Annotated in this window: 46 protein-coding genes and 1 tRNA gene (1 of these 47 running past the window's edge); 19 read left to right on the forward strand and 28 right to left on the reverse strand. The window is 62.7% G+C overall.

Annotated elements, in window-relative coordinates:
• The first annotated feature begins 325 nt into the window (after window positions 1-325).
• From B3397_RS17765 to B3397_RS17805, 9 genes are all read left to right on the forward strand, one after another.
• The gene (locus tag B3397_RS17765) at window positions 326-592 is read left to right on the forward strand and encodes a DUF1652 domain-containing protein (RefSeq protein ID WP_296252616.1); all 267 of its coding nucleotides are present in this window, start codon (window positions 326-328) and stop codon (window positions 590-592) included.
• Between the two features lie 114 nt (window positions 593-706).
• Window positions 707-1,207: a thiol peroxidase gene (tpx, locus tag B3397_RS17770; protein WP_296252619.1), complete on the forward strand. Its 501-nt coding sequence runs from the start codon at window positions 707-709 to the stop codon at window positions 1,205-1,207.
• Window positions 1,208-1,361: 154 nt separating this feature from the next.
• A complete protein-coding gene (locus B3397_RS17775; protein WP_296252622.1) occupies window positions 1,362-2,666 on the forward strand; it encodes an MdtA/MuxA family multidrug efflux RND transporter periplasmic adaptor subunit in 1,305 nt (434 codons plus the stop codon).
• Window positions 2,663-5,818: an MdtB/MuxB family multidrug efflux RND transporter permease subunit gene (locus B3397_RS17780; RefSeq protein ID WP_296252625.1), complete on the forward strand. Its 3,156-nt coding sequence runs from the start codon at window positions 2,663-2,665 to the stop codon at window positions 5,816-5,818. Before B3397_RS17775 ends, B3397_RS17780 begins: the two co-directional genes overlap by 4 nt.
• Window positions 5,815-8,922, forward strand: a complete 3,108-nt coding sequence (locus B3397_RS17785) for an efflux RND transporter permease subunit (RefSeq protein WP_296252627.1) — start codon at window positions 5,815-5,817, stop codon at window positions 8,920-8,922. Before B3397_RS17780 ends, B3397_RS17785 begins: the two co-directional genes overlap by 4 nt.
• Window positions 8,919-10,373 carry an efflux transporter outer membrane subunit gene (locus B3397_RS17790; protein ID WP_296252630.1) on the forward strand — a complete coding sequence of 485 codons (1,455 nt, stop codon included), beginning with the start codon at window positions 8,919-8,921 and terminating at the stop codon, window positions 10,371-10,373. The genes B3397_RS17785 and B3397_RS17790 overlap by 4 nt, the downstream gene beginning before the upstream one ends.
• A 614-nt stretch (window positions 10,374-10,987) precedes the next feature.
• Entirely contained in the window at window positions 10,988-13,078 is a 2,091-nt protein-coding gene (locus tag B3397_RS17795; protein ID WP_296252633.1) for a putative bifunctional diguanylate cyclase/phosphodiesterase, read from the forward strand.
• A gap of 192 nt (window positions 13,079-13,270) precedes the next feature.
• Window positions 13,271-16,111 (forward strand): sensor domain-containing phosphodiesterase, encoded by a 2,841-nt coding sequence (locus tag B3397_RS17800; RefSeq protein ID WP_296252635.1) that lies wholly within the window; start codon window positions 13,271-13,273, stop codon window positions 16,109-16,111.
• A gap of 44 nt (window positions 16,112-16,155) precedes the next feature.
• Complete coding sequence (locus tag B3397_RS17805) at window positions 16,156-17,553, forward strand: FAD/NAD(P)-binding protein (protein ID WP_296252637.1); 1,398 nt, start codon at window positions 16,156-16,158, stop codon at window positions 17,551-17,553.
• Window positions 17,554-17,678: 125 nt separating this feature from the next.
• Here the strand turns inward: B3397_RS17805 and B3397_RS17810 are convergent.
• Window positions 17,679-17,764 (reverse strand) — tRNA-Leu (locus tag B3397_RS17810).
• Between the two features lie 266 nt (window positions 17,765-18,030).
• Between B3397_RS17810 and B3397_RS17815 the strand changes: the two genes are divergently transcribed.
• The 3 genes from B3397_RS17815 to B3397_RS17825 all read left to right on the forward strand — a co-directional run bounded on the left by B3397_RS17815 (window position 18,031) and on the right by B3397_RS17825 (window position 23,223).
• Window positions 18,031-20,301 (forward strand): ATP-binding protein, encoded by a 2,271-nt coding sequence (locus tag B3397_RS17815; protein WP_296252639.1) that lies wholly within the window; start codon window positions 18,031-18,033, stop codon window positions 20,299-20,301.
• A 3-nt stretch (window positions 20,302-20,304) separates the two neighbouring features.
• The gene (locus B3397_RS17820) at window positions 20,305-20,766 is read left to right on the forward strand and encodes a response regulator (RefSeq protein WP_296252641.1); all 462 of its coding nucleotides are present in this window, start codon (window positions 20,305-20,307) and stop codon (window positions 20,764-20,766) included.
• A gap of 63 nt (window positions 20,767-20,829) precedes the next feature.
• A complete protein-coding gene (locus tag B3397_RS17825; RefSeq protein ID WP_296252642.1) occupies window positions 20,830-23,223 on the forward strand; it encodes a response regulator in 2,394 nt (797 codons plus the stop codon).
• Between the two features lie 33 nt (window positions 23,224-23,256).
• Here the strand turns inward: B3397_RS17825 and csrA (B3397_RS17830) are convergent, their stop codons facing one another.
• The gene (csrA, locus tag B3397_RS17830) at window positions 23,257-23,451 is read right to left on the reverse strand and encodes a carbon storage regulator CsrA (RefSeq protein ID WP_296252645.1); all 195 of its coding nucleotides are present in this window, start codon (window positions 23,449-23,451) and stop codon (window positions 23,257-23,259) included.
• Window positions 23,452-23,645: 194 nt separating this feature from the next.
• Between csrA (B3397_RS17830) and B3397_RS17835 the strand changes: the two genes are divergently transcribed.
• A complete protein-coding gene (locus B3397_RS17835) occupies window positions 23,646-23,996 on the forward strand; it encodes a hypothetical protein (RefSeq protein WP_296252648.1) in 351 nt (116 codons plus the stop codon).
• 71 nt (window positions 23,997-24,067) lie between these two features.
• On the opposite strand, the gene csrA (B3397_RS17840) is transcribed toward B3397_RS17835, so the two are convergent.
• The 3 genes from csrA (B3397_RS17840) to B3397_RS17850 form a co-directional block, all read right to left on the reverse strand.
• Window positions 24,068-24,265 (reverse strand): carbon storage regulator CsrA, encoded by a 198-nt coding sequence (gene csrA, locus B3397_RS17840; RefSeq protein ID WP_296252652.1) that lies wholly within the window; start codon window positions 24,263-24,265, stop codon window positions 24,068-24,070.
• A gap of 316 nt (window positions 24,266-24,581) precedes the next feature.
• On the reverse strand, window positions 24,582-26,399 hold the full coding sequence (locus tag B3397_RS17845) for a glycoside hydrolase family 15 protein (RefSeq protein ID WP_296252655.1): 1,818 nt from the start codon (window positions 26,397-26,399) through the stop codon (window positions 24,582-24,584).
• Window positions 26,392-27,192, reverse strand: coding sequence for a glucose 1-dehydrogenase (locus B3397_RS17850; RefSeq protein ID WP_296252658.1), 801 nt, complete (start codon window positions 27,190-27,192; stop codon window positions 26,392-26,394). The genes B3397_RS17845 and B3397_RS17850 overlap by 8 nt, the downstream gene beginning before the upstream one ends.
• A gap of 144 nt (window positions 27,193-27,336) precedes the next feature.
• Between B3397_RS17850 and B3397_RS17855 the strand changes: the two genes are divergently transcribed.
• A complete protein-coding gene (locus B3397_RS17855; RefSeq protein WP_296252660.1) occupies window positions 27,337-27,486 on the forward strand; it encodes a hypothetical protein in 150 nt (49 codons plus the stop codon).
• Between the two features lie 137 nt (window positions 27,487-27,623).
• On the opposite strand, the gene B3397_RS17860 is transcribed toward B3397_RS17855, so the two are convergent.
• Together B3397_RS17860 and B3397_RS17865 are read right to left on the reverse strand one after the other, a co-directional pair.
• On the reverse strand, window positions 27,624-30,122 hold the full coding sequence (locus B3397_RS17860; RefSeq protein ID WP_296252663.1) for an excinuclease ABC subunit UvrA: 2,499 nt from the start codon (window positions 30,120-30,122) through the stop codon (window positions 27,624-27,626).
• A 99-nt stretch (window positions 30,123-30,221) separates the two neighbouring features.
• Window positions 30,222-31,247, reverse strand: coding sequence for a DNA topoisomerase IB (locus B3397_RS17865; RefSeq protein WP_296252666.1), 1,026 nt, complete (start codon window positions 31,245-31,247; stop codon window positions 30,222-30,224).
• A gap of 401 nt (window positions 31,248-31,648) precedes the next feature.
• On the opposite strand from B3397_RS17865, the gene B3397_RS17870 reads away from it, so the two are divergent.
• The 3 genes from B3397_RS17870 (at window position 31,649) to B3397_RS17880 (ending at window position 37,200) form a co-directional block, all read left to right on the forward strand.
• Window positions 31,649-32,275, forward strand: a complete 627-nt coding sequence (locus B3397_RS17870) for a response regulator transcription factor (protein ID WP_296252668.1) — start codon at window positions 31,649-31,651, stop codon at window positions 32,273-32,275.
• 5 nt (window positions 32,276-32,280) lie between these two features.
• Window positions 32,281-35,895: a transporter substrate-binding domain-containing protein gene (locus tag B3397_RS17875; protein WP_296252672.1), complete on the forward strand. Its 3,615-nt coding sequence runs from the start codon at window positions 32,281-32,283 to the stop codon at window positions 35,893-35,895.
• 96 nt (window positions 35,896-35,991) lie between these two features.
• On the forward strand, window positions 35,992-37,200 hold the full coding sequence (locus B3397_RS17880) for an EAL domain-containing response regulator (protein WP_296252676.1): 1,209 nt from the start codon (window positions 35,992-35,994) through the stop codon (window positions 37,198-37,200).
• 120 nt (window positions 37,201-37,320) lie between these two features.
• On the opposite strand, the gene modC is transcribed toward B3397_RS17880, so the two are convergent.
• The 11 genes from modC to tusD form a co-directional block, all read right to left on the reverse strand.
• A complete protein-coding gene (modC, locus tag B3397_RS17885) occupies window positions 37,321-38,409 on the reverse strand; it encodes a molybdenum ABC transporter ATP-binding protein (RefSeq protein WP_296252678.1) in 1,089 nt (362 codons plus the stop codon).
• Window positions 38,406-39,086, reverse strand: a complete 681-nt coding sequence (gene modB, locus B3397_RS17890) for a molybdate ABC transporter permease subunit (RefSeq protein ID WP_296252681.1) — start codon at window positions 39,084-39,086, stop codon at window positions 38,406-38,408. Before modB ends, modC begins: the two co-directional genes overlap by 4 nt.
• Window positions 39,086-39,835: a molybdate ABC transporter substrate-binding protein gene (modA, locus tag B3397_RS17895; protein ID WP_296252684.1), complete on the reverse strand. Its 750-nt coding sequence runs from the start codon at window positions 39,833-39,835 to the stop codon at window positions 39,086-39,088. The genes modB and modA overlap by 1 nt, the downstream gene beginning before the upstream one ends.
• Window positions 39,836-39,923: 88 nt before the next feature.
• Complete coding sequence (gene ada, locus B3397_RS17900) at window positions 39,924-40,796, reverse strand: bifunctional DNA-binding transcriptional regulator/O6-methylguanine-DNA methyltransferase Ada (RefSeq protein ID WP_296252686.1); 873 nt, start codon at window positions 40,794-40,796, stop codon at window positions 39,924-39,926.
• 74 nt (window positions 40,797-40,870) lie between these two features.
• Window positions 40,871-41,515, reverse strand: a complete 645-nt coding sequence (alkB, locus tag B3397_RS17905; RefSeq protein ID WP_296252689.1) for a DNA oxidative demethylase AlkB — start codon at window positions 41,513-41,515, stop codon at window positions 40,871-40,873.
• Complete coding sequence (locus B3397_RS17910; RefSeq protein ID WP_296252691.1) at window positions 41,515-42,522, reverse strand: glutathione S-transferase family protein; 1,008 nt, start codon at window positions 42,520-42,522, stop codon at window positions 41,515-41,517. The genes alkB and B3397_RS17910 overlap by 1 nt, the downstream gene beginning before the upstream one ends.
• A gap of 94 nt (window positions 42,523-42,616) precedes the next feature.
• Window positions 42,617-43,618, reverse strand: coding sequence for a glycosyl transferase family protein (locus B3397_RS17915; RefSeq protein WP_296252693.1), 1,002 nt, complete (start codon window positions 43,616-43,618; stop codon window positions 42,617-42,619).
• Complete coding sequence (locus B3397_RS17920; RefSeq protein ID WP_296252695.1) at window positions 43,615-43,950, reverse strand: TusE/DsrC/DsvC family sulfur relay protein; 336 nt, start codon at window positions 43,948-43,950, stop codon at window positions 43,615-43,617. The genes B3397_RS17915 and B3397_RS17920 overlap by 4 nt, the downstream gene beginning before the upstream one ends.
• Entirely contained in the window at window positions 43,947-44,237 is a 291-nt protein-coding gene (gene tusB / locus B3397_RS17925) for a sulfurtransferase complex subunit TusB (RefSeq protein WP_296252697.1), read from the reverse strand. The genes B3397_RS17920 and tusB overlap by 4 nt, the downstream gene beginning before the upstream one ends.
• Window positions 44,237-44,596 carry a sulfurtransferase complex subunit TusC gene (gene tusC, locus B3397_RS17930; protein ID WP_296252698.1) on the reverse strand — a complete coding sequence of 120 codons (360 nt, stop codon included), beginning with the start codon at window positions 44,594-44,596 and terminating at the stop codon, window positions 44,237-44,239. The genes tusB and tusC overlap by 1 nt, the downstream gene beginning before the upstream one ends.
• A gap of 1 nt (window position 44,597) precedes the next feature.
• Entirely contained in the window at window positions 44,598-44,990 is a 393-nt protein-coding gene (tusD, locus tag B3397_RS17935) for a sulfurtransferase complex subunit TusD (protein WP_296252701.1), read from the reverse strand.
• 383 nt (window positions 44,991-45,373) lie between these two features.
• Between tusD and B3397_RS17940 the strand changes: the two genes are divergently transcribed.
• Window positions 45,374-45,658, forward strand: coding sequence for a hypothetical protein (locus B3397_RS17940; RefSeq protein ID WP_296252703.1), 285 nt, complete (start codon window positions 45,374-45,376; stop codon window positions 45,656-45,658).
• 4 nt (window positions 45,659-45,662) lie between these two features.
• Here B3397_RS17940 and B3397_RS17945 read toward each other — a convergent pair whose 3' ends face one another.
• Entirely contained in the window at window positions 45,663-47,204 is a 1,542-nt protein-coding gene (locus B3397_RS17945; RefSeq protein ID WP_296252704.1) for a sensor domain-containing diguanylate cyclase, read from the reverse strand.
• 206 nt (window positions 47,205-47,410) lie between these two features.
• Here B3397_RS17945 and B3397_RS17950 point away from each other — a divergent pair, with 206 nt between their 5' ends.
• Window positions 47,411-48,370, forward strand: coding sequence for a 2-hydroxyacid dehydrogenase (locus B3397_RS17950; protein WP_296252706.1), 960 nt, complete (start codon window positions 47,411-47,413; stop codon window positions 48,368-48,370).
• A gap of 53 nt (window positions 48,371-48,423) precedes the next feature.
• Here the strand turns inward: B3397_RS17950 and B3397_RS17955 are convergent, their stop codons facing one another.
• The 9 genes from B3397_RS17955 to B3397_RS17995 all read right to left on the reverse strand — a co-directional run.
• Window positions 48,424-48,684: an ogr/Delta-like zinc finger family protein gene (locus tag B3397_RS17955; RefSeq protein ID WP_296252709.1), complete on the reverse strand. Its 261-nt coding sequence runs from the start codon at window positions 48,682-48,684 to the stop codon at window positions 48,424-48,426.
• Between the two features lie 398 nt (window positions 48,685-49,082).
• Window positions 49,083-49,424, reverse strand: coding sequence for a hypothetical protein (locus B3397_RS17960; protein WP_296252710.1), 342 nt, complete (start codon window positions 49,422-49,424; stop codon window positions 49,083-49,085).
• 247 nt (window positions 49,425-49,671) lie between these two features.
• Window positions 49,672-51,126 carry a SulP family inorganic anion transporter gene (locus B3397_RS17965; RefSeq protein ID WP_296252712.1) on the reverse strand — a complete coding sequence of 485 codons (1,455 nt, stop codon included), beginning with the start codon at window positions 51,124-51,126 and terminating at the stop codon, window positions 49,672-49,674.
• Between the two features lie 105 nt (window positions 51,127-51,231).
• Window positions 51,232-52,068 carry an aldo/keto reductase gene (locus B3397_RS17970; RefSeq protein WP_296252714.1) on the reverse strand — a complete coding sequence of 279 codons (837 nt, stop codon included), beginning with the start codon at window positions 52,066-52,068 and terminating at the stop codon, window positions 51,232-51,234.
• 104 nt (window positions 52,069-52,172) lie between these two features.
• Entirely contained in the window at window positions 52,173-53,399 is a 1,227-nt protein-coding gene (locus B3397_RS17975) for a dihydrolipoamide acetyltransferase family protein (protein WP_296252716.1), read from the reverse strand.
• Window positions 53,400-54,449 (reverse strand): alpha-ketoacid dehydrogenase subunit beta, encoded by a 1,050-nt coding sequence (locus tag B3397_RS17980; protein ID WP_414704406.1) that lies wholly within the window; start codon window positions 54,447-54,449, stop codon window positions 53,400-53,402.
• A 10-nt stretch (window positions 54,450-54,459) separates the two neighbouring features.
• Window positions 54,460-55,692: a 3-methyl-2-oxobutanoate dehydrogenase (2-methylpropanoyl-transferring) subunit alpha gene (locus B3397_RS17985; protein WP_296252721.1), complete on the reverse strand. Its 1,233-nt coding sequence runs from the start codon at window positions 55,690-55,692 to the stop codon at window positions 54,460-54,462.
• 292 nt (window positions 55,693-55,984) lie between these two features.
• Window positions 55,985-57,178, reverse strand: coding sequence for an NAD(P)-dependent oxidoreductase (locus tag B3397_RS17990; RefSeq protein ID WP_296252838.1), 1,194 nt, complete (start codon window positions 57,176-57,178; stop codon window positions 55,985-55,987).
• Window positions 57,179-57,308: 130 nt separating this feature from the next.
• Window positions 57,309-57,671, reverse strand: partial view of a glycosyltransferase gene (locus B3397_RS17995; protein WP_296252722.1) — the 3' portion only. Its footprint extends 723 nt past the window's final position; only the last 363 of its 1,086 coding nucleotides appear in the window; the start codon falls outside the window, past its right edge; its stop codon occupies window positions 57,309-57,311.

Below are 57,671 nucleotides of genomic sequence, written 5' to 3' on the forward strand. Positions count from 1 at the left end.
TACAGCCGCGAAGAGGCCCCCACACCAAACCCACAATCCGAATCCCCCTCGCAGCTACCTTCCGCTTAATCTTTTCAGCCAGGGAATGCCGAACTTCCGCACAATCCCCTCCCATGTAACGTACGCATTGAAAGATTTGTACACTAATTATTTCTCCTTACGAATCAACACGTTGCAGAAGTAACGCGCCGTTCGACGGTCAGACATTGCGCGCCTCCCGCTACGGGTATATACCGTTGAAACATCCGCCACAGGCCATCGCCCCGACAGGATTCGTCGGCGTACCGGACGGAAGCACTGGAACCCGCTATCGAGGAGACACGCCATGCTACCGCTTGGACTCTGCGCACTGGAGTTGCGCAGCATCATCGAACACGCCTTCCTGCCTCGGCATTGCGTCTGCGCGGTCAACCCCGACCAGTCCATGTCGGTGGAAATCAAGGATCCGAAGACCGGACACGTGGACCTGTTCGTGCCGAGCATTTCCATCGAGAGACTGAGCAACACTCGGGAGATCTCCAACCTGATCGCTGAACTGCGTCACCAGCTCCAGAGTCAGCCGCGAACGTTCGCACCGGCCAAGGCCGGCTGAGTCGGGATTGCACGCCTGCGCTTCGCGTGTTTTTTTTCATGTACTGCGTAGGTCAGCCGTCACGTTTCGTGGTTAACTTTGTCCTTTCCCAACACCACGAGAAGGACACTGTTCATGGCTCAAGTGACCCACAAAGGCAACCCGATCAAGGTCAATGGCGAACTGCCCAAGGCCGGTGCCCAGGCACCGGCCTTCACCCTCGTCGCCGGTAACCTGGCCGATGTCGCGCTGACCGAGCTGGCTGGCAAGCGCAAGGTACTGAACATCTTCCCAAGCATCGACACGCCCACCTGCGCCACCTCCGTGCGCAAGTTCAATGCCCAGGCCAACGATGTCGCCAACACCACCATCCTGTGCATCTCCGCCGACCTGCCTTTCGCCCAGGCGCGGTTCTGCGGTGCAGAAGGTCTGGAAAACGTCAAGAACCTGTCCACGTTCCGTGCCCATGATTTCCATGAAGCCTACGGTGTCGATATCGCCGAAGGCCCGCTCACGGGCCTGACTGCCCGCGCTGTGGTCGTCCTGGATGAAAACAACAAGGTCCTGCACAGCGAACTGGTTCCGGAAATCGGCCAGGAGCCTGATTACGAAGCCGCCCTGGCCGTTCTCAAGTAAGCATCGTACCGCTGCGGGGACGGCGGCTCGCCGTCTTCGCAGATTCTCGCTGCATCATCCTGTCTCCAAAAGTAAATTGCCGGTAAAGGCGCTTTGCTTCTGCATTCCGACTGCTTATCGTTCAGCCTCCCCAAAGTAGAAGCTCATCCGCACAATGGTCGATCATTCAATGCAACCCCCAGGTTCCCGCAAATCTCGTCGCTGGCTGTTCGGCCTCTTGGTTCTGATCGTTATCGTCGCCCTGTGCTGGTGGTTCTGGCCTGGCAGCAAAAAAGCCGGCGAAGGGCGCACCGCTGACGGCAAGCCGGCGGCTGCTGCCGGGCGCACCGGGCCGGCGCGGCCAGGCTTCGGGGGCTCCGCGGAACCGACGCCGGTGCGGGTGGCCCCTGTGACCATTGGCGACTTCCCGATCTACTACAAGGCACTGGGTACGGTTACCGCCACCAACACCGTGAATGTGCGCAGCCGCGTCGCCGGTGAACTGGTCAAGGTCAACTTTCAGGAAGGCCAGCGGGTCAAGGCCGGGGACCTGCTTGCCCAGATCGACCCACGCAGCTACCAGATCGCCCTGCAGCAGGCCGAAGGCACGCTGGCGCAGAACCAGGCCCAACTGAAGAACGCGCAGATCGATCTGCAGCGCTATAAAGGCCTGTTCGCCGAAGACAGCATCGCCCGTCAGACCCTCGACACCCAGCAGGCGCTGGTCGGCCAGTACCAAGGCACCATCAAGACCAATCAGGCCGCGGTCAACGACGCCAAGCTCAACCTGGACTTCACCCAGATCCGCGCCCCAATCGCCGGCCGTCTGGGTCTGCGTCAACTCGACATCGGCAACCTGGTGGCCGCCAACGACACCACGGCGCTGGTAGTGATTACCCAGGTACAACCGATCACCGTGGCGTTCACCTTGCCCGAGAGCGAGTTGACGCCCGTGCTCGCGCGCTACCGCAGTGGTGCCAGCCTGGCCGTCGAGGCCTGGGACCGCGGCGACACCCGCAAGCAGGCCACCGGCGTGCTCGGCAGCCTGGACAACCAGATCGACACCAGCACCGGCACACTCAAGTTCAAGGCACGCTTCGAAAACCAGGACGAGGCGTTGTTCCCCAACCAGTTCGTCAACGTGCGGCTGTTGTCCGACACCCTGAAGGGCGCGATTCTGGTGCCGGCCGCTGCTGTGCAATATGGCGTCGATGGCACCTTCGTCTATGCAATGGACGGCGACGACAAAGTCAAGATTCGTCCATTGAAGGTGGGTGCCACCGACGGCACCCACACCGTGGTTCAGGAAGGCCTGGCCCAGGGCGACCGTGTGGTGCTGGAAGGCACCGACCGCCTGCGCGAGGGCAGCAAGGTCGAGGTGGTCAATGACAGCGCCGAAGTCCCGACTTCGCCCGGCCAGCACCTGCAGGGCAAGGACGGCGCAGCAGCCACCGGCGAGAAGGGCAAGACCGGCGCATGAATATTTCGCGGCTGTTCATCCTGCGCCCCGTCGCCACCACGTTGACCATGTTGGCCATCGTCCTGGCCGGGGTGCTTGCCTATCGGCTGTTGCCGGTCTCGGCCTTGCCCCAGGTCGATTATCCGACCATCCGGGTCATGACCCTGTACCCCGGCGCCAGCCCACAGGTGATGACCAGTGCCGTCACGGCGCCCCTGGAACGGCAGTTTGGGCAAATGCCCGGGCTGACCCAGATGGCCTCCACCAGTTCCGGCGGGGCGTCGGTACTGACCCTGCGCTTCAGCCTTGAAATCAACATGGACGTTGCCGAGCAGCAGGTGCAGGCCGCGATCAACGCCGCCAGCAACCTCTTGCCTTCCGATCTGCCCGCACCGCCGGTGTACAACAAGGTCAACCCGGCCGATACCCCGGTGCTCACCGTGGCCATCAGCTCCAAAACCATGCCGCTGCCCAAGCTCAACGACCTGGTCGACACCCGCATGGCGCAGAAGATTGCCCAGATCAGCGGCGTCGGCATGGTCAGCATTGCCGGCGGCCAGCGCCAAGCGGTGCGGATCAAGGTCAACCCCGAGGCTCTGGCCGCCAACGGCCTGAACCTGTCCGACGTGCGCACCCTGATTGGCGCGTCCAACGTCAACCAGCCCAAGGGCAACTTCGACGGCCCGACGCGCGTGTCGATGCTCGACGCCAACGATCAACTGCGCTCGCCCGAGGAATACGCCAATCTGATCCTGGCCTATAACAACGGCGGCCCCTTGCGCCTGCGGGACGTGGCTGAAATCGTCGATGGCGCCGAGAACGAGCGCCTGGCGGCCTGGGCCAACCAGAACCAGGCGGTATTGCTCAACATTCAGCGCCAGCCGGGGGCCAACGTCATCGACGTGGTCGACCGCATCAAGGCTTTGCTGCCCACCATCACCGACACCATGCCGGCCGGTCTGGACGTCACGGTGCTCACCGACCGCACCCAGACCATCCGCGCGTCGGTAACCGACGTGCAGCATGAACTGCTGATCGCCATTGCCCTGGTGGTGATGGTGACGTTCCTGTTCCTGCGCCGGTTCAGCGCCACGCTCATTCCCTCCATCGCCGTGCCGCTGTCTCTGGTGGGCACCTTTGGCGTGATGTACCTGGCCGGATTCTCCATCAACAACCTCACGCTGATGGCGCTGACCATTGCCACCGGCTTTGTGGTGGACGATGCGATCGTCATGCTGGAGAACATCTCGCGGCACATCGAAGAAGGCGAGACGCCGATGCAGGCCGCCCTCAAGGGCGCGCGGCAGATCGGTTTCACCTTGCTGTCGCTGACCTTCTCGCTGATCGCCGTGCTGATCCCGTTGCTGTTCATGGCCGACGTGGTAGGCCGGCTGTTCCGGGAATTCGCCATCACCCTGGCCGTGGCTATCCTGATTTCCCTGGTGGTGTCGCTCACGCTGACGCCGATGATGTGCGCACGCCTGCTCAAGCGCGAACCCAAGGAAGAGGAGCAGAGCCGTTTCTACAAGGCCAGCGGAGCCTGGATCGACTGGCTGATCGCTCGCTACGCCACGGGGCTGCAATGGGTGCTGCGCCATCAGCCGCTGACCTTGCTGGTGGCCGTCGCCACCCTGGGCCTCACGGTGCTGCTGTATGTCGTGGTGCCCAAGGGCTTTTTTCCGGTGCAGGACACCGGGGTCATCCAGGGCATTTCCGAAGCGCCGCAGTCCATCTCGTTCAAAGCCATGAGCGAGCGCCAGCAGGCGCTGGCCAAAATCATCCTGCAAGACCCGGCCGTGTCCAGCCTGTCCTCCTACATTGGTGTGGACGGCGACAACGCCACCCTCAACAGCGGTCGCCTGCTGATCAACCTCAAGCCTCACGCCGAGCGCGACTTGACTGCCAGCCAGGTGATCGCCCGGCTGCAGCCGGAAGTGGACAAGCTGTTGGGCATGCGCCTGTTCATGCAACCGGTCCAGGACTTGACCATCGAGGACCGCGTCAGCCGTACCCAGTATCAATTCAGCCTGTCGTCACCCGACGCCGACATGCTGGCGCTGTGGAGCGGCAAACTGGTGGATGCCCTGCGCCAGCGCCCGGAGCTCACGGACGTGGCCAGCGATCTGCAGGACAAGGGCCTGCAGGTGTATCTGGTGATCGACCGCGATGCTGCCAAGCGGGTAGGGGTGGACGTAGCCGATATCACCGACGCGCTCTACGACGCGTTCGGCCAGCGCCAGATTTCCACCATCTACACCCAGGCCAGCCAGTACCGGGTCGTACTCCAGGCCGCCAATGGCAACAGCATCGGCCCGCAGGCGCTGGAACAGATCTACGTCAAGGCCAGCGTCAACGGCACGGGCACCACCAACCAGACCTCCGACAGCGACACCACTGCCACCAGCGGTACCCAGGTGCGCCTTTCGAGTCTGGCCCATATCGAACAGCGCCAGGCACAGTTGGCGATCACCCACATCGGCCAGTTTCCGGCCGTGATGATGTCCTTCAACCTGGCCGACGGCGTTGCCCTGGGCAAGGCCGTCGAAGTGATCGACCAGGTGCAGCAGGACATCGGCATGCCGCTGGGCGTGCAGACCCAGTTCCAGGGCGCTGCCGAGGCCTTCCAGGCCTCGTTGCAGAGCACTTTGCTGCTGGTGCTTGCCGCGGTGGTGACCATGTACATCGTGTTAGGTGTGCTGTATGAAAGCTACATCCACCCCATCACCATTCTCTCGACCCTGCCATCCGCTGCGGTGGGCGCGTTGCTGGCGTTGATCCTCAGCGGCAACGACCTGGGCATGATCGCCATCATCGGTATCATTCTGTTGATCGGCATCGTCAAGAAAAACGCCATCATGATGATCGACTTCGCCCTGGACGCCGAGCGCAACCAGGGGCTCGACCCGCAGACGGCGATCTACCAGGCGGCGTTGCTGAGGTTCCGGCCGATCCTCATGACCACCCTGGCGGCGCTGTTCGGTGCCGTGCCATTGATGCTCGCCACGGGTTCCGGCGCCGAGCTGCGCCAGCCGCTGGGTCTGGTAATGGTCGGCGGCTTGCTGGTCAGCCAGGTGCTGACGCTGTTCACCACGCCGGTGATCTATCTGTACTTCGACCGCCTGGGCCGTCGCTGGAGACGCAAGTCGGCCAGCACCGAGCAGGCTGAAGCATGAACCTCTCCGGACCTTTCATCCGACGGCCAGTGGCCACGTTCCTGATGAGCGTGGCGATCATGCTGCTCGGTGGCGTGAGTTTCGGCCTGTTGCCGGTGTCTCCACTGCCGAACATGGACTTCCCGGTAATCGTGGTCTCGGCCAACCTGTCCGGGGCCAGCCCGGAAGTGATGGCCTCCACCGTGGCGACACCGCTGGAGCGCTCGTTCGGCGCGATACCGGGCGTGACCACCATGAGCAGCCGTTCCAGCCAGGGTTCGACCCGGGTGATCCTGCAGTTCGACATGGGCCGCGACATCAACGGCGCGGCGCGAGAAGTGCAGGCGGCCATCAATGCCTCGCGCAATCTGCTGCCCAGCGGCATGCGCAGCATGCCCACCTACCGCAAGGTAAACCCAGCCCAAGCCCCCATAATGGTGTTGGCGCTGACCTCCGATGTGCTGGAAAAGGGCGAACTCTACGACCTGGCCTCCACGATTCTGTCGCAGAGCCTGTCCCAGGTCTCCGGGGTCGGTGAAGTACAGATCGGCGGCAGTTCGCTTCCCGCGGTACGCGTCGAACTGGAACCGCAACTGCTCAATCAGTACAACGTGTCCCTGGACGACGTTCGCTCGGCCATCGACGGCGCCAACGTGCGCCGGCCCATGGGTTTCGTCGAAGACGGCGAGCGGCAGTGGCAGGTGCGGGCCAACGATCAGTTGGAAAAGGCCGACGACTACAAGCCGCTGATCATTCGCTACCAGGACGGCTCGGTGTTGCGGCTCAGCGATGTGGCCAAGGTCACCGATGCCGTGGAAGATCGCTACAACAGCGGTTTCTTCAATGACAAGGCGGCGGTGGCGGTGGTCGTCAACCGCCAGGCGGGCGCCAACATCATCGAGACCGTCAACCGGATCAAGGAACAATTGCCGGCGCTCGAGGCCGTACTGCCGGCCACGGTCAAGCTCGACCTGGCGATGGACCGTTCGCCGGTGATCAAGGCCACTCTGCATGAGGCCGAGATGACCTTGCTGATTGCCGTGGTGCTGGTCGTGCTGGTGGTTTTCCTGTTTCTGGGCAGTTTCCGAGCGTCGCTGATTCCGACCCTGGCGGTACCTGTGTCGCTGGTGGGCACTTTTGCCGTGATGTACCTGTGGGGGTTTTCGCTCAACAACCTGTCGCTGATGGCGCTGATCCTCGCTACCGGGCTGGTGGTGGACGATGCCATCGTGGTGCTGGAGAACATATCCCGGCACATCGACGACGGTGTTGCGCCCATGCGCGCCGCCTACCTGGGCACCCAGGAGGTAGGCTTTACCCTGTTGTCGATGAACGTCTCATTGGTAGCGGTGTTCTTGTCGATCCTGTTCATGGGCGGGATCATCGAAAACCTGTTCCGGGAATTTTCCATCACCCTGGCGGTGGCCATCGTCGTGTCGCTGTTCGTGTCCCTGACCCTGACGCCGATGCTCTGCTCGCGCTGGCTCAAACCCCACGACCCACGCCACGACAATCGCTTGCAGCGTTGGAGCGACCGGGTCAACCGGCGGATGGTGGCCGGCTACGATCGCAGTCTGGGTTGGGTGCTGCGCCATCGTCGGCTGACCTTGTTGAGTTTGCTGGTGACCATCGTGGTCAACGTGGCGCTGTACGTGGTGGTGCCCAAGACCTTCATGCCCCAGCAGGACACCGGCCAGTTGATCGGTTTCGTGCGTGGCGATGATGGGCTGTCGTTCGCGGTGATGCAGCCGAAGATGGAGATCTTTCGCCAAGCCCTGTTGGCCGATCCGGCCGTGGACAGCGTGGCGGGCTTCATCGGCGGCAACAACGGAACCAACAACGCCACTGTGCTGGTGCGGCTCAAACCGGTGGAGGAGCGCGGGCTCGATGCCCAGAAGGTCATCGAACGCCTGCGCAAGACCTTGCCCAAGGTGCCCGGCGCCCGGCTGATGCTGATGGCCGATCAGGACCTGCAGTTCGGCGGGGCCCGAGAGCAGAGTACCTCGCAGTATTCCTACATCATCCAGAGCGGCGACCTGGCCGCACTGCGGGCCTGGTACCCGAAGATCGTCACCGCGCTGCGCGCATTGCCGGAACTGACCGCCATCGACGCCCGGGAGGGCAGGGGGGCGGCGCAGATCACCCTGATCGTCGACCGCGACCAGGCCAAGCGCCTGGGTATCGACATGAGTACCGTTACCTCGGTGCTCAACAATGCCTACAGTCAGCGGCAGATTTCCACCATCTACGACAGCTTGAACCAGTACAAGGTAGTGATGGAGATCAACCCCAAGTACGCCCAGGACCCCATCACCCTGGAGCAGGTGCAGGTGATCACGTCCGACAACAAGCGCGTGCCGCTGTCCAGCATCGCCCACTACGAGAACAGTCTGGCCGACGACAGCGTCAGCCACGAAGGTCAGTTTGCTTCCGAAAGCATTTCGTTCGATCTGGCCGAAGGCGTGACGCTGGATGTCGCCACCCCGGCCATCGAGCGGGCACTGGCCAAGGTGGGCCTGCCCGAAGACATCATCGTCAAGGTGGCGGGCACAGGCGATGCCTTCGCGTCCACGCAGAAGGGCCAACCCTGGATGATCCTGGGGGCACTGGTGGCGGTCTATCTGGTGCTGGGCATCCTCTACGAAAGCTACATCCACCCGTTGACCATTCTTTCCACGTTGCCGTCCGCCGGCGTTGGCGCCTTGCTCAGCATTTACCTCACCGGCGGGCAGTTCAGCCTGATTTCCCTGCTGGGGCTATTCCTGTTGATCGGCGTGGTCAAGAAGAACGCCATCATGATGATCGACCTCGCGCTGCAGCTTGAGCGCAATGAAGGCCTGGCCCCGGCGGAGTCGATTCGTCAGGCCTGCCTGTTGCGTCTGCGGCCGATCCTGATGACCACCCTGGCGGCGATCCTCGGCGCCCTGCCGCTGATGCTCAGCAGCGCGGCAGGCGCTGAGATGCGCCGGCCGCTGGGCCTGACCATCATTGGCGGTCTGGTGTTCAGCCAGGTGCTGACGCTCTATACCACTCCCGTCGTTTACCTCTATCTCGACCGCTTGCGCCATCGTTTCAACAATTGGCGCGGCGTGCGTACCGATGCCGCTCTGGACACCCCGCTATGATCGATCCCGTTTCCCTGCGCGGTTCGCGCCTGCTCAGCCTGGCCCTGTGCTCGATAATGCTCAGCGCCTGTGCCATAGGCCCGGATTACCAACGGCCGCCGCTGTCCACCCCCGCACAGTTCAAACAGGCCGAAGGCTGGCGCCAGGCCAGTCCCAGCGATGCGCTGGCCCGTGGCGCCTGGTGGGAGCTGTACGGCGATCCTCAACTCAATGGTCTGGTTCAGCGGCTCAATACGTCCAACCAGACCGTTGCTCAATACGAAGCCCAGTACCGTCAGGCCCAGGCCTTGGTGCGCAGTACCCGCGGTGCGCTGTTCCCCACGGTCGACCTCAGTGCCGGCAAGACCCGCGCCAGCCAGGGCACGGGCAGCAGCGGATCAAGCCTGAGCCAGTCGGGCAGCGGCATTCGCAACACCTACAACACCCAGCTGGGGGTGAGCTGGGAGGCCGATATCTGGGGCAAGTTGCGCCGCGGCCTCGAAGCCGATCGGGCCAGCGCTCAGGCCAGTCTGGCTGACCTCGCAGCCATGCGCCTGAGCTTACAATCGGAGCTGGTGCAGAATTATTTGCAGCTGCGCGTGATCGATGAGCAGAAGCGCTTGCTGGAGTCCACGGTCGACACCTATCAACGCTCGCTGAACTTGACCCAGAACCAATACCGCGCCGGGATCTCGGGGCGCGATGCGGTGTTCCAGGCGCAAACCCAGCTCAAGAGCACCCAGGCCGATCTGATCGACCTGATCTGGCAGCGCGCGCAACTGGAGAACGCCATCGCCGTGCTGGTCGGCGTGGCGCCCTCGGAACTCAGCGTTGCGCCCAGCACCGAAATCCCGGCGTTACCGGAGATTCCCCTGGCCGTTCCTTCGCAGTTGTTGGAGCGGCGCCCGGACATTGCCTCCGCCGAGCGTTCGGTCATGGCCGCCAATGCCGAGATCGGCGTGGCCAAGACGGCCTATTTCCCGGACCTGACCCTGAGCCTGGCCGGCGGCTACAGCAGCAGCAGCTTCAGCAACTGGGTGTCGCTACCCAATCGCTTCTGGTCGGTGGGCCCACAGTTGGCGATGACCCTGTTCGACGGCGGCCAGCGCGCGGCCGAGGTCGATCGCAGCGAGGCAGCCTACGACCAGACGGTCGCGCAGTACCGTCAGACCGTGCTCGATGGCTTCCGCGAAGTCGAAGACTACATGAGCCAGTTGAAAGTCTATGGCGACGAAGCACAGGTGCGCGATGAAGCGCTTCAGGCCGCTCGTGAATCCCTGCGATTGACCTCCAATCAATACAAGGCCGGGCTGATTGGCTATCTCGATGTAGTGAACGTGCAAGCCACGGCGTTGAGCAACGAGCGCAGTGTGCTGACCTTGCTGCAGAGCAGGCTGGTGGCAAGCGTCCAACTGATCGCAGCACTGGGCGGCGGCTGGCAACCACAACCCGACTCCACCCCCGACCCGTAGCAGCGGCGTAAGCCGCGTCCGGCAATACCGCGCCCTACCTGACCCACCTCGGGGCCTCGGACCCGGCTTACGCCGGTGCTACAGGGAGGAGTCGCTTTGTGTCCGGCGAACAACCGGCTGTAGCAGCGGCGTAAGCCGCGTCCGGCAACCCCGCGGTGTATCTGACGTACCGCGGGGGCTCGGACCCGGCTTACGCCGGTGCTACAGGGGAAGCCGCTTTGTGTCCGGCGAACAACCGGCTGTAGCAGCGGCGTAAGCCGCGTCCGGCAACCCCGCGGTGTATCTGACGTACTGCGGGGCCTCGGACCCGGCTTACGCCGGTGCTACAGGGGAAGTCGCTTTGTGTCCGGCGAACAACCGGCTGTAGCAGCGGCGTAAGCCGCGTCTGGCAACACCGCGGTGTATCTGACGTACTGCGGGGCCTCGGACCCGGCTTACGCCGGTGCTACAGGGGAAGCCGCTTTGTGTCCGGCGAACAACCGGCTGTAGCAGCGGCGTAAGCCGCGTCCGGCAACAACGCGGTGTATCTGACGTACTGCGGGGGCCTCGGACCCAGCTTACGCCGGTGCTACAGTCACACCTTGTATTGTTCGTTAGCCCATTTCGAGAAATTGATGCTTATCGGTAGTTACTCTCCCTCGCTCGTCGTCATCTCCCTGTGCGTGGCGATGCTTGCCTCCTACACTGCCCTGGACCTGGTGGGCCGCATTGCCACTGCACAGGGCCGTGCCGTGTACCTGTGGATGGCCGGCGGCGCACTGGCCATGGGCGTAGGCGTGTGGTCCATGCATTTCATCGGTATGCTGGCGTTCAAACTGCCGATCCAGTTGGGCTTCGGCCTGGGCCTGACCGCCGCTTCGCTGTTGATCGCGATCCTCAGTTGCGGATTCGCCCTGTGGGTGGTCAGCCAGCCCAGTCTGCCCTGGCCACAGCTGGGCATAGGCGCGCTGATCATGGGGGCTGGCATCAGCACCATGCACTACACCGGCATGGCGGCCCTGGACATGCAACCGGGCATCGTTTACGACCCAGGCCTGTTCGCCGCCTCCCTGGCCATTGCTGGCGGCGCCTCGGCGGCAGCCCTGTGGATCGCCTTCCGCCTACGCCACCCTACGCCCTACGTACGCATCGCCCGGGGCGGCGCCGCGGTACTGATGGGCATCGCCATCGTCGGCATGCATTACACCGGGATGGCGGCTGCCAGCTTCCCCGAGGGCAGCGTGTGTGGCGGCGCTATCGACGGACTGACCGGCAATGGCCTGGACTATCTGGTACTGGTCACCACCTTGGCGGTGCTCAGCATCACCTTGCTGACATCGGTGCTGGACGCCCGCATGGAGGCGCGCACCGCCGAACTGGCCAACTCCCTGACCCTGGCCAACCGTGAGCTCACTCAACTGGCCCTGCACGACAACCTGACCGGCCTGCCCAATCGCATGCTGCTGGCCGATCGTATCGGCCAGGCGATCCATCAGGTCGACGAACGAGGCGGCTGCTTTGCCCTGATGTTCATCGACCTGGATGGCTTCAAACCAGTCAACGACGCGTTCGGTCATCATATCGGCGATCAACTGCTGCGCGCGGTGGCCGGCCGCTTGCGGGGCCATCTGCATGGCCAGGACACGTTGGCGCGCATCGGCGGCGATGAGTTCGTGCTGCTGGTAGGGCTCGAAGAGGCGGGCGACGCCCCTGGTATCGCCGCGCGTCAGGTCGACCTGATCGCGCAATCTTTCGAGGTCGCGGGTCAACAGCTCCAGGTATCGGCCAGCATCGGCATCGTCATCTACCCCGGCAACGGCCTGAATCAGCAAGAGCTGCTGATGAATGCCGACGCGGCCATGTACCACGCCAAGAATGCCGGCAAGAACGGCTACCGTTTCTTCGACGGTTCCATGAACACCAATGCCCGCAAGCAGTTGCAACTCTTGCAGGATCTGCGCCTGGCCGTACTGCGCAAGGAACTGCGGCTGTTCTATCAACCCAAGTTCGACGCTATCGGTGGTCACCCGGTGGGGGCTGAAGCGCTGCTGCGCTGGGAGCACCCGCAGCTGGGTTTGCTGATGCCCGATCAGTTCATCGATCTGGCCGAGAAAACCGGCCTGATCATCGACATCGGTGAGTGGGTATTGGACGAGGCCTGCCGGCAGATGCGCCAATGGGTCCTGCTGGGGTATGCCTCGTGGCGCATGGCAGTCAACCTGTCCGCGCTGCAGTTCTGCCACGCCGGCCTGGTGCAAAGCGTCGCCGATGCCCTGGAGCGCCACGAACTCTCGGCCAACAGCCTGACCCTGGAAATCACCGAAAGCACCGCCATGAGCGATGCCGATGCCAGCATGACGGTACTGCAGCGTTTGGCCGACATGGGCGTGGACCTGTCCATCGATGACTTCGGTACGGGCTATTCGAGCCTGATGTACCTCAAGCGGCTGCCAGCCAATGAGCTGAAGATCGACCGCGGCTTCGTCCGCGAACTGGAGCAGGACAGCGACGACGCGGCCATTGTCTCTGCCATCATCGCCCTGGGCCAGGCACTGGGGCTGCGCATCGTTGCCGAAGGGGTGGAGACCAGTAACCAGCGTCAGTTCCTGACTGAACTGGGCTGCAATTCGCTACAGGGGTATCTGCTGGGGCATCCCCTTCCCGCAGACCGCTTCATCAGCGATATTCAGGCCGCGCAGTACAATCAGGACCTCACCAGCGCCTGAACGTGAACGTGAACGTGATTTGCCGTGGATGGCCGGGGTAGGGGCACCCTCCACCCCAGTGCACATGGACACAGATCCACCTCCTGCTACCTGGTTGCGTCAATCATCCGCCGATCACGACCAATCCCCTTGCTAACTACTGGCACAAAGCCGGAAGATGCGCACAGTTGGATTTCTGGCCATGGAGCGACGATGAGTTCCAATCCCTCGACCTTAGCGCTGCCCCCGGTGGGCACTGGCTCGGCTGATGAGCTATCGCTGGAGGCGATTCTGCGTGAGGCCCATGATTGGCCGCACAGCACCGCCTGGGCCTGGTACCGGGCTGGAGAACAGTTGCACCTTGAGGGGCAGGGCGACCTGCAGCGGCACTGGCCGGCGGTGTTGGCCAATCACGAACTCAAGCGCTTCTGCGACAGCTGCGACCTGCAGATCTGGCCAACCGGTCAGGGCGAAGCCGTACTGGGCTGGCTTCTGGCACCTATCCATGTACCCCACGACGGCGCGCTGGCCGCGCTCGCCCGACGCATTGGCCAACGCGTGCAGACCGATGCATTGGCCAGGGCCCAGATCACCCAACGGGTACTGTACGAAATCACCTACCTGGCCAGCTCCACGAGGGACCGTGCGGTGTTTCTGGTGGGCGTGCACAAACTGCTCGCCACCCTGATCGACGCGGAAAACTTCTACCTGGCGCTGTACGACAGCCAGAGCGGCAAGATCAGCTATCCCTATTACGTCGACGTGATCGACGTCGAAGCCCTGGAAGCGGAAAACTACGAGTTCCTCGACCGCGAGCATCTGTCGCTCACCGGCCAGGTGCTCACCAGCGGCCAGCCGCTGTTGATCGACGCCCGCGGCATCGCTACCGCCCAAGGCGAAGGGCGTTTCTACTGCGTGGGGCATATTCCTGAATTCTGGATGGGCTCGCCCCTGAAGAACTCGTCCGACGAAGTCTTCGGCATGATCGCCATGCAGGTCTACGACGTGCACCGCGCCTACAGCGCCGAAGACCGCGCGCTGTTTCTGGTGGTTGCGCGGCACGTGGCGATGGCCCTGGACCGTATTCTGCACCGCGCCGATCTGGAAGAGACGGTGTCGCGGCGCACCCAGGAACTGTCCCAGCTCAATGCCGCGCTGCGCCTGGAGGTGTCCGAGCGCAAGCGCGCGGAGCACCTGCAAGTGGCGTTGTTCCAGATCGCCGAGCTGTCCAGCCAGCCGGGCGATATCGATGGGCTCTACCACAGCCTGCATCTGATCGTCGGCGACCTGCTCTACGCGCGCAACTTCTACATCGCGCTGTTCGATGGCAGTACCGGCGAAGTCAGTTTTCCGTATTACGTCGATGAACAGATTGCCACTTGCCCGCCGCCGCGCCGTGGTCGGCGCGGCTTGACCGAGTATGTGATACGCCAGCGCCGGGCCTGCCTGATCGATTTCGACGAGGCCACGCGACTGATGGCAATGGACGAAGTGGAGGACCAGCGTGACCCCATGCGCTCCCAGTCCTGGCTGGGCATCCCACTGTTCGATGAGGATCGCGTACGCGGTGTGCTGGTGGTGCAGAGCTATGCAGCGGATGTGCGCTACAGCCTGCGCGACCAGGACCTGCTGACCTTCGTGTCGCGGCACATCGACACCGCACTGTCGCGCCGCAGCGCCGCCGAGGCCATCTATGAGGCCAACCTCAAGCTCGAAGCGCGTGTGCAAAGCCGTACCCGCGAGCTCGACCATGCCAATGCCAAGCTGCAATACGAAAACGCCCACGATTCGCTGACTGCCTTGCCCAATCGGACCCACCTGCAGCAGCGGCTCCAGGCTGCCTGGGATGACTACCAGCAAAGCGGCCGTGAGCTGGTGGTGATGTTCATCGACCTGGACCGTTTCAAGATGGTCAACGACAGCTTTGGTCATCATTTCGGTGACCAGCTGCTGATGGAGGCGGCCAACCGCCTGCGCAGTTGCCTGCGCGATGCGGACCTGCTGGCCCGCCTGGGCGGTGACGAGTTTGCCGTGCTGGCCCCGGAATCCACGCTGGATACCGCGGTCGACATCGCCGAACGCATTCTGGTGGCTTTCGACCTGCCATTCCTGATCAATGGCCACGAGGTCTTTTCTTCCTGCAGTATCGGTATCGTCGGCGCCGACAGCCAGTTCCATGCCGAGCCGGCCGATCTGCTGCGCGACGCCGACAAGGCCATGTACCGGGTCAAGAGCGCCGGGCGTGACAGCTATGCGGTTTTCAACCAAGCCTTGCGTCGAGAGGTCTCCGATCAGGTCGAACAGGAGGGCGCGCTGCGCAATGCACTCAAGCGCAGCGATGAACTGCTGCCCTATTTCCAACCCATCGTCGACGTGCAAACGGGCGAGTTGCTGGCGTTGGAAGCCTTGATCCGCTGGCGTCAGCCCGATGGCCGCATCGTTGCGCCGGGGCATTTTCTGCCAGCGCTGGAAGGCCTGCGTCTGATCGGCCGGCTGGACCTGTACATGCTCACCTGTGTGGCGCAGATACTGGCTCAGCCCGGACACGAACATTGGCCACCGGTGCACGTCAATTGTTCGAGCTACAGCATCACCCGAACGGATTTTGCCTATGAGGTGCTCGCGCTGCTGGCGCGGTATCAGGTCGCTCCTGGGCGGATTTGCCTCGAACTCACCGAGGGCGCGTTGGTGGCCGAGCCGGCCATGGCCCAGCGCACCATGCAGCAATTGGCCGAGCAGGGCATGACGGTGGTCCTGGACGACTTCGGGGCGGGGTTCTCGTCCCTGAGCTACGTGCACCAATATCAGTTCACCGGGCTTAAGATCGACAAGTCGTTCATCCTCGAGCTCACCACCAGTTCACGCAGTCGCGCCATCGTGCGCGCCATCGTGCGCATGGCCGAGTCCCTGGGCCTGACCGTGGTGGCCGAAGGGGTCGAGGACCTGGGCACCCTGGAGTTGCTGCGGGAAATGGGCGCGGGTCAGGCCCAGGGCTATTACTTTGCCAAACCGATGCCGTTCAGCGAGTTGAGCGAACAGGGTTTTTTGGACTGAATCGCCCTATGATAAGCACCGACACCCTTTTCCAGAGCTAGAACATGAGTGAACTCGCCCCTGCTCGCGCCGATGTCCTGATTATCGGTGGAGGTCTGAGCGGCACGCTGTTGGCCGTTCAATTGCTTCGTCAGCCTGCTGCCCGTCGGATCGTCATCATCGAGCCACGCCCGGAGTTGGGCCGCGGTGAAGCCTACAGTGCCACCGAGCTGGGTCATACCCTCAACGGCAACGCTGCGCGCATGAGTGTGGACCCGGACAACGCCGATGACCTGACCGAATGGCTGCAGGCGTTCATCGCCCAGGGCGGCTGGCCCGAGTCGGTCGAGCAGGGGGTGCCGGTGGCCGAGCTGTTCCCGCCCCGCGGTATATTCGGCCTGTACGCCCAGCAAAGGTTGGCCGAAGCCCGGCAAGTGGGCGCCCGCCATGGCTCGAGCGTGGAGCATGTGCGCGAGCAGGCGGTGGATCTGCAGCCATTGGACGCGGGACTGCTCGTACGCCTGGCCGATGGGCAGCAGTGGCACGCCACCCAGGCGGTGCTGGCCACCGGCATGTTCGCCGCCGCCCGCACCGCCCAGATAACCCCGGGTGGACTCAACGCCGCAGCCGTTGACCCGTGGGACGTAGCGGCCATGCGCAAGCTCGACCCGCAGGCGCGGGTATTGATCATCGGCTCCGGGTTGACCATGGTCGACGCCGTGGTCTCCCTGCACAAGGCCGGTCACTGTGGCCCTGTGTCGGTCATCTCGCGGCATGGGCTGTGGCCTCACGTGCGTCGACAGCCTCCGGCCTGGCCGGATTTTCTTGGCCAGGACCTGAGCCTGCGCACGCCACGTCAGGTGATGGCCGCGCTGCGCGCACAATGTCGCCTGGCCATGGCCCAGGGCATCGACTGGCAGGCACCGCTGGATACCGTGCGGGTACACGTGGCTCGGCTGTGGAGCCAGGCCAGTGAACGGCACAAGCGACAGTTCGTGCGGCATGTTCGGCCGTGGTGGGAAAGCCATCACCACCGCTCGCCACCGCCCAGCGCAGCGTTGCTGGAAAAATTGATCGGGGCAGGGCGGCTGAGCATTCGTGCGGCCACGCTCAAGCAGGTCGAAGGCACCTGCATCGGCGTACGGGCCAAGGGCCAGGATGAGCTGGAGGTCATTCGCGGGGATGCCTTGATCAACTCCACCGGTATCGAATACGACTGGCGCCGGGTGGACAAGCCGTTGCCGCAGCAGTTGCTGGCGCGCGGATTGATTCAGCCCGGGCCACTGGCGCTGGGCATATTGGCTACGGAGCAGGGCGCGGTGATCGACGCCGAGGGTGTGGCGGCCTCCAACCTGTTCGCCATGGGGCCGCCGCTTCGCGGCATGTGGTGGGAGAGTACGGCGGTGACTGATGTGGCGCTACAGGCCAAGGCATTGGCCGGGGTGTTGGCTGGGGAGGGGTGATATGAGGGCGCCGGCTGGCGCCTTCGCGGCTGGACGCCGCTCCTACAGGGGGGGCGGGGTCATTCTTGGGGCGGTTTAGGGCCGCGAAGAGACCCCATCAGTTCAGGCCGATAGCCTGGGAATTATGGTGCGAGGTGCGGGAATCGAACCCGCACAACCAAAGGTCGTCAGATTTTAAGTCTGATGCGTCTACCAATTTCGCCAACCTCGCTTGTGCGCGCATCATACTGATATGTCTGAAAATTGTCATGCGCTAATGCGCCGCTCCAAGCCCAGCTGGCAAGCGGCTGCCCGCTGCCGGCCCGGCGCTGGGTTGGCGACCGATTTGCCGTTAGTGACGGCAGTGTCTGACGCGGGCGGCACATATTTGCTACTGTGTGGTCCCAATTGCTATCCCGCATCCGTGCCAGGGTTGGATGACCGGAAACCGGCCCGAGTGTGCCCACCAGAGCCCTCAGCCGCACCAGGAGATCTTCTGTGACACCAAGCGAGACCGCAGCCGTTCTTGCCGCTGCCACCGAGCAGTGCGCCCGCGAGCCTATCCGCATTCCCGGCAGCATCCAGCCTCAAGGCTTCCTGATGGTATTCGATGCCCAGGGCGAGGCCGTGTTGCAGGTCAGTCAGAACGTGCGCCAGTGGCTGGGGCTGGAGCCGCACGCACTGCTGGGCACTGCCGTGCGCGACCTGTTCGAGCAGGGGCAGGCATTGACCGCGCGGCTGGGCCAGTGGGCCGGCGAGGAACAGCAACCGTTCCACTTCGCCGACGTGCGTTTCGCCATCGGTAGCCGTACCGCCCGCGCCACAGCGATGATGGTGCACCGTATCGATGGCGTGATCATCGCCGAGTTCGAACCGAGTTCCGAAGAGGGGCATGCCTACGGCAACCTCTACCCCCTGGTAAGAACCTTTCTGGTGCAGTTGCAGGACGCCCAGGACATCGACGAGTTGTGTCGGCGTTCGGTAGCGGAGGTCAAACGCATCACCGGTTTTGGCAGGGTCAAGTCCTATCGCTTCGACGACGAAGGCAATGGCGTGGTCAACGCCGAGGTGCTGGACGACGGCTACCCCAGTTATCTGGGTCTGTGCTTCCCGGCTTCGGACATTCCCCAGCAGGCGCGTGAGCTCTATTGCAGCAACCGCATTCGGGTCATCGAAGACGCCAACTACGCGGCGTCGCCTCTGGTACCCCAGCACAACCCTGCCACGGGCACTGACCTGGACTTGAGCTACGCCGCGCTGCGCAGCGTTTCGCCCGTCCACCTGCAGTACATGCGCAATATGCGCACCCTCGCCTCGATGTCCATTTCCATCGTGGTCGATGGGCGTCTGTGGGGTCTTATTTCCTGCCATCACCACGAGCCCCATGCCGTCGGCTTCCAGACCCGCACAGCGTGTGAGTTGCTTGGCAGCGTGCTGTCCCTGCAAATCGAAACCAAGGAAGTGCACGCCGCCAACCAGCGCATGCTCGAGCTGCGCCGCAGCATCGTCCAGTTGCTGTCGGCCATGGCCGATCACGACAGCGTTCGTGACGGGCTGCTGGCCGTACCCGACGCTTTCGTGGGCTTTGCTCGTGCCAGCGGCGCGGCGATCCTCGCCGAGGCCCGCTGCGAACTGCTGGGCGATACGCCGCCGCAGGCCATGGTCGATGCGTTGGCCCACTGGCTGGCCCAGCGCGGCAGTGAGGAAATATTCCATAGCGACAACGTCAGTCGCGATATCCCGGCGCTTCCCGAACTGGCCCGGTACTGCGGCGGTGTGCTGGCCGTGGCGATTTCCGAAATCCACTCCCATTATCTGATCTGGTTCCGACCCGAGCAGGCGCGGACGGTCAACTGGGCAGGCCGCCCGGACAAGACCCTGGCGGATTCCGGTGCGCTGCACCCGCGCCACAGTTTCGAAGTGTGGCAGCAGAACGTCAGTGGTTTCTCCGTTCCGTGGGACAGCCTGGAAGTCGAAGGCGTCCATGAGTTGCGCACCGCCGTGTTGGGTATCGTGTTGCGCAAGGCCGAAGAACTCGCGCAGTTGGCCGGCGAACTGAAAAAATCCAACAAGGAGCTCGAGGCGTTCTCCTACAGCGTGTCCCACGACCTGCGTGCGCCGCTGCGGCACATTGCTGGCTACGCCGAGCTGCTACAGGATTTCGAAGGCGACAAGCTGTCCGAGCGCGGCATGCGTTTCCTCGAGCACATTGGTGAATCGGCGCGCTTTGCCGGCACCCTGGTGGACAATCTGCTGAGCTTCTCGCAGATGGGCCGTTCGGCACTGCGCTTCACCGATGTCGACCTCAATGCGCTGGTGGACTCGATCCGTACCGAGATGGCGCCCGACTTCGAAGGGCGCTCGCTGGAGTGGCGAGTCGAGCCGTTGCCGCGCGTGGTCGGCGACGCCGCGTTCATTCATCTGGCGCTGCGCAACCTGTTGTCCAACGCCATCAAATACAGTCGCACCCGCGACCACAGCGTCATCGACGTGGGTGCCTATGAAGAGGGCACCGAGGTGGTCGTGTTCGTCCGCGACAACGGTGTGGGTTTCGATATGGAATACGCCGGCAAGCTGTTCGGGGTGTTCCAGCGCCTGCACCGCATGGAGGAATTCGAAGGAACGGGCATTGGCTTGGCCAGTGTTCGTCGTATAATCGAGCGTCACGACGGTCGGGTGTGGGCAGAAGGGGCGCTGAATGAAGGCGCGACCTTCTTCATGGCGCTACCCAAGCGCGAACACCCCGCCAGCAATCATCTACCGAGGTAAGCGATGCTCAAACCCATTCTTCTGGTCGAGGACAATCCCAAAGACCTGGAGCTGACCCTGGTTGCCCTCGAGCGCAGCCAGTTGGCCAACGAAGTGATCGTCATGCGTGACGGCGCTGAAGCACTTGACTACCTGTTACGCCGCGGTGCTCACGCCGATCGCGCCGAAGGCAACCCCGCCGTACTGCTGCTCGATCTGAAACTGCCCAAGGTCGATGGCCTCGAAGTGCTCAAGATGGTGCGTGAAACCGCTGACCTGCGCAGTATTCCTACGGTGATGCTGACCTCTTCCAAGGAAGAGCCTGATCTGGAACGTGCCTACTCGTTGGGAGTGAACGCTTACGTGGTCAAGCCGGTCGAATTCAAGGAATTTGTTTCGGCCATCTCCGACCTCGGGGTTTTCTGGGCGGTGCTCAACGAGCCACCCCCCGGCTCCCTGCGCATCGTTCGCCGCCCAGGCTCCTGAGTCAGGCTCGGCGGCAGAGCTCCGTCGGGTCCGAAGCACTACAGTATTTGACATCGGACACCTATGCCGCCCAAGCCTTTGAAACTGCTGTTCGTGGAGGACAGCACCCGTGATGCCGAGTTGGCGCTCATGACCCTCGAGCGCGCTGGCCTCACCATCGACTCCACTTTGGTCTACAACCATCAAGGCGTTGAACAGGCGCTTGCCCGCGAACACTTCGACCTCATCCTGTGTGACTACATGTTGCCCGGCTCCTCGGGGCCGCAGGTATTGCAGGCCGCCCAGCGTATCGCGCCACTGACGCCGTTCATCTTCCTGTCCGGCGTGTTCGGAGAAGAGCATGCGGTCGAGATGATGCGCCAAGGCGCCATCGACTACGTGCTCAAGCAGAACCTGAGTCTGCTGCCCAGGGCAGTCAACCGGGCGATGGACGAGATCCTCGAACGCCGCCGCCGTCGGCATGCCGAGCAGTCCCTGCAACATGTTGAGGCACGCGCGCAGATAGCCATCAATGCCGCCCGCATGGGTGTTTGGGAATACACGCCGACGACCGGTGTGTTGCTGTGGGACGACCGCTGCCGCGCCCTGTATCAGCTTGAAGAGGACACGCCGGTCAGCCTGGAACTGATGGCCGAGCGCTGTCATCCAGACGACCTTCCCCTGGTGCGCCAACGCATGGACGCGGCCATGAGCGCCGACGATGGCCAGAGCTATCAGGTCGACTACCGCATCCAGCTCCCGGACGGCAGGCAACGCTGGATTGCCAGCCACGGCCAGGCCTTCTTCGAAGCGGGCGCCTGTGTGCGTTTCACCGGCGTGATGCAGGACATCACCGAACAGATGCAGTCCACCGAGGCGCTGCAGCAGCTGAATGAAATGCTCGGCGATCGCGTGGTCAAGCGTACCCGCGAACGCGACCGGACCTGGGAGTTGTCCCGCGAGCTTCTGGCGGTGATGCGTTTCGACATGTCACCGGTGTCCCTGAACCCCGCGTGGGAATCCACACTGGGCTGGACCCGCGAGCAGTTGGGCACCATGCAGCTCTGGGAATTGATTCACCCAGACGACACCGGCGCCACCCTGCGCGAGACCGAAAACATCGCCAGCGGCAACGTCTCCACGCGCTTCGTCAACCGCATGCGCCATGCCGACGGTGACTTCCGCTGGATGTCCTGGACCATCGTCCCCGATGAAGGCCTGATGTACGCCGCCGTGCGAGACATCACCGGTGAACGCCTGGTGCTCGACGAGCTGGCTGGCGCCAACCAGCAGTTGCGCGAACAGATCAGCGAGCGCGAGCGTATCGAGGCCACCCTGCAGCAACTGCAACGCCTCGAAGCCGTGGGCCAGCTCACTGCCGGCGTTGCCCACGACTTCAACAACCTGCTCACGGTTATCCTGGCCAGTACCATGTTTCTGGCCCGGGATCTGGAAAAGGGCAAGACCGAGAAACTGCAAAGTCGCCTGCAGAACATCAAGGAGGCCGGCGAGCGAGGGGCCAAGTTGACGGGGCAGCTGTTGGCGTTCTCTCGTCGCCAGCGTCTGGAACCCGTCGCGGTCAACCTCAACGATACGGTCGAGGGCATGATCGAGCTGTTGCAGCGTACCCTGGGCGGGAGCATCTGGATCGAGACCGACACCGCCGACGACCTGTGGAGCGCACTGGTCGACCCCACCCAGACGGAAATGATCATCCTCAACCTGGCGATCAACTCTCGGGATGCCATGCCCAATGGCGGCACGTTGCGCCTGTCTACCGGTAACGAGACCGTGAGCATGGCCGCCCAGCGACCTGAGGACCCGGAACCGGGCGATTATGTAGTGCTGTCCATTCAGGACTCGGGCAGCGGCATGACTCAACAGGTACTCGCCAAGGCCTTCGAACCGTTTTTCACCACCAAGGAAGTCGGCAAGGGGTCCGGTCTGGGGCTGGCGCAAGTGTTTGGCTTTGCCAAGCAATCGGGGGGCGGCGTTGCCATCATGACTTCGCCGGGCTACGGCACCACGGTCAAGGTCTATCTACCCGGGGTAAGGCGTAACCTGGAGTCCGATGCGGTGGCGTCGCCGGACGCCATCGACGATGCGGCGGGCGGGCAGAAGCGAACCATCCTGTTGGTGGACGACGATGACAGCGTGCGAGACGTGACGTCAGCCATGCTCGACGGCATGGGTTACCAGGTCGTGGAAGCCAACAGTGCCGACATGGCGCTCAACAAGCTGGACCCGGCCATCGACCTCGTACTTACGGACTTCGCCATGCCGGGCACCAATGGCGCCGAGCTGGCCCACATGATCCGTCGACGTCATCCCACCCTGCCCATCGTATTCATCACCGGATATGCCGAACTCGATGGGCTGGACGGCGAGTGCTATCCGATCGTGCAGAAGCCATTCCGTGAGCAGGATCTGGCCAGCAAACTGCTGGGCGCCTTCAACGCCCGCACGTGCGCGCTTTGACCGCTCGGTCGCGCTGGTAGCGACTGGCGGTGCTCAGCGCTGCGCCGCCTTGGGTACCAGCGGCACGCCGGCTTTGATTCGCTCGTAGATCTCCTCGCGATGCACCGCAACATGCTTGGGCGCTTCGATGCCCAGGCGCACCTGGGCGCCCTTGACGTCGATGATAGTGATACGGATGTCTTCGTCGATGACGATGGTTTCGTTGGCGTTGCGGGTCAATATCAGCATGTCGAGATCCTTGCCCAGCGGGCGTCGTTCAGAACATCTCTGATTAGTGACGTATAGGTCGCGGCTTTAATTCCTTTTTTCGTTTGCCGCGACGGCGCAGCGCGCCACCTGCCGTTGGCTACAATGAACCTCAGGGCTCGCAGCGGGTCGGTTAAAGAAGGGAGAGCCCCCAATTACCCATGAGAGGTAGGCAAATGACTGATGTAACGCTCGAAACGAGTGAGCTGTTCAAAGAGTGGGATAATAAGCTGACGCACGAGGACTACGCGCACGAGCACTATGTCGACACGGACAACCATTGGCCGCAGAAGCTGAACAACGGCTGCTACATCTGGGTGCGGGCACGTCAACTCAACGAAAAGGTCGTCGAGGTTTTCTTCGGTGCCTATCGGGCAGACGGAAAAGTGATCAAGGAAAAGATCAAGCAACGCGAGAACGTCTCGTGCAAAGACGCCATTGCCTTCGGCAAGGATGAAGCAACGCGCTATGCGGGCGGGGGAGGCGGGGCGCCGGCCGACAATCATCATCAGGCCACGCCGATCTGATATCGGCTTGCAATCAACCTTTCGCCGCGTGGCTATCCGGTCATCGACCAGCAGCAACGCGGCGTGCGGTGTTACTCGTGGCTGTCTCCTTTTTCAGGCGCTGGGCTGCCGGCCTGAATACGTTTGAAAATCTCTTCGCGATGCACTTGCACATCTTTAGGCGCGTCGATGCCGATGCGCACTTGCATCCCCTTCACGCCAAGGATAGTGATCTTGATGTCGTCGTGAATGACGATGCTTTCGCCTACCTTGCGGGTGAGTATCAGCATGAACGGCTCCTTGATTCCTTTGCTTTGAATTGATCCGGTACTAGGCGTAGTCCGCCACGCCCATGATTGGGACGCGCGATGACAGTTTTAATTCCCTGGAAGCGCTGAACTACGGTGTACAGACACCGCGCGACGCCTCCAGGTTGGAACTGACGTCAGTATGGCTTGCTTCATGAAAACCGCCTAGCAGAATGGCATTACGTTTGGTTTATGGGGGTGATAGAGCGGGTATTGGTGTATGGGTTGGATAGGGTGGTGAATGGTCTCCTCACCCCAGCCCTCTCCCTAGGGGAGAGGGGGCTAAAAGCGCACCGTGTCACGGCTGCCACAACGTCCGCTCTCCACTCAACTTGCGATCCAGAAACGTCGCTGCACTGATCAGCGCCAAATGGCTCAATGCCTGCGGTGTATTGCCCAGGTGGTGCCCATGGCGATCGAACTCCTCGGCAAACAACCCCAGGGGGTTCGCATAGCGCAGCAGCTGTTGGAACTCCAGGTGCGCCTCTTCCACCCGACCTGCACGGGCCAGGCATTCCACGTACCAGAATGAACAGGCCGTGAAGGCGCCTTCATCCCCGGGCAAGCCGTCGTCCTGGCGGTAGCGGTAGACCATGCCATCGCGGACCAGACTCTGTTCGATGGCTTCCAGGGTGCTCAACCAACGCGGGTCGCTGGCCCCGACGAAACGTACCAAAGGCATCAACAGCATCGATCCATCCAGATCGTCGCTGCCCAACCGCTGAATGAAGTGACCCTTGTCGGCATTCCAGAAGTTGGTCCAGATATCATCGTGGATGGCCTGGCGCTCTTTGTCCCAGCGGTCGAACGGAGCCGGCAGCGAACGCTTGAAGGCCAGCCGCAGCGCGCGATCCAGCGCGACCCAACACATCAATCTGGAGTGCAGATAATGCTGAGGCGGGCTGCGCATTTCCCAAATCCCGACATCCTTCTCCCGCCAGCTGTTGCACACCTTGTCGACGATCTGAGTGACGTGCTTCCAGCCTTCGTGGGAGATAGCTTCTCCGTACTTGTTGGCCAGGTACACCGCATCGAGCAACTCGCCGTAGATATCCAGCTGGATCTGGTCATGGGCGCCGTTGCCCACCATCACCGGTTGCGCACCGCCATGGCCGCTGAGGTGGGAGAGGGTTTCTTCCGGCAGCTCTTCGCGGCCGTCAAGGCTGTAGACCACCCGCAATTTGGTCGGCTCGTCGGAGCAGTCGCCCACGCGGGCGCGTACCCAACGCATGTAGTCGTTGGCTTCTTCGGTAAAGCCCAGGCGCATGAACGCATAGACGGTGAACGAGGCATCGCGGATCCAGGTGTAGCGGTAGTCCCAATTACGCTCTCCGCCAGGCGCCTCGGGCAGACCGAAGGTGGCCGCAGCGATGATTCCGCCGTGCTGGCGAGAGGTCAGCAGCTTGAGCGCGAGTGCCGAGCGGTCAACCATCTCCCGCCAGCGACCACGGTAGGTCGAGTGCTTGATCCAGTGCCGCCAATAGCGCAGGGTTTCCTCCAGGCAGCTTTGCGCCGTGCCCGCTTCCACCAGCGGGTCGTCGTCACCGCCCAGAATGAACTCGGCGCTTTCGCCCTCCTGCAAATCGAACTCGGCCATCGCGCTGTGCTGCTCGACGTGCAGAGTCCGCGTGGCGCTCAGGCGCACCGTGGGTTGGCCTGGGGCCTCGAAGCGCACGTCGTCGCCGGCCATGCCCGCCACGGTATCGGCGCGGCTGTAGTCGTGGCGCACGCGACAGCGCAGGCGAATGGTGGCGCTGCCGTTGCGAACTTCCACGCGCCGCACCAGCCGTGGCAGCGCGTCGCGCTCGGCGGGGATAGGCATGAAATCGGTAATTTCCACCACCGCGTCTTTGTCGACCCAGCGGGTCTGCAACACGTTGCTGTCCGGCAGGTAGATCTGTTGGCGGCGTGCGTTGGGCAGGTCCGGCGCCAGTTCGAACACCCCGGCGCGGTCGCAATCGAGCAGGGCGGTAAACAGGGTCGGGCTGTCGAAGTCCGGCCAGCACATGAAGTCGACGCTGCCATCATCGGCCACCAGGGCCGCGCTGCGCATGTCGCCAATGATACCGTGGGCTTCGATCGGGCTTTGCAGGGTACTGCAGACGTCTTCAGCCATTGTTTCGGAACCCCGCGTACAAGCTCATGCCGCCATCGATGAACAGCGTGGTGCCATGGATATAGTCGCTTACGTCCGAGGCCAGCCAGACCACGGCGTTGGCGACGTCGTCCACCTCACCGACGCGGCCGTAGGGGATCAACTCCAGCAGCTTCTTCTCGGCGTCGCCTTGAGTGACTTCCTCGTTGATCGCGGTACGGATGGCACCCGGTGCCACCGCGTTGACCCTGATCCGCTGGTTACCGACTTCCTGGGCAATGCTGCGCATCAGCAGATCGATACCACCCTTGGACGCGGCATAGTTGACGTGCCCGGCCCAGGGAATCAGCTGGTGAACCGAACTCATGTGGATGATCTTGCCGGCGGCCCGAGACAACCAGGTACGCGGGCCTTGTTTCTGGAATTGGCGCAGCGCCGCGCGGGCGCAGAGAAACTGGCCTGTCAGGTTGACGTCCAGCACCTTGTTCCAGTCGGCCAGGGTCATGTCCACGGTCGGGGCATCTTTCTGCAGCCCCGAGTTGGCCACCAGGATGTCCAGCGCGCCATAGGTATCGACCGTAGCGGCGAACAGGCGCTCGACGTGGTCTTCCTTCGATACGTCGGCACCCACGGCAATGGCCTTGCCACCGGCCTGGCGTATTTTCTCCACCAGTTTTTCGGCAGGCTCGGCGTGGCTGTTGTAGTTGACGACCACGGCTGCGCCGGCGGCGGCCAGCGCTTTGGCAACCCCCGCGCCCAGGCCTGAGCTGGCACCTGTGACCAAAGCGACCTGTTTATCCAATGAAATATGCATAGGGCTCGACGTCTCCAGTAATGGCACTTGTAGTGCTGACTGGTAATCGAGGGCCGGAGTTCAGCCGCGAAATATCTTGGCACCTTGTGTGTCGGCCGCTGCCTAATACTGAACAAGAAACCCATCCGTGCCTGGAGAATGACCGTGAACAAAGAATCGCAGCGCGAAGATTTGAACCATAAGCCCGAGAACGCAGGGAAAGTGGGAGCGGAGCACAAGAAGGCCAATCAGGAGGGAGAGAAGGCTCGCTCACCCTCGAATGAGCAGAGCGAGGACAAAAGCAAGCCCGTTTGAATCAGGGCGTCGTTGCACGCCTTGCGTAGGGAGAACTCGCTCCTGCGGAACTGAACAGCAGTCCAGAGAGGACCCGCCCAGCGCAGGAGCGGGTCTGCGCGATAGCGTCAGCACTATCCAGCCCAGCTAAGCCCAACCTAGCCCAGCAAGGCGGCCTGCAAATAACTGGCGGTGCGACTTTCTTTACATTCAGCCACGGTTTCAGGCCGTCCGGTCGCTACAACCTTGCCGCCCAGATCGCCCGCTCCGGGTCCGATATCGATTACCCAGTCCGCCTGGGCCACCACCCGCATGTCATGCTCGACCACCACCACGCTATTGCCACTGTCGACCAATTGGTTGAGCTGGGTCATCAGCCGGTCCACGTCACTGGGGTGCAATCCGGTGGTCGGTTCGTCCAGCACGTACAAGGTAGCGCCGCGCTGGCTGCGTTGCAGCTCCGTTGCCAACTTGATGCGCTGCGCTTCGCCTCCGGACAGCTCGGTCGCCGGTTGGCCCAAGCGCAAATAACCCAGCCCGATGTCACGCAGCACGGTCAAGGAGCGCAGGATTGCGGGCTGCTGGGCGAACACCTCGCAGGCTTCGTCCACGGTCAACTCCAGCACCTGGGCGATCGTGCGACCCTGCCACAGTACCTCCAGGGTCTTGGGGTTATAACGCGCACCATGGCAGGTGGGGCAGGGGGTGAACACACTTGGCATGAACAGCAGCTCGACGCTGACGAAGCCTTCACCCTCGCAGTGCGGACAGCGCCCCTTGGCGACGTTGAACGAGAACTGGCCGGCGTCGAAGCCCCGTTTGCGCGCCGACGGCTCCGCCGCGAACAGCTTGCGCACGTGGTCGAACAGCCCGGTGTAGGTGGCCAGATTCGAACGCGGTGTACGGCCGATAGGCTTCTGGTCCACCTGCACCAGGCGCTTGACGGCCTGCATGCCGGTCACGATATGCCCCGCTTCGGTCTGCGGTGCCTCGTCTTCGAGAGCTGCGGCTTCTTGCTCTACGGTCTGGCCCAGATGCTCGCCCACCAACTCCAACAGCACCTGACTGACCAGGCTGGACTTGCCCGAACCGGAGATGCCCGTGACCGCGGTAAAACAATGCAGCGGGAATGCTGCGTTCACCGCCTGCAAGTTGTTGCGCGTGACATTGGCCAGTTCCAGCCAGGTCTCTGTCGCGCGACGCGGACGTGGCAGCGCCGGGGCACCGCCAAACAAGTGCAGCCGTGTCTGCGAGGCTTCCACGTCGGCCAAGCCCTGGGGCGGCCCGCTGTACAGCACTGTGCCGCCGTGCACGCCGGCACGCGGCCCGACATCCACCAGCCAGTCGGCCCTGGCCATGGTGTCCAGGTCATGCTCGACGACGAACAGCGAGTTGCCTGCCGCCTTGAGTCCCTTCAGGGCATCGTGCAGCGCTTCACCATCGGCCGGGTGCAGGCCCGCAGTGGGCTCGTCCAGCACGTAGACCACGCCGAACAACTGTGAACCCAACTGGGTGGCCAGGCGCAGCCGTTGCAGTTCTCCGGATGAGAGGGTCGGCGTGCTGCGCTCCAGCGACAGGTAGCCCAGGCCCAGATCGATCAGGGTGGTCAAGCGTCCCAGCAGGTTCTGAGCGAGTTGCTGGGCCGCCAGGCGCTTCTCTTCGCTGAGCTTGCGCCCGCTGCGCTCGCCATTGGCCACCGGCAGCAGGCGTTCGGCCAGGCGGTTGAGGGGCAACCGGGAGAACTCGCCGATATCCAGGCCGGCAAAGGTAACGCTCAACGCTTCACGCTTGAGCCGTTTGCCCTCGCACAGCTGGCAGGCTGTGCCCACCATGTACTGGCTGACACGCTTCTTCATCAATGCGCTTTGCGAATGGGTGAAGGTGTGCAGCACGTAGCGCCGGGCACCGGTGAAGGTCCCTTGATAGCTGGGTTCCAGCTTGCGCTTGAGCGCCTCGCGCGTTTGCGTCGGCGTCAGGCCGGCGTACACGGGCACGGTTGGGGTTTCTTCGGTGAACAGGATCCAGTCGCGCTGCTTCCTGGGCAGGTCGCGCCACGGGATGTCCACGTCATAGCCCAGGGTGACCAGGATGTCGCGCTGGTTTTGCCCTTGCCAGGCCAGCGGCCAGGAGGCCACCGCTCGCTGGCGGATGGTCAAGCTGTCGTCGGGCACCATGCTCTGCTCGGTGACCTCGTAAACCCGACCCAGCCCGTGGCAGTGAGGGCACGCGCCTTGGGGTGTGTTGGGCGAGAAATCCTCGGCGTACAGCATCGGCTGACCCTTGGGATAGGCCCCGGCGCGGGAGTAGAGCATGCGCACCAGGCTGCCAAGGGTGGTGACGCTGCCCACCGAGGAGCGAGTGCTGGGTGTGCCGCGTTGCTGTTGCAGGGCAACGGCCGGGGGCAAACCATCGATGCTGTCGACATCGGGGACGCCGACCTGGTCAATGAGGCGTCGCGCGTACGGCGCTACCGATTCGAAATAGCGCCGCTGGGCTTCGGCATACAGCGTGCCGAAAGCCAGGGATGATTTGCCGGAACCGGAAACGCCGGTGAATACCACCAGGGCATCGCGAGGAATGTCGACATCGACGTTCTGCAGATTGTGTTCGCGCGCACCGCGCACCTGTACGTAGCCGCTGGGGGCGTTGGATTTCATGAAAAACCTTTGTTGCAAATGGGGGTGTTATAACCGACCCCCAGAGCCGGGGACAATTCCGGTGGGGGTCGGATGAGCCGTGTGAGGCGCCGTGGTTCGCTATGCCGCCTTGACCAATCGCTCCAGAAAGGTCGCGAGCGCGACTTCTTCCATGCGCAAGCCTTTGCGTGTCCTTGGCCTGGGCAGCTTGGCCAATTCACCTTCGACGAAATGCTCCAGCACCTTGGGATGGATATAGCACTTGCGGCACACGGCAGGGGTATTGCCCAGCTGTCGCGCCACCGCCTTGACCATGTCGACGATATGCTTTTTCGCTTCCGGCTCCGGTTGCCAATGCAGCTCGCGCAGCATGGCCAGGGCCAAGGCGCTGCCGGCCCAGGTGCGGTAGTCCTTGGCGGTGAAGTCGCTGCCGGTGATCTGATGCAGGTACGCGTTCACGTCATGGGAGCTGACGCCATGGCGTACGCCATCGTCGTCCAGGTACTGGAACAGGTTCTGCCCCGGCAGCTCCATGCAGCGCTTGACGATATTGGCCAGGCGCCGGTCCTTGACCGTGACCTTATGCTCGATGCCGCTTTTGCCGCGAAACTCGAAAGCGATGCTGTTGCCCTTCACCTCGACGTGGCGGTTACGCATCGTGGTCAGTCCGAACGATTTGTTGTCGCGGGCGTATTGGGTGTTGCCGACGCGGATCAGGGTACTGTCGAGCAGGGAAACCACCGCCGCCATGACCTTGTTGCGGTCCAGCCCCGGCGCGGCCAGATGGGTTTCCAGCTGCCGACGCACCTTGGGCAGCATCTTGCCGAACTCGATCATGCGCTCGTACTTGTCCTTGTCCCGCACCTCGCGCCAACGCGGGTGGTAGCGGTACTGCTTGCGGCCCCTGGCATCACGCCCGGTGGCCTGCAAATGGCCCCGCGGGTCGGCGCAGATCCACACATCCTTGTAGGCAGGTGGGATGACCAAGGCATTGATGCGCTTGATCTCGTCGGCGTCGGTGATGCGTTCGCCGTCGGCAGTGAAATAGGCAAATTTGCCCCGCAGGATCTTGCGCCGAAGGCCGGGTTGGCTGTCGTCGACGTAGTGCAGGTCTGCGGGCAGGTCGATCTCGATAGGGTCTGACATTGCGTATCAATCGTGGCCAGTGTGAGCAGTGGACCGCGCAAAAAGATGGAAATCCCCCCGGATTTGCGGGTCTCGGAAAATTCGCACAAACGTTGGGAAACGTCTGACTTCCTCAGTACAAGCACGAGGGAATAATCGTCGCCCAGGCCTGCTGCGCAGACGGTCAAGGCGCGCCGGAAGAGACGCGGTAAAGGAGGGGGCGTAATTATCCTGCACAACACAGCGAAATTTCCCATAAGAATTTCGGAAGCGGCCGGCATATTTCCTATCGAAACTACCGAATACTCCTACAGCGCACCGGCCAGGAAGGCCCACTCACAATCCAGGCTGCATTCCTTCCACAGGACGCCCTGCAAAGGGCCTGCGGGCGTTACCGGCCGCCTCGCAATCAGGAGAGCGACATGCGAACAGCGTTAGTGATAGACGATCACCCTTTCATTCGGGCCAGCGTCAAGGTGCTGCTCAAGCAGGAACGTTATCAAGCTGTCACCGAGGCCAACGACGGCGTCCAGGGGCTGGCCATGGCCAAGAGGTACCCGCCGGATCTGGTGGTGCTGGATATCTCGCTGCCGGGCATGGATGGCATGGAGGTGATCACTCGGCTACAGGAGCTGATTGCTCACGTGCGCATCGTGATTCTGACGTCGCAACCTGCCGAGCACTTTTCCCTGCGCTGCATGAAGCTGGGGGCCAAGGGCTTCGTGTCAAAGGGCGATGACCTCAACGAGCTACGCAAGGCCGTCACGGCCATCGCTTCGGGGTTTGCCTTCTTTCCCGATGTGTCATTGAGTTCGGTGAGGCGCAGCGACTGCATGTGCAGCGAGGCCCAGAGCATCGCTCGGCTGACCAATCGCGAACTGGCGATCCTGCAGCATCTGGCCAGGGGCATGAGCAATAAATCCATCGGCGAAATGATGCTGTTGAGCAACAAGACCATCAGCACCTACAAGTATCGCCTGATCGAGAAACTGCGGGTCGGTACGGTGGTGGAGCTTGCGGACTTCGCCAAACGAAATTCGCTAGTCTAGTGCACATGTTCATTGCGCTGAGCCGTGGTGCACTGGCGCTGTGGGTCCTGAGTTGGGCCAGCTCCTCTTTGGCCGGCGACGGCGGGCCGGCCCTGCATGGCCGTTCGGCATTGAACCCCGCCTGGCTCAGCCAACTGCAGCTCACCGACGACGACCGCCAGTGGCTGCGGTCCCGGGGAGTGTTGCGCGTGGCGGTGAACCAGCCCGACTACGCACCCTTTGACATCAGCGCCGACGGGGGCGCCTACGAAGGTATCAGCGCCGACTACCTGCGCCTGGTCGGTGACCTGCTCAACCTCAAGATCCAGGTACGCCCTTACGCAACCCGGGCGCAGGCGGTGCAAGCCGTTCAGGATGGCGAGGCGGATCTGGTCAGCACCTCCAGTGTTCACGAAGCCACTGTGCACGGGCTGCAACTGACCGATCCCTATATAAAGGACCAGCCCGTGCTGGCGGCCCGCGTCGATGACTGGCCGCAGGCCACGCAAACGGGGCCTCCCCGTGTTGCCATGGTGGGCGGTTATCTGCCGCTGGATCAGCTGCGCGAACGCTTTCCCGAGGCGCAGCTGAGTGTCCACGCTACGCCGACCAATGCCATGGCGGCCGTGGCGTTCGGCCAGGCCGATGTCTACGTGGGCAGTGCATTGGGGGCGTATTACCAACTTCATGGCAGCCAATTGACCCGCTTGCAGTTGTGGCCGCTGAACGGTGTCGACGCCAATCATTTCGGCTTTGCCGTGGCGCGGCGGGAAGGGCGGCTGTTGGCATTGCTCAACAGCACCTTGAACGTCATTCCAGGTGATGCACGCTGGGACATACTGCGACGCTGGAGCGTCGACCAGATGGAACTGGCCGAGCCACTGCCCTTGCCCTTGACCGCCCCGGAACGGCAGTGGCTGCAGGGGCGGCAAGAGCTTCGGGTGCTGATGCACCCGGGCTTCATGCCCATTACCTACCGCGACAGCCAAGGACGATTTGCCGGCGTCAGTGCCGATGTGCTGGCGCAGATCGCCCGGCGTACCGGGTTGACGATCAGTGTCATCGAAGCGCGCTCACTGGAGCAGATGCGCCAGATGATTGCTCGCGGCGAAGCCGACCTGATCGCGGCGATCGTTCCCAGCGCCGAGCGCGAGGTGGAATTGGCGTTCACCCGCAGTTTTCTGACCAGCACCCTGGTGCTGGTCACGCCAGACATCACCAACGCACCCGCTGCCCTTGAACAACTGACCGGCCAACGCCTGGCGCTGGTTCAAGGCAGCGCCTTGCAGGCGGACCTGCGCGACACGCACCCGGCAATCACCCAGCTCGCTGCTGCGCAATCGAGCGAAGCGCTGGCCCTGGTCGACAGCGGCAAGGCAGCGGCTGCGGTGTTGCCGCTGATTGCCGCGCGCTACATGATCGCCAGGCAGTACCGAGGGCGTCTGCGGATCAACGCAGCGCTGTCGGCGCCGCCGGCCCGATTCGCCTTCGCCGTATCACCCCGAAACTCGGCCCTGTTGTCGATCCTGAACAGCGCGTTGCTCGACATCCCGCCGCCTGCCATGAGCGAACTGACCCGGCGCTGGAAGGGCGAGCTGATCGTCACCGATGGTTTCTGGCAGCGCCACAGCCGGTCGGTGATCCAGGGCCTCGTGGCGGCGTTATTGTCGTTGCTGCTGGCACTGGCCTGGATCACCTATCTGCGACGCTTGATCCGTCGGCGTGAGATCGCCGAAGCGGCACTCAACGAGCAGGTGGATTTCATGCAAGTGATGATCGATGGCACCCCCCATCCGATCTACATCCGTGATCGTCAGGCATGCCTGGTGAACTGCAATGTCAGCTACCTCAAGGCGCTGGGGCTGGAACGCAGCGACGTCATGGGCCTGCCGGTCACCGGCTACGCGGTGGTCGACTCGGACCAGGCGCACCTGGCGCAGCTGACCTATATGCAAGTGATGGAGTTGGGCGAGCCCATCGTCGAGGACCGCCAGGTGCTGCTGGCCAGTGGTCAGGTGCTGACCATCAACCACTGGATGCTGCCTTACCGTGGCAGCAATGGACAGATTCACGGGCTCATTGCCGGCTGGGTGGACATCACCGAGCGCCAGCGCCTGTGCGAGGCCTATCAGGATGCCCAGGAACGGGCGGAGGCGGCCAACCAAGCCAAGACCAACTTCCTGGCGACCATGAGCCACGAGATTCGAACGCCCATGAACGCCGTGCTGGGCATGCTTGAACTGGCGCTGAAGAAAGCCGAACAGGGCATGCTCGACAAGCCCGCACTGGAAGTCGCCTCCCATGCCGCCAACAATCTGCTGGCGCTGATCGGCGATGTGCTGGACGTCACGCGCATCGAAGCGGGGCGTCTGGAGCTCAACCCCGAACCGTGCCAGTTGAGCCAGCTGGCCAGCACCGTTACCCGTCTCTTCCAGGCCCAGGCTGCGGATAAGCATCTGGCGCTGGTGCTGGAGATGACTGGAGCGCCCGATACGTGGGTGTCGGTGGATTCGATACGGTTCAAGCAAATCGTCGGCAATCTGATCAGCAATGCCATCAAGTTCACCGCGGAAGGGCACGTCAAGGTGCTGCTAGGGGTATGGCCTAGCGCTCAGGTTGCCCATGTCAGCCTGAGCGTGGAGGACACCGGCGTGGGCATCGCCGAATCGGAGATCCAGCGTCTGGGCGGCGCCTACCAGCAGGTACCCAACAGCGCGATCGCACCGCGGATGGGGGCGGGGCTTGGGCTGAACATCTGTCAGAGCCTGCTGGCTTTGATGAAGGGTACCCTGCGCTTGCAGAGCGTGCTGGGCAGCGGCACGCGGGCGGAACTGCAATTGGATGCACCCCTGTGCGACGCGCCCCTGGGCATCGACAGGGCGCATGACCAGGCCGCGGTGGAGTCGGCACTGCAGGTACTGGTGGTGGATGACTATGCGGCCAACCGCGTACTGCTGGAGCGCCAACTGACGTTTCTCGGTCACCGCGTGACCTTGGCCGAGCACGGCACGGCCGGGTTGCGCGCCTGGTTGCGGGGTAACTTCGATGTGGTGATCAGCGATTGCAACATGCCGGGCATGAACGGCTATCAGCTGGCCCAGGCCATTCGCTTGCATGAGCGGCGCAGGGGGGAATTGGCCTGCCTGTTGCTGGGCTGCACCGCCAATGCACAACTCAAGGAACGCGAGCTGTGCATGGCCCACGGCATGGACGATTGCCTGTTCAAACCTCTGAACCTGCAAGGGCTGGCCGAAAAGCTCAGTACCCGTCGCCGCCGTTGGCAAAAACCCTGCGACACCGAGGAAATCGACCTCACTGGCCTGCATCAATTGACGGCAGGGGATGAGCTGTCGCTCAAACGACTGCTGGGCGATCTGGCCCAGAGCAATGCCGAGGACCTGTCGCGCTTGCAGGCCCTGGGAGAGCCTTACAGCCATGCGGAGGTTGGCGATCTGGTGCACCGCATCAAAGGTGGCGCCCGGATCGTGCGCGCCGGGCGCCTTGTGACGGCGTGCGAAGCCCTGGAGCAGCACTGCCATCCTGCCGCTGCAGCCGAGGATGTACGGCGCGGCATCGATGCCCTGGCAGCGGCGATGAGCAGCCTTGGGCAGTACTTGCAGCGCTATTGCAGGGCGGGGTAGGTCCTAGGAGATTTCCTCGATGAATTTGGGAAATTGCCTGCTTTCGCGGCGCTGGACAAAGTTGAACATCAGGTCGAAGACAAAGAGGACGCACCCATGTCGGCGATCAAAACAAGTGTTCTGCTCGTGGAAAGTCACGGTTTCCAACGTGCTATTGCGGCCCAGATGCTGGAGCAACTGGGGTGCGGCCCCATTCATCAGGCACAAACCGGTGAGGAAGCCTTGCAGCTGTTGCGCAAGCACCGTGGGATTGCAGTGCTGGTGTGCAACGTCGATATCCTTGGGGTGGATGCCCTGGCGGTGATTCAGCAGGCGGCGGCGCAGCAGTTGGTCAAGGCAGTGCTCATTTCCGGAGGGTTGGACGCGGAGGTGCGCACGGGTATCACGCAGTGGGTGTCGATGCTGGGGCTCGAGTACCTGGGGGACGCGGGCAGCCCGGTGGAGTTCGACAAACTGCACCGCTACCTCAAGACCCTGGGGCTGCCTCGCCCGCCGCAGCCGCCACTGACCGAGGTGCCGCTATTGCCACCTGATGATGTGCAAAGGGGGCTGGCAGCCGACGAGTTTTTCGCCTGCTTCCTGCCTCGCTGTAACGTGGGCGACGGCCGGATCAAAAGCGTGGACGTCAAGCTGCATTGGCAGCATCCCGAGCATGGTGTATTGACCATGATGCAATTCTGGGCTGCGGTGGAGCGCGACGGTCTGGCCAACCAACTGCTGCTGCACATGTCCAGCCAGGCGCTCAAGGTGCAGCAGGCGTTCGTGGCCGAGGGCTTGTTGGTCGGGTTGAGCATAGGTATCCGGCTCGAGCAGTTGGGGCACCGGAAACTGATGAGCGAACTGCTCGAAATGATCCGCAAGCACCTGGCCAACAATCGTCGCGTGGCGCTTGAGCTGAGTCATGTGGGGCTGGCAAGGCCGCAACCGGAGTACCTGGAAACGCTGCTGCGGGTGCGCCTGATGGGGTGTGATCTGGGCATGCAGGGTTTCGGATCGGGTGGGGCTTCGCTGCAGCGACTGTGCCAGTGGCCCATCAATCAGTTGCGCCTGGCTTCACCGTTTCTGCTGGAGGCGCCACATCAATCCCGACATCTGGCGGTGGTGCAACATACGCTGGTGGCGGCCAGGACCTTGGGGATCGAGTTGACCGTGACCGGCGTGCAGACGTCTGTGCACCATTTGTTGCTGTATGACCTGGGGTGCCTGAGGGGGCAGGGGGATTACTTTGCCGGAGCGTTGACGGCCGAAGAGCTTAGGGAGAGGTTGCTCAGGCCCAAGGTGATTGAACCGATTTGGCGGGGGTGAGCGGGCGGACGCCTTCGCGGCTGTACGCCGCTCCTACAGGGGGGTGGCTGTGCGCCCTGTAGGAGCGGCGTGCAGCCGCGAAGGGGGCCTTTGGGGCAATGCATCATGTGGATCAAACCCTCACGCCAACACCGCCACTGCCTTGATCTGCGCCCACGCACGCTGTCCGTTGTGCAATCCCAGATGGTCGGCCGAATAACGTGTGATCCGCGCGATGATCACGGTTTCCCCTGCCAACAGGCTCACCAGCACATGGGCAGGGTTGTCGGCAGGGTGCTGATCGATCACCACCACGGCCAGCCGGTTGAGGATGGTGCTGTGATCATCGGCAGTCAGACTCAGGCTCACATCCCTGGCCTGAACCTTGATGCGCAGATGGCTGGCCCGCGGTTGCTCGGCATGGGTGACGCGCAGGCAATCCGCGCTGCCCGGCAGGCGCAAGGTCAGCAACTGATAGGCGGGGTCGTAGCCATCCACCTGACCCTGAATCACCACGCCGGCACCTTCCTCCTGGGCCAGGGGAAGGTCCAGGCGCGCCAGGGTTTCACCCACCGGTCCGCTGGCCAGCACACGGCCTTGCTCGAGTACCACCACGTGGTCGGCCAGGCGCGCCACTTCTTCTTGAGAGTGGCTGACGTACACCACGGGAATCTCGAGTTCGTCGTGCAGGCGTTCCAGATAGGGCAGGATCTCGGCCTTGCGGCGGCTGTCCAGGGCGGCCAGAGGCTCGTCCATCAGCAACAGACCGGGGCTGGACAGCAGTGCCCGGGCGATGCCGACACGCTGGCGCTCGCCGCCCGACAGGTTGGCCGGGCGGCGTTGCAGCAGATGCTCGATACCCAGCAGTTCACAGGCTTGCGCCATCTGCACCTTGCGCGCGGACGGCGCAATGCGCCGCCAGCCGTATTGCAGATTTTCGAGTACCGACAAGTGCTCGAACAGGCTGGCCTCCTGGAAGACATAGCCCAGTGGTCGTTTATGCGGTGGCAGGAAAAACCCCGAGTGGCTGTCCTGCCACAGCTCACCATTGACCTCGATAAATGCCGAATCGGCTTTTTCAAGCCCCGCCAGGCAGCGCAGGCAGGTGGTCTTGCCGGAACCGGAATGGCCAAACAGAGCACTTACGCCGCGCTTGGGCAATTGCAGGTCGACATCCAGCGCGAAGGTGCCATAGGCCATCTGTATACGGGCGCTAATCAAACCACTCAACTCCACGAGGTCTTGCGGTGACGGCTGCGATACAGCGCCAGCAACACCAGAAACGAAAACACCACCATCGTGCCGGCGAGCCAGTGCGCCTGCGAGTACTCCATGGCTTCGACGTGATCGAAGATCTGCACCGAGACGACCCGGGTTTTCTCGGGAATGTTGCCGCCGATCATCAGCACCACGCCGAACTCGCCCACGGTGTGGGCGAAGCCCAGGATGCTGGCGGTGATGAAGCCTGGCCGCGCCAAAGGCAGGACCACGCTGAAAAAACAGTCCCACGGGCTGGCCCGCAGGGTGGCGGCGACTTCCATGGGGCGGTCGCCAATCGCGCCGAAGGCGTTCTGCAGGGGTTGCACCACGAAGGGCATGGAATAGATCACCGAACCGATGACCAGCCCGGTGAAGCTGAAAACCACCGTGCCCAGGCCCAGGGCCTGGGTGGCCTGACCGACCGCCCCGTGCGGGCCGAGCAACAACAGCAGATAGAAACCAATGACCGTCGGCGGCAATACCAATGGCAGTGCCACCACCGCGCCAACGGGGCCGCGCCACCAGGACTTGCTGCGCGCCAGCCACCAGGCAACCGGCGTACCGATCAGCAATAGAATCACGGTGGTCAGGCTGGCGAGTTTGATCGTCAGCCAGATCGCCGCCAGGTCACTGGCATCCAATCCCATCAGAGTTCGTAACCGAACGACTTGATGGTGGCGGCGGCTTTAGGCCCCTTGAGGTATTCGACCAATGCCTTGGCAGCAGGGTTGTCCTTGCCCTTGTTCAGGATCACGGCGTCCTGCTTGATCGGGTCGTGCAGCTCGGCCGGGACGATCCAGGCCGAACCGCCGGTGACCTTGCCATCCTTGTAGATCTGCGACAGTGCGACGAAGCCCAATTCGGCATTGCCGGTCGAAACGAACTGGAAAGCCTGGGTGATGTTCTGGCCCTCGACCAATTTGGCCTTGGTGGCGTCGGTGAGTTTCAGCTTCTCCAGCACCTGAGTCGCGGCAAGCCCGTAAGGCGCCGCTTTGGGGTTGGCGATGGACAGATGCTGGTACTGGTTGGCCTTCAATACCTCACCCTTGGCGTCGACATAGCCTGGCTTGGCCGACCAGAGGGCCAGGGTTCCGACTGCGTAGGTAAAGCGCGAACCTGCGACGGTCTCCTTTTCACTCTCCAGTTTGGCTGGGGTACTGTCGTCCGCCGCCAGGAACACTTCGAACGGTGCGCCGTTCTTGATCTGGGTGTAGAACTGACCCGTGGCGCCATAGGCGGCAACCAGCTTGTGGCCAGTGTCCTTTTCGAAGTCCTTGGCGATGGCCTGGATCGGCGCCGTGAAGTTGGCCGCAACCGCGACCTGCACCTCATCAGCCTGGGCACCATTCAAAGCCACAGCAGCGGCAAGGGCTAGCAAAGAAGTCGTGAATTTCATCGAACGGCAGGCTCCGGTTTTTGTAGGTGCTCGTTATATATCTGAATATATAGCGAAGCGCCATAGTTTCCGTCCAGCGTATAGCGCCTTATGGGCTGGTCACCGAAGACCCCTGTGGGTGCGAAGCCTGAGGCTGCCGTTCACGCTGAAGCAGTTCGCGTTTTCGTTCCACCCCCCAGCGGTAGCCGGACAAGCCGCCGTCGGTACGCACCACACGATGGCAGGGAATGGCCACGGCCAGAGCGTTGGCGGCGCAAGCTCCGGCGACAGCGCGGACGGCGCTGGGCGAACCGATGCGCTCAGCGATCTGGGCATAGCTGGCGGTCTGGCCCGGCGGAATCTGCTGCAGGGCCTGCCACACCCGTTGTTGAAAGGCGGTACCCCGGATGTCCAGCGGCAGATCCAGGCCGAGCTCCGGCGCTTCGATAAAGCCCAGCACCCGAGCCACCCAGGTTTCGAACTCGGCTTCTCCGCCACGTAACCGGGCCTTGGGGAAGCGCGCCTGCAAGTCGACCAGCAGTGGCTCCGGCTCGTCCCCCAGCAGGATCGCGCACACGCCGCGTTCACTGCGGGCTACCAGTACTGCCCCAAGGCTGCACTGGGCGATGGCAAAGTGAATCTCTACATTGGCACCCCCTTCGCGATACGCACCGGGGGTCATGCCGAGCATGCCGTCGGCCGCTTCATAGAATCGACCCGTGGAATTGAATCCGGCGGCATAGACTGTTTCGGTGACCGAGGCGCCGGCCAGCAGATGCTCGCGCACCTTGTGCGCACGCCGCGCCTGGGCGTAAGCCCTGGGCGTGACGCCGGTGACGGCCTTGAACACGCGGTGGAAATGCCAGGGGCTCAGGTTGGCCTCTGCGGCCAGCGCGCTGAGGTCCGGCAGCGCCGCGCTGGCCTCGATCCGACGGCAGGCAGCGGCCACGAGCTGACTGTGATGGGCAGTGACACTGGGCATGGGAGCCATCCTGTGGAAATCGACTGTGCCCATGGTAGCGCCGGACGCGCCGCGGGACACTCCGTTGCTTGCGCTCAGCGCGCCTTGCGCAGCGTGAAGTTGATGCGTTGCGCACCCATCACTTCATGACTGCCGGGTTTGAGCGGCAGCACGCCATGGAAGCGCAGACGATCGACGCCACCCCACACCATCACATCTCCATGCAGCAACGGCACCCGCAGCGGCCGATCACTTCGTTGTGCACCGCCCAGCTGAAACATGGCAGGAAGGCCGAGCGACACGGAAACGATCGGTGCAGTGAAATCCTGTTCGTTGCGGTCCTGATGCAACGACATCTTCGCCCCTGGCAGGTAACGGTTGATCAGGCACGCATCCGGGGTGAAGTCCGGGAAACCCGCCACTGCCGCTGCCTCGGCGGCCATTGTGCTCAGCGCCAGGGGAAGTTCGGGCCAGGGCAGGCCGGTGCTGGGATCGTGTTCGGTGTATCGATAGCCGCTGGCGTCGGTGGTCCAACCCCACTGTCCGCAGTTGCTCAAGGCCACCGACATGGTATGACCGCCAGGGGTGACCATGCGCCGGAACGGCGCAGCCTGGAGCACCGCGCGCAGCGCTGGCAGTACCTGCTCCAGCCAGGGCAGGGCGAAGCCACGCAACAGCCAGGTCTGCTCGGCCAGTCGTTCGTGACGTGACGGTTGCAGCGGCTCGTCGAACAGTTGCATCACGCACCGCCTTTGTGCCAAACCCCACGTCCCGGCAAACGTTCGCGGTCGTGAGGCTGGGTGAAGGTCTGTTGCGGTCCCTTGGGCACGATACGGGTGGGATTGATGGTGGGATGGCTCGTGTAGTAATGCCCTTTGATATGAGTGAAATCCACGGTCTCGGCGATACCAGGCCATTGGTAGAGCTCCCGCAGCCAGTTCGACAGGTTGGGGTAGTCGGCGATGCGCCGTTGGTTGCACTTGAAGTGCACGTAGTACACCGCATCGAAGCGAATCAGGCTGGTGAACAGGCGCACATCTGCCTCGGTGAGGTATTCACCGGCCAGATACCGCTGGCTCGCCAACGTCTGCTCCAGGCGGTCGAGCTCGGCGAAGACATCGTCGAACGCCGATTCATAAGCCTGCTGGGACGTGGCAAAACCAGCGCGGTACACACCGTTGTTGACGTTGGGGTACACGGCGTCGTTGATCCGGTCGATGACCGGTTGCAAGGGAGGCGGGTAGAAGTCCAGGCGGTTGCCGGTCAGCGCATCGAATGCCGAATTGAACATCCGAATGATCTCGGCCGACTCGTTGCTGACGATGCACTCCCGCTGTTTGTCCCACAGCACCGGCACGGTCACGCGCCCGGTGTAGTCAGGTGCATCCTGGGTGTAGCGCTGATACAGATACTGCATAGGGCCCAGAGCATCACCACTGGAGCCTTGAGCGGTGTCGAACGTCCAGCCGTTTTCACCCATGTGCCAGCTGACCACGGACACATCGACCAGACGCTCCAGCCCCTTGAGCTGACGCAGGATGAGGGTGCGATGCGCCCAGGGGCACGCCAGCGACACATACAAGTGGTAGCGGCCTTCTGCGGCGGCGAAGCCGGCCTCGCCACTGGGCCCGGCACCACCGTCGGCGGTGACCCAGTTGCGTCGCTGCGAGGCTTCGCGCTGGAAGGCGCCGTCTTTGCTGCTTTCATACCATTGGTCGTGCCAACGCCCTTCGATCAGCAACCCCATCTTCGACTCCTTGGCTCAATACTTATCGGGTAAGAGTCCAGTCTAAAGCTCAAGGTTCGAAGCAACCGCGCAAAGGTTGGGTCGATGTGATCGGTCAGGCCGATAGATCGCGCGACTCCCAATAGCTACGGGCTTGCTCGAAGGCCTGGTCACGCGGTGTACCCAGGCCACGCAGTGCCAGTGCCATGGTGGACATCAGCGCCATTTCCCCATAGCTGTCCTGGCGCTCGCCACGCCAGAATTCCAGCAATTGCTCGGGCTCCAGGCTGACGGGTTTGACATGCCGCTGCGACGACAGCGCCGGCCATTCCTCATCCCATGACTGATGCGCCTGGGTGCCGTAGAGGTGACTGGGGCTGTCCGGGTTGACTTCGATTTCGCCGCCATCGCCCTTGATCACGATGACGTTGTCGCCCAACAGGCCACTGGCGTCGCGGTGCACCGACTGGTAGCCCGGATGAAAGATGCTTTGCAAGCCACAGCGTGCGCCCAGCGGGTTGAGAATCCGGGCCAGGGAGTGGATGGGGGAGCGTAGGCCCAGGGTATTGCGCAGGTCGATCATGTGCTGCAGCCGAGGCGCCCAGTCCACCAGCGGCGCGAAGGCAATGCCGCGGGTGTCCAGGGCCGCGCCCACGCTCGACCAGTCGCGGCACAGCGGGATCGACAGCAGGTCCAGCAGTTGCTCGGTGTACAGACGCCCGGCTGTGTGGGCACCGCCACCGTGCATGAAAATGCGCTGGCCGTTGCTGGCCAGACATTTGGCTGCCAGCAGGTACCAGGGCAGGTGGCGTTTCTTGCCGGCGTAGGTAGGCCAATCGATGTCCACGGCCAAGGCGGGTGCCTGCAGACGCTCGCGCAGCGCCTCGGTAAAACCTGCCAGTTCCTCGGGGCTTTCTTCCTTGTGCCGCAGCAGCATCAAGAAGGCGCCCAGTTGCGACTCTTCGACCTTGCCGTCGAGCAGCAAGCCCATCGCTTCCCTGGCTTCCTCCCGCGTCAGGCTGCGTGCGCCACGCTTGCCCTTGCCCAGGATGCGCACGAAGGGTGCAAAAGGATGCTCGGCGGGTGTCTCGAGTGTCAGTGCAGGATAATCGGTCATATGCAATTGGTCGGTTTGGGCAGGCCTGCCAGTTTCGCGGCAAGCTTGGCAGGCGTGCCCTTGAACAGGCGATTGAGGTGCAGGCTGTTGCCTTTTTCTGCACCCAGTTTGAGAGCGGTGTATTTGATCAGTGGCCGGGTGGCCGGGGACAGCTGGAACTCGGTGTAGAACTGGCGCAGCAGCTCCAGCACCTCCCAATGGTCGGCGGTCAATGGCAGTTCTTCCCGCTCGGCGAGGGCGACAGCCACCTCAGGGCTCCAGTCGGCCAGATCGACCAGGTAGCCATCCTTGTCCAGGGCAATGTTCCGCTGTGCAACGATCAAGGTGTTCATAGCCAACTGTTGACCTTGTCGTAGGCCAACGTGAGTTCGACGAATTCAGGGTAGTCGATGACCGTTACCCCGGTGCCGGGCGTCAGCCCCCGAGCGTGAACATCCTCGCCCAGTGCATAGAGACGGATGGCTGCCTGTTGCAGAGGCGCCCCCACCTGGGAATCAGCGCCAGCGTAGACGGCATCGCCGGTCAGCAGCACGCCATCGTCCGGGCCCAGCAGCCGCAGGCAGCTGGCCAGGCGGCTGTCAGTGAAAGGCGAATGGGAAAGCAGGTGCAAAGTACTCATCAGAGGGTCACCACCAGGTCATGGCGTGCCAACAATGCACGCAGGCCGTGATCGTCCAAGGTCACGGCGGGTAGAGCGAGGGCGGCTGGGTTGAGGCCACGCTGCTCGAGGCTCAGCGCGCAGGCGTACAGTTCGTCGACGCCGAACAGCGGCAGGGCCGCCAGGTTGGCGCCCAGATGTTTCTGCTCGACCAGCGCCGGCTGTTGCGCATCGGCAAGCTGAAAGACACCGTCGTCGAGAAACAGCATGGCCAGGGGCAGGTCGTACGCCCCGCCGGCCAAGGCAATGTCCAGCGCCTCTCTGGCCCCAGGTCCGCTCCAAGGCGCCTGGCGGCTGATGATCAACATCGATTTGGCCATTTCACATGCCTCCGAAACTAACGAGCCGATCAGCCTGTTGGGCGGCCTCATGCAATTGGCCCAGGCCCGACAGCTGCCAAGGCTGGGGCAGGTTGGCGGCGGGGCGCTCATAGCGCCGGGCCTCTTCTTCATTGAGCACGCCGCGGCGCAATGCGGCGGCGATGCACACCACGGCATCGATGCCATGCTCGCTGACGAAGCTGCGCCATTGTCCAGCTATGTCGGCTTCATCCTGGGGGGTGACGACGTTGGCCGACGCGCTGTGTACGCCATCCTGATAGAAGAACACCCTTGTCAGCTCATGTCCTTGGGCCAGCAGCGCGCGGGCGAACTGCAGGGCGCGGCGTGACGCAGGCGAGTAAGCGGGGGCGTAGACGGCAATGGCGAATTTCATCAATGGGCTCGTGTCAGCAACTGCGGCCATGATAAAGCCTGAAAGCGCAAAAAGCCCGTACGCTGAACGGCAGCCAGCGGTGCAGGATACGGGTGCGACAGGATGTCGCGACGCGATTTCGAAGGCTCTGGGAAGGGGCTTGTGGCCGGATCGGGGGCCAAGTCATCGTACCTCTTTGCCGGAAGGGCATTTACAGCGACCGGGCAGGGGTCTAAAATTCCCTCAAGTGTTACAAAGTGAGTCGGTTGACCGCCTCAATAGATAGCACCCTACTTATAAAAAAAGCCCGTCATAGACGGGCTTTTTGCGTTTTCGGACCACGGTCAATGCCGCTGTCCCGGCTTTCCCACCGCTGCCCCCACGTCATCGAGGCTCGTTTTCCCATGTTGCGCCTGTTCTTGCTGGTCCTGTTCCATGTCTACAAACGCTGCGCCGCCGGCCTGGCTTCCATCCGTGGCGAGCGCGCCGATGAAGGGTATGCACGGTATGACGAGGCCGAGGAGGGCGGACGTTGGTCGGCGCTGACCATCCTCACCATCACCGTGCTGAGCTTCTACATTCTGGGCAGCCTGGGTTTCTACGCCAAGGTGCACATCTGGGACACCCTGACCGAAGACCAGAAGGCTTTCATCGTGCAATCGATGCTGGTCGATCAGCAGATGCTCTGAGCCCTCAGGGCGTCTGCACGCAGTAGAACGCCGGAAAGATGCGATTGCGCCCGCTGCTTTTGGCTTGATACAACGCCTGATCCGCAGCCTGGACCAGGCCCTGTGCGCTGACCTGTCTGTCGCTGTTGCGCCACACATGGACCCCGGCACTGATGGTCACTAGACCGGCGTCGTTGCCGGCGTGATGGATGTTCAGGTCGCGCACCGCGGCGAGGATCTTGTCCGCCACCTGCCAGGTGCCGCTTTCATCGCTTTCCGGTAGCAGCACCAGCAGCTCTTCGCCGCCGTAGCGCACGACCAGGTCGCCGGCCCGGCCGACACAGCGCAGCACCGCCTGACCTACCGCCTTGATGCACTCGTCGCCGGCAGGGTGGCCATACAGGTCGTTGAAACGCTTGAAGTGATCGATGTCGAGCATGATCACCCCCAGCGGCCGGCCATTGCGTCGGGCCCGGCCGATCTCGTCGGGCAGGGCAGCGTCCAGCTGCCGCCGGTTGGCCAGGCCTGTCAGGCCATCCTGCATCGCCAACTTCTGCAACGCCGCGTGGGCATTGCGCAGTTCCGACTCGGTGCGCACGCCATGACGGATCTGCCGCATCAGCGCCACCGCGCACAAGCACAAGGCGACCACGACCACCAGCACGAACAGTGCCGAGCGAATCAGGTTCTCTTGCCAGTTGGCCAGTAAAGACTGCTTGGACTGCGCCGCTTCCACCACCAGCGGATAGGCCCCTGAAGCGTGGTAGCTGTACATGCGTTCCACACCGTCCACCAGCGAGCGTTGCAACAGTGTGCCCCGGGGCGACTCCGGCAACATCTCGCTGAACATCTTGCCTTTGGCGACGCTGGTGCCGATCACGCCTTCATCGAACGGCCGGCGCAGCAGAATGGTGCCGTCGCGCAACAGCAGCGCAATCACGCCTTTGTCGTCCAGATCGAATCCGGCATAAAACGCGTTGAAGTACTGCACCTTCAGGGTGGCCAATACCACTCCAGCGAAGGTGCCCTGGGCGGTGTTCAGGCGCCGGGACACCGGAATGATCAGGGTATCGGTGGAGCGGCTGCGGATCACCGGACCGATGTGCACACCGGGGTCGGGATTGTTGCGGTGATACTGGAAATATTCACGGTCTGCGTTGTTGACGTTGACCGGATCGACGTCGTTGGAAGTCACCACCCAGCGGCCTTCGCTGTCATAGATGAACAAGCCCTGAAGCTGGCTGAGCGAACGGGTCCACCCGCGCATCAGGTGGCGCAACCGCGCCAGCTCGGCAGGGGCAGTGCCGTCCACCTGCACCCGTTCGATCAGACCCAACAGTACGGTGTCCGACTCCTTCACCGTGTCCTCGGCGTGCTGGGCCAATGACCTGGCAAGGTTGGCCGTGGTGGTCTCGCTGACCCTCAAGGCCTGGGTGCGCGCGGTCCATGTCTGCCACACATCCAGCGCCACCAGCGAGGCAATCACCAGCGCGATGAACACAAAGGCCATCCGCTGAGTGGATAGGCTGGCTTTCTGGGTGGGGCGGTAAGGCGAGTCGGGAGGCATCGGCAAGCTACTTTTGTGCGGTTCTGTGCAGTCTAGTGCGATATGCCCGTCCTTCCATGGGTGATACGCAATCCAGAGTCGCATCGACTGTGGAATGGTTGTCACCCGGACCAGCGTGGTTGTACGATGACCTACATCACTCCGCCGCATGGTTCACCCTGCGGCCAGCAAAAACAACAACCATACAGATGCCTACAGGAGGTTCCATGACCCAGCAATCCACCCAGAACGTACCGGTCTTGATCATCGGCGCTCTGCTCCCCAGCCTGCAAGAGGCCGTGGAGTCGAACTTCGCGGCCACGCGATTCTGGCAACTGGATGATCAGCAGGCCTGGCTGGCCAACCATGGCAGCAGCATCAAGGCCATCGTCACCACCGGCGCCTGGGGGGCCAGCAGCGAGGTGATTTCGCAGTTGCCCAACCTCGAGGCGATTTTCAGCTTCGGTGTCGGTTACGACTCCATCGCGGTGGACGCTGCCCGCGACCGCGGTATCGTCGTGACCAACACCCCAGCGGTGCTGGACGACTGTGTGGCCGACACGGCCATGGCCCTGACGCTGGATGTGATGCGTCGCTACAGCGAGGCGGACCGTTTCCTGCGCGCGGGGCGCTGGCTTGAGGGACGTTTTCCGCTGGCGAGCAAGATCGGCGGCAAAAAGATGGGCATCGTGGGGCTGGGGAATATCGGCGAGGCCATCGCCAAGCGCGCCGCAGCCTTCGATATGCAGGTGCTCTACCACAACCGCAAGCCCAAGCCTGGGGTGGCCTACCCGTATTACGACGACCTTGAAGCGATGATCGCCGACAGCGATGTACTGATGCTGGCATTGCCGGGAGGCAAGGCCACCGACGGCTTGATCGGCGCAAAACAGCTGGAGGCTTTGGGCAAACACGGCTTTCTGGTGAACATTGCCCGCGGCAGTGTGGTTGACCAGGCTGCGCTCATCGAGGCGTTGAGCGCAGGCCGGATCGCCGGGGCCGGGCTCGATGTTTTCGAAGACGAACCCAAGGTCCCCCAGGCGCTTATCGACATGGACAATGTGGTGCTTTTCCCGCACCTGGCCAGCGGCACCCACGAAACCCGTCAGGCGATGGGTGATCTGGTGTGGAGCAATATCCAGGGCTGGTTCCACAATGACCGCAAGGTGCTCACGCCGGTAGGCTGACGGGCGGGCCAAGGGCGCTCGCTGCGCCCTTGGCCGATTGCGCCGCTGTCAGCTCACGCCGCGCCGGCTGCAATCGCGGGTTTGCTGGCCGCTCTGCGCAGGGCCACCGGGGCGCTGGGCAAATGGATCTCGGGGTTGGCAACGCCGCTGGGAGAGAGCTCATGGGTCATCTCGAACTCGGCACGCACCGACCACCCGCAGACCTCGTTGGTGCACTGCAAATACGCTACACGAAGAAAGACGTGGGTGCCCTCGCTGGTGCGAATTCGCATCCGGTTCTGGCAGTGCGGGCAAACCATCTTGTAAGTACTCATGCGATCAACCTTATTGCCAGCGTCACGTGCGCAGGGCACGCATCGCCAACAAAAATCAAAGTGTTTTGGGTAAATCGTCCCTGACCAACATCCTGACGCTGCCTGCGTGCTTGAAAAGTTTGTATTAATTTAAGAGCGAATAGGTCATGTTACCTAGTGTGTGTAGGAAATTTCTCCGTTGTAAGTTTTAGTTTGAAGTTTCAGCGTTTTTCAATTTCGTCAATGGGAAGAGTTTGTAGGCTATTGATGGCCAACAAGTTAATCCACTCAAATTGATGGGGTCAAGGGTATTGCCAAAGTATCGGTCTAGAGCCTTGGAGTCGATGTGAAGCAGCTATCGACGGTATTGCCTCTTTCATCGATCATCTCACCCATCGGAGCAGGTGAAAGTTCAGGCATCATTGACCTTTGAAGCGTTTTACAAGTTCACGAATGTCCACCTGTTCCACCCACACCATCAACTTGATACTGAGCGGAATCACTACCAGTGCGCAGAAAAATGCCGCAACGCCATTTGTAAGTTGGGGTAAAAGCATCACTGCCAGGGGTGTGAACAACACACCCACACCCGCGGACATCGCCAGGCTGCACAGGGTCTGCCAACCTTTGAGCGGCTGTCGGACACTGACCACCAGACAGGCACCCAGCCCGGCACCGAACAAGGTTTCGAGATCAAACCACGGCCCCTGTACCCAGGCGCTGACCAATGGCCCGACCTGCTGCAAGAATTCATTGGTCATGGTCGGCTCGCTCTGAACACATACTCCTGCCTACGGAAGGCCGGGCGCTGCGGTGATGGGCGTGGTGGACGAACATGGGACTACCCGGTCTCGAAGCCGCGGTGTGCGGCGTTGAAGTCATACTCGCTGCGCCAGGGACGAGCAGCAACCGGGTGGGCTTGTAGGCAGCCTGCACAGAGGCAGACCGCGCGGGTGAACCCGCGCGCAAGAAGGGAGAGAGGTATCAGCGAGCTTGGGGCGGGCCCCTCTAGGCAATGGCCACAGCGGCCCCGGCTTTCTCCAGCAGGCGCTGGCAGCGGGGCGACAGGCGTCGCAGTTGCAGTGTCTTGCCGAACTTCTCGTAGCGCCCTGCCAGGTTTTCCAGCGCGGCAATGGCGGAATGGTCCACCAAGTGCAGATGGCCGCAGTCGATGTCCACCTGTTGTGGATCGTTCTGCGGATCGAACAGCGCCTGAAAGTGAGTGGTGGAGGCAAAGAACAGCGTGCCCCGAGGTGTATAGGTGCGCAGCCCGTCGATGCTGTCATCGACTTCACAGGTGATTTCCCGCGAGTGCTGCCAGGCGAACGCCAGGGCGGCGATCAAGATGCCACACAAGACGGCAGTGGCCAGATCGGTGAATACCGTAATGATGGTCACGGCGATGACCACCAACGCATCGTTCAATGGCACTTTGCCCAGTACCCGCAGCGAACCCCAGGCGAAGGTCTGCTGAGCCACGACGAACATCACGCCAGCAAGGGCGGCCAACGGAATCCGTTCGATCAGGGGCGACAGGAACAGGATGAACAGCAGGATCATGATGCCGCTGACTACACCGGACAGCCTTCCTCGGCCACCCGAACTGAGGTTGATCACGGTCTGCCCGATCATGGCGCAGCCACCCATGCCACCGAACAGTCCGGAGATCACGTTGGCAAGGCCCAGCGCTACGCATTCACGGTTGGGTTGGCCGCGGGTTTCGGTGATCTCATCGGTGAGATTGAAGGTCAGCAGGGTTTCCAGCAAGCCGACCATGGCCATCAGCATGGCGTAGGGCGCGATGATCTTCAGGGTGGCTAGGTCCAGCGGCACGCTTGGCCAGTGGAAGCTCGGCAGATTGCCGGCAATGGTTGCCATGTCGGCCAGGGTGCGGGTAGGCAGATGCAGGAGCTCGACCAGCACGCTGACGCCAACGATGGCCACCAGGGCGCCCGGAATCGCCTTGGTCAGGCGTGGCAGCAGATAGACCACGGCCATGGTCAGAGCCACCAGCCCAGCCATCACCAGCAACGGCGCGGTGGCCAGCCAGTGACCGTCTTCGGTCTTGAAGTGCTCGAGCTGCGACAAGGCGATGACAATCGCCAGGCCATTGACGAAACCCAGCATCACCGGATGCGGCACCATGCGCACCAGCTTGCCCAGCCGCAGCAGGCCGAACAGCAACATCACCAGCCCGCTGAGGACCACGGTCGCCAGCAGGTACTGCACGCCGTGCTGCACCACCAACGCCACGATGACCACCGCCATGGAGCCTGCAGCCCCCGAGATCATGGCCGGTCGGCCACCCAGCAGCGCGGTGAGCGTGCAGATGATGAAGGCGCCATACAGACCCATCAATGGGTTGACCTGAGCCACCAAGGCGAAGGCGATGCACTCGGGCACCAGGGCGAATGAAGAAGTCAGGCCGGCAAGAACGTTGCGGCGTATATCGGTCAGCGACATGCGGTACCTATCAGCACAAAAGCCCCACGGCCGGTAAGGGCCGTGAGGTGCGGTTTCAAATTCTTGGAAGGTGCGCAGTTTAACAGGTGTTGCGAGGTGTGTCTGTCAGGCACCCATATCGAAGGTGTCCGGGTTGGGACCCAGGCGCCCGGTGTGGGGAATGTGCGCAATGCCTTGCAGATCCTGCTCATCGAGCTCGAAATCGAACACGTCGAGGTTCTGCGCGATGCGCTCCGGGTTGCTGGAGCGAGGGATGACCACATGACGGTTCTGAATGTGCCAGCGCAGAATGACCTGGGCGGCGGACTTGCCGTGTTTTTCGGCAATCTGCGAGATCACCGGCTGCGACAGCAGTGCGCCGCCCTGGCCCAGCGGGCTCCAGGACTCGGTGACGATGCCTTTGGCCTGGCAATACTCCACCAGCTCCACCTGGGGGAAGTCCGGGTGCAGCTCGATCTGGTTCACCGACGGTGTAACGCCCGTGTCGGCGATGATGTGTTCCAGGTGCTCGGGGTGGAAGTTGGACACGCCGATCGAACGCACACGACCTTCTTCCTGCAGGCGCACGAAGGCTTTCCAGGTGTCGCGATACGCGGCCTTCTTCGGCAGGGCCCAATGGATCAGATACAGGTCCAGGTACTCCAGCCCGAGCTTTTGCAGGCTGGCGTCGAAAGCACGCAGGGTACTGTCGTAGCCCTGATCGGCGTTCCACAGCTTGGTGGTGATGAAAATCTCTTCACGGGCCAGGGCGCTCTCGGCAACCGCGCGACCGACGCCCGCTTCGTTGCCGTAGATCATCGCGGTGTCGATATGGCGGTAGCCTGCTTTCAGAGCGGCGACGCTGGAGGCGTAGGCCTGATCATCGTCCAGCTGCCAGACGCCGAGACCCAGTTGGGGAATCTGGATACCGTCGTTGAGGGTAATGAGGGGGGCTTGAGGCATGAATAAACTCCAGTCGATAAAGTGAGTCACCGGAATGTCGACCCCAGTGTTCACGACGGAGTTCAGCCGATAGGCAAGCCGGCGCTCGAGGCGCCGGCTCGTACTCAAGGTTCGAGGAACAGCATGGCAGGTTGTTCCAGCAAGGCGCGCACGGCCTGGATGAACCGTGCGGCATCCATACCGTCGACGACCCGGTGGTCGAACGAACTGGACAGATTCATCATCTTGCGCACCGCGATCTGACCGGCCACCACCATGGGCCGCTCGACGATGCGGTTGACCCCGACAATGGCCACCTCAGGCTGGTTGATGACCGGCGTGGAGACGATCCCGCCCAAGGCGCCGAGGCTGGTGAGGGTGATGGTCGAACCGCTCAGTTCCTCGCGGCTGGCCTTGCCCGAGCGGGCGGCCACGGCGAGCCGATTGATCTCTGCGGCCGTGCGCCACAGGTCGGCCGCTTCGGCATGCCTGAGCACCGGCACCATCAGGCCGTTGTCACTCTGGGTCGCGACCCCGACGTGCACGGCGCCGTACTGGGTGATGACCTGTTGCTGGTCATCGTAGTGCGCGTTGATCTGCGGGAAGTCGCGCAGGGCCACCACCAGGGCGCGGATCAGCAAGGGCAGCAAGGTCAACTTGCCGCGCTCGGCACCCCACTTGGCATTGATATCGGCACGCAGCGCTTCCAGCGCAGTGACGTCGATTTCTTCCACATAGCTGAAATGGGCGACCTGGCGTTTGGCTTCCTGCATGCGCTGGGCAATACGTCGGCGCAGGCCGATCACGGGGATACGTGTCTGCTCCTGACGTGGCGCTCGACCCTGCTGGAGGGGTTGGCGCTGTTCCAGAAACGCATCCAGATCGGCATGTCGGATACGCCCGGCGGGGCCAGTGCCGCGTAACTGCTGCAGATCGACGCCTTCATCCTTGGCGCGCTTGCGCACCGCAGGCGAGGCCAGCGCACGGCCCGGCTCGGGGGACGCAGGCGGTGCTGGTACCGGTTCGACCCGCGCTGTGGTATCGGGCGCCGACTCGGGCACCTGGACCGCTGGCGTCGTGGCCGGCTCGGCATCACGATGGTTGCCATCGCCCAGCACTTCAATGCGAATCAGCTCCGAGCCCACCGCCATGACTTCACCGGGCTGGCCGCCCAGGGCCATGACGGTCCCCGCCACGGAACTGGGAATTTCCACCGTCGCCTTGTCGGTCATCACATCCGCCAGCACCTGGTCTTCGCTGACGGTATCACCGACCTTGACGAACCACTCCACCAACTCCACTTGTGCAATGCCTTCGCCAATGTCCGGCATGCGGATCACATGAGTGCCCATTCAAGCCTCCATTACACGTTGCAAGGCGGCGCCAACGCGGGCCGGCCCAGGGAAATACGCCCATTCCTGCGCGTGGGGGTAGGGGGTGTCCCAGCCGGTCACGCGCTCGATGGGCGACTCCAGGTAATGGAAGCAATGCTCCTGCACCAGCGCCACCAGTTCGGCGCCAAAGCCGCAGGTGCGGGTCGCTTCGTGAACCACCACACAGCGACCGGTCTTGCGCACCGAGTTGACGATGGTGTCCAGGTCCAGCGGCCACAGGCTGCGCAGGTCGATGACTTCGGCATCGATGCCGGTCTCCTCGGCGGCAGCAGTGGCGACGTACACCGTGGTGCCATAGGTCAACACCGTAACCTGCTTGCCCGGGCGCACGATGGCCGCGCTGTCCAGTGGCACATTGTAGTAGCCCTCCGGTACGGCACTGGCGGCGTGCTTGGACCACGGTGTTACCGGCCGGTCGTGATGGCCATCGAATGGGCCGTTGTACAGCCGCTTGGGTTCTAGGAAGATCACTGGGTCATCGTTTTCGATGGCAGCGATCAGCAGGCCCTTGGCGTCGTAGGGGTTGGACGGCATCACCGTGCGCAGGCCACAGACCTGGGTGAAGATCGCCTCGGGGCTCTGGCTGTGAGTCTGGCCGCCATAGATACCCCCACCGCAGGGCATCCGCACGGTCATGGGCGCGCTGAACTGCCCGGCCGAACGAAACCGCAACCGCGCCGCTTCCGAGGCCAGTTGGTCATAGGCTGGATACACGTAGTCGGCGAACTGGATTTCAGCGACCGGGCGCAATCCATAAGCGCCCATGCCGACAGCGATACCCACGATGCCGCTTTCGGAGATGGGTGTGTCGAAAACCCGCGAGCGGCCGTACTTGGCCTGTAGCCCTTCGGTGCAGCGAAACACGCCGCCGAAATAGCCGATGTCCTGGCCGAACGCTACCACATTGGGATCGCGCTCGAGCATCACGTCCATGGCCGAGCGGATGGCATGGACCATGCTCATGATGGAGGTGGCACCCTCGGTGCGTTGCAAACTGTCCGTGCTCATGTTCATCGCCTCACACTCCCATCTGCTGACGTTGCTGGCGCAAGTGTTCGGGCATGTCCTTGTACACGTCCTCGAAAATAGTCGCCGCGCTGGCCACCTTGCCGCTGACCAGGGTGCCGAAGCGCTCGGCCTCCTTCAGCGCGGCGATGATCTGCGCCTCCACTTCGGCGTGCAGCGCCTGATGCTGTTCCTCGCTCCATTGCCCGGTGACGATCAGGTGCTGCTTGAGACGGGCAATCGGGTCGCCCAGGGGGAAATGCTTCCAGTCGTCTTCAGGCCGGTATTTGGAGGGATCGTCGGAGGTCGAATGAGGGCCGGAGCGGTAGGTGACCCATTCGATCAAGGTCGGCCCATGATTGCGCCGGGCACGCTCGGCTGCCCAGCGGGAGGCCGCGTACACGGCCAGAAAGTCGTTGCCGTCGACCCGCAGCGAGGCAATGCCGCAACCTACGCCACGGCCCGCGAACGTTGTGGCTTCACCACCAGCGATGCCTTGGAAGGAGGAGATGGCCCATTGGTTGTTGACCACGTTCAGTATCACCGGCGCACGGTAGACGTGGGCGAAGGTCAAGGCGGTATGAAAGTCCGATTCAGCGGTGGAACCATCGCCAATCCAGCCGGATGCGATCCGCGTGTCGCCCTTGATCGCCGACGCCATGCCCCAGCCCACCGCCTGCACGAACTGGGTCGCCAGGTTGCCGGAGATGCTGAAGAAGCCGTCGTCTTTATAGGAATACATCACGGGCAACTGCCGGCCCTTGAGCGGGTCCTGCTCATTGGACAGCAACTGACAGATCATTCCCACCAGCGGCAGCTTGCGTGCCATCAGAATGCTCTGCTGGCGGTACGTGGGAAAACACATGTCATCGCGGTTGAGCGCCAAGGCATGGGCGCTGCCAATGGCTTCTTCGCCAAGGCTCTGTATATAGAAGGACATCTTCTTCTGGCGCTGGGCGGTCACCATCCGGGTGTCATAGATACGGGTGGTGAGCATGGCACGCAGGCCATCGTGCAGCACCTGGGCAGGGATGTCTTCGGCCCAGGGGCCGAGTGCATGGCCCTGGTCATCCAGTACCCGCACCAGGCTGGCGGCCAGGTCGGCGGTGGCTTGGGGTTCGACGTCTATCGGCGGTTTGCGGACGATGCCGGCATCGCTGAGGCTGAGGTAGGAAAAATCGGTCTTGCACCCTGGCCTTCCGGTAGGTTCGGGCACGTGCAGTTGCAGCGGGAGATAGTCGTTCACGTCGTCACTACCCTTGATCTTGTTGTTGTGGGTGGGGCGCTATCGTTCAGTCTAGTCGGCAAATGCCGGCGTCTCGGTGCTTATGCTAATGCCAGTGCCGAAGAAAAATTTTCCTCAAAAGAGCCACGCCGACGCCTGCGCAGCATCGTTCATGCAGTTTTGCTGCTTCCACAGGCAAAAATATGCAGTCATCGGACGATTGCCTGCGCGGTCGGCAGACGCTGGCTGGGGGGCGAAAACGACAAAACCCGCCGAAGCGGGTTCTGTGGTCAATCAGTCGCACAAGCGCTGATCAGGGGTGTGCAGCTTCGGGTACTGCATAGGTCTCCGGTGCGCCGCCCAGCCCTGCCAGCATCGGCAGATCTTCCACCAGCACGCGAGGTGCACGGCGCTGTTGCAGGACGATATCCAGTGCGCGGCTTGGCAGGAGGTCGACGTCGTCGAAGGTGATGATCTGCCCAGGCTCGACCGCACGGGTCAGCACAGCGTGATTCATCAGGCCGATCGGCACGTGGTTGGGGTTGCGCTCGATGATCAGCCCTTCGCCGCGGAACTGGAATCCGCCGATGCCGCGCACCACGCGCTCACCGGCGGGCATCGCATGCTTGGCGATGGCCGCCACGCCCAGGGTCGGCGTGGTCGAATTGTTGAGCAGCACGCCGCCACCGCCCAGAACCCGGCGCAGGGTCTTGCCGACCTCCAGGGAGCACAGGTGGAAAGGGCGGAGCAGGGCATAGTAGGGGCCCCCACCCATTTTCAGGTATTGCAGCGCTGACTGTTGAACGCGATCGTGCCGCCCCACCAGGAACACGCCCCCTGCCGGATAGCCGCTGGGGATGACGTAGTCGACGATGGACTGGCCGATACTGTCGGCCATGGCGCCGAGTACGGCAGCGCTCTCGTCCAGGTTGGTGGAGGGGATACCTTCCAGGCCCTGGCGGGTGATGGTGGCGCCGAAGCCATTACCGACCAGAACCTGCTCGATCTGCACCTTGGTGCCGTCGGTGAACGAGGTGGTCTGGTCGATGCTGATGCCCTGGCGACCCGACCAGTAGGCCATGTCGGCGGGGGTCGGGTTGTGGTTCAGGTAGCCTTTCATGTTGCCGTACACCAGCGGCTCGAAACCCATCAGGATGGCTTCTTCGCGCAGGGCAGCGAGCGAACCCGGCTGATCGCCTTCGGCTTCGGTGATGAAACCCTTGCCGGCCAGATAGGACCCGGTGGTCACTTGCAGTTCGGCATTGACCGTGACCACACGCAGGCCGGCGCTGAAGGCGCGCTCGATGACCACCGTGCCATGGCACACGTCGCCGCTGCACTCGATCAGCAGGTCGCTGTTATCGATCAGATCGTCCAGCGAGTTGGTCAACACATCATTGAGCGGGAAGTCGGCGACGTCACGCAGGGGGCGGCGGGTCAATACCCGCGTGACCTGCATGTCCTTGTAGTGCCTGGCGATCAGCAATACCAACGCGCGTGCAATCATGCCCGTGCCGCTTACTCCAATTCTTGTAACAGTCGATTTGTCCATGCGGGCGCACTCTATCTGGTTGAACAGCAGGAAAACGGCTACGCATACGCGCAAGCCCAGGAAAAACGGGGGTGCAGCCAGGCGGTCAACGCAATGGGTACGTCGAACTCATGCCCAGCTTGGAATTTTCACCGTCGTGGATCGCCCGCCGCAGCAGCGCTAGGCGCTCCTGGGCATTGCGTCTTCGCGCAAAATGGCTGAGCAGTGCATTGAAGATCTTGCGATTGAGCTGGTAGACCCAGGGCGAAGCCAGCCATACATGTTTGTCGAACCAGGCCTGGTTGCGCGCCGAGTAATAAGCACGGAAGTCAGAGTTGCCGAGCAGAAAGGCTTCATAGATGTTGCTGGTGCGTGCCTTGTTGTTCCAGGAATCTTCCAGCTCGTCGATGACCGCGTCGGTCAGCAGGTACAGATAGCCCCCATTGGCGGTGATACGGCGGGTGTATTC

It is taken from the genome of Pseudomonas sp. UBA4194, from assembly GCF_002379585.1.
Classification (GTDB): Bacteria; Pseudomonadota; Gammaproteobacteria; order Pseudomonadales; family Pseudomonadaceae; genus Aquipseudomonas.

Bases quoted from the DNA above. Each gene is read 5' to 3' on its own strand.
- B3397_RS17950 (WP_296252706.1), top strand. From the start codon at position 47,411: ATGACCCAGCAATCCACCCAGAACGTACCGGTCTTGATCATCGGCGCT.
- B3397_RS17835 (WP_296252648.1), top strand. From the start codon at position 23,646: ATGACTGATGTAACGCTCGAAACGAGTGAGCTGTTCAAAGAGTGGGAT.
- B3397_RS17945 (WP_296252704.1), bottom strand. From the start codon at position 47,204: ATGCCTCCCGACTCGCCTTACCGCCCCACCCAGAAAGCCAGCCTATCC.
- tusC (WP_296252698.1), bottom strand. From the start codon at position 44,596: ATGGCCAAATCGATGTTGATCATCAGCCGCCAGGCGCCTTGGAGCGGA.
- B3397_RS17785 (WP_296252627.1), top strand. From the start codon at position 5,815: ATGAACCTCTCCGGACCTTTCATCCGACGGCCAGTGGCCACGTTCCTG.
- B3397_RS17845 (WP_296252655.1), bottom strand. From the start codon at position 26,399: ATGGCTGAAGACGTCTGCAGTACCCTGCAAAGCCCGATCGAAGCCCAC.
- B3397_RS17955 (WP_296252709.1), bottom strand. From the start codon at position 48,684: ATGAGTACTTACAAGATGGTTTGCCCGCACTGCCAGAACCGGATGCGA.
- B3397_RS17820 (WP_296252641.1), top strand. From the start codon at position 20,305: ATGCTCAAACCCATTCTTCTGGTCGAGGACAATCCCAAAGACCTGGAG.
- B3397_RS17850 (WP_296252658.1), bottom strand. From the start codon at position 27,192: ATGCATATTTCATTGGATAAACAGGTCGCTTTGGTCACAGGTGCCAGC.
- tusD (WP_296252701.1), bottom strand. From the start codon at position 44,990: ATGAAATTCGCCATTGCCGTCTACGCCCCCGCTTACTCGCCTGCGTCA.
- B3397_RS17940 (WP_296252703.1), top strand. From the start codon at position 45,374: ATGTTGCGCCTGTTCTTGCTGGTCCTGTTCCATGTCTACAAACGCTGC.
- B3397_RS17880 (WP_296252676.1), top strand. From the start codon at position 35,992: ATGTCGGCGATCAAAACAAGTGTTCTGCTCGTGGAAAGTCACGGTTTC.
- B3397_RS17910 (WP_296252691.1), bottom strand. From the start codon at position 42,522: ATGGGGTTGCTGATCGAAGGGCGTTGGCACGACCAATGGTATGAAAGC.
- B3397_RS17805 (WP_296252637.1), top strand. From the start codon at position 16,156: ATGAGTGAACTCGCCCCTGCTCGCGCCGATGTCCTGATTATCGGTGGA.
- B3397_RS17975 (WP_296252716.1), bottom strand. From the start codon at position 53,399: ATGGGCACTCATGTGATCCGCATGCCGGACATTGGCGAAGGCATTGCA.
- B3397_RS17965 (WP_296252712.1), bottom strand. From the start codon at position 51,126: ATGTCGCTGACCGATATACGCCGCAACGTTCTTGCCGGCCTGACTTCT.
- B3397_RS17780 (WP_296252625.1), top strand. From the start codon at position 2,663: ATGAATATTTCGCGGCTGTTCATCCTGCGCCCCGTCGCCACCACGTTG.
- B3397_RS17920 (WP_296252695.1), bottom strand. From the start codon at position 43,950: ATGAACACCTTGATCGTTGCACAGCGGAACATTGCCCTGGACAAGGAT.
- B3397_RS17765 (WP_296252616.1), top strand. From the start codon at position 326: ATGCTACCGCTTGGACTCTGCGCACTGGAGTTGCGCAGCATCATCGAA.
- B3397_RS17990 (WP_296252838.1), bottom strand. From the start codon at position 57,178: ATGATTGCACGCGCGTTGGTATTGCTGATCGCCAGGCACTACAAGGAC.
- B3397_RS17860 (WP_296252663.1), bottom strand. From the start codon at position 30,122: ATGAAATCCAACGCCCCCAGCGGCTACGTACAGGTGCGCGGTGCGCGC.
- B3397_RS17790 (WP_296252630.1), top strand. From the start codon at position 8,919: ATGATCGATCCCGTTTCCCTGCGCGGTTCGCGCCTGCTCAGCCTGGCC.
- alkB (WP_296252689.1), bottom strand. From the start codon at position 41,515: ATGCAACTGTTCGACGAGCCGCTGCAACCGTCACGTCACGAACGACTG.
- B3397_RS17870 (WP_296252668.1), top strand. From the start codon at position 31,649: ATGCGAACAGCGTTAGTGATAGACGATCACCCTTTCATTCGGGCCAGC.
- csrA (WP_296252645.1), bottom strand. From the start codon at position 23,451: ATGCTGATATTGACCCGCAACGCCAACGAAACCATCGTCATCGACGAA.
- B3397_RS17865 (WP_296252666.1), bottom strand. From the start codon at position 31,247: ATGTCAGACCCTATCGAGATCGACCTGCCCGCAGACCTGCACTACGTC.
- B3397_RS17970 (WP_296252714.1), bottom strand. From the start codon at position 52,068: ATGCCTCAAGCCCCCCTCATTACCCTCAACGACGGTATCCAGATTCCC.
- B3397_RS17795 (WP_296252633.1), top strand. From the start codon at position 10,988: ATGCTTATCGGTAGTTACTCTCCCTCGCTCGTCGTCATCTCCCTGTGC.
- tpx (WP_296252619.1), top strand. From the start codon at position 707: ATGGCTCAAGTGACCCACAAAGGCAACCCGATCAAGGTCAATGGCGAA.
- tusB (WP_296252697.1), bottom strand. From the start codon at position 44,237: ATGAGTACTTTGCACCTGCTTTCCCATTCGCCTTTCACTGACAGCCGC.
- B3397_RS17800 (WP_296252635.1), top strand. From the start codon at position 13,271: ATGAGTTCCAATCCCTCGACCTTAGCGCTGCCCCCGGTGGGCACTGGC.
- modA (WP_296252684.1), bottom strand. From the start codon at position 39,835: ATGAAATTCACGACTTCTTTGCTAGCCCTTGCCGCTGCTGTGGCTTTG.
- B3397_RS17775 (WP_296252622.1), top strand. From the start codon at position 1,362: ATGGTCGATCATTCAATGCAACCCCCAGGTTCCCGCAAATCTCGTCGC.
- ada (WP_296252686.1), bottom strand. From the start codon at position 40,796: ATGCCCAGTGTCACTGCCCATCACAGTCAGCTCGTGGCCGCTGCCTGC.
- B3397_RS17960 (WP_296252710.1), bottom strand. From the start codon at position 49,424: ATGACCAATGAATTCTTGCAGCAGGTCGGGCCATTGGTCAGCGCCTGG.
- B3397_RS17825 (WP_296252642.1), top strand. From the start codon at position 20,830: ATGCCGCCCAAGCCTTTGAAACTGCTGTTCGTGGAGGACAGCACCCGT.
- B3397_RS17980 (WP_414704406.1), bottom strand. From the start codon at position 54,449: ATGAGCACGGACAGTTTGCAACGCACCGAGGGTGCCACCTCCATCATG.
- B3397_RS17915 (WP_296252693.1), bottom strand. From the start codon at position 43,618: ATGACCGATTATCCTGCACTGACACTCGAGACACCCGCCGAGCATCCT.
- csrA (WP_296252652.1), bottom strand. From the start codon at position 24,265: ATGCTGATACTCACCCGCAAGGTAGGCGAAAGCATCGTCATTCACGAC.
- B3397_RS17875 (WP_296252672.1), top strand. From the start codon at position 32,281: ATGTTCATTGCGCTGAGCCGTGGTGCACTGGCGCTGTGGGTCCTGAGT.
- modB (WP_296252681.1), bottom strand. From the start codon at position 39,086: ATGGGATTGGATGCCAGTGACCTGGCGGCGATCTGGCTGACGATCAAA.